Source organism: Cellulomonas olei (assembly GCF_039548315.1).
GTDB lineage: Bacteria > Actinomycetota > Actinomycetes > Actinomycetales > Cellulomonadaceae > Cellulomonas.
The window spans coordinates 1-55,364 of the sequence record NZ_JBCLVN010000024.1; the positions used below are offsets into that span (position 1 = coordinate 1).

Below are 55,364 nucleotides of genomic sequence, written 5' to 3' on the forward strand. Positions count from 1 at the left end.
CAGCGCCACCACCGCGCCGGCGTCCGCGAGGGACGCGGACGCGGCCGCCGACGCCGTGCACGCGACGACGGGCCGGACCCCGCCGAGCAGCGCGCGCACCGTGGCGGTCCAGGCCGCGCCCGACGCGTCGAGCACGGCGGCCGCCCCCACGGGCGCGGGCGTGTGCACGTGGGCCGTGACCAGCCCGTCGCCCGGGACCACCGCCACGGCGTCGCCCGCGGACCCGAGCGCCCCGGCCAGCGCGCCGGCCACGGCCACCGCGTCGGCGGTGCCGAGCAGCGCGACCACCTCGTAGGCGGCCGGGCCGGCGGGGACGCCACCGCCCGGCCGGGCGCGCTCCGGGCCGTCGACCTCCGGCGCCGGCCCGGCCGGGCGCGCGTGCTCGGTCAGCCAGCCGACGTCGACCGCCCCGGCGCGGCCGGCCAGCGCCGCCGCCAGGACGTCGAGCAGCACCAGCAGCGCGCACGCGCCGGCGTCGACGACCCGCGCGGAGCGCAGCACCGGGTGCGTGGCGCTCACCCGTGCCAGCCCGTCCCGTCCCGTCGCCACGCCGGCGGCGAGCGCCGAGGCGTCGTCCGCCCCGGCGTCCGCGGCCTCACGGGCGGCGTCCGCGACGCCGGCCGCGACGGTCAGCACCGTCCCGTCCTCGGGCACCGGCACCGCCTCCCGGGCGGCCTGCGCCGCCACGCGGAGCGCCTCGGGCAGCGTGCCGGACGCCGCGCCGGCCAGGCCGCCCAGGTAGCGGCTGAGGATCACCCCGGAGTTGCCGCGGGCGGACAGCAGCGCGCCCCGGGCGAGCGCCCGCAGCACCTGCGGCCCGTCGCCGGCCCCGGCGGGGACGGCCGCCACCTCCTCGGCGGCGCCGCGCACCGTGAGCAGCACGTTGGTGCCGGTGTCGCCGTCGGGGACCGGGAAGACGTTCACCGAGTCGATCCGCTGCTGCGCCGCCTCGAGGGCCGGTACCGCGCGGTCGAGCCAGTCGCGCAGCACGGCGCCGTCGTCCAGCCGTCCGGTCCCGGGTCGCCCAGCCACGTCCGCGCGCAGTCCTTCCGTCGTCCGTGCGGACCCGCTGACCCGCACCCCCTTACTCTGCCCCACCGCGGTGACAGCCCACGCGTCGTCCCCGGGCACCCCGGGCCCGTGCACCGCCGGGAGCACCGGACCGGGGACGCGCGGCACGCGCCGGGGCCTGGTGTGACGGACGTCGTTTTGAGGCGCACGGCGCTCGTGGGCTAGTCTTGTCCGGTTGCCTGGCCTCTGCCGGGCACGGGTGCGCCCCCCGGCCGGTCCTCGGACCGCTGGTGCGGGCCCGCCGACCCACCAGGACTTGCCGCCCGGGGCACCCCCCGAGCGGCGTGCAATGACCGGATCAGGAGAAGACCGTGGCTGCCAACTGCGACGTCTGCGCCAAGGGCCCGAGCTTCGGGCACAGCATCTCGCACTCGCACGTGCGCACGAAGCGTCGCTGGAACCCGAACATCCAGCGTGTGCGCGTCGTCGTGGCGGGCACCCCGAAGCGGATGAACGTCTGCACCTCGTGCCTCAAGGCCGGCAAGGTGCAGCGCGCCGTCTGAGCGCACCAGGCTCGACGAGGGCCCGCGCGGAGCGATCCGCGCGGGCCCTCGTGCTGCCCGGGGACGTCGCGACAGACGGCCCCCGGCGCCCCGGACCGTGTGGCACGCTGGTCGCATGAGCGAGCAGCGTCGCGAGCACTCGGTCCGTCCCGCGGAGCCCGCCGACGCCGCGGGCATCGCGCGGGTGCACGTCGAGACGTGGCGCCACGCGTACGCGGGCATGGTGCCGGGCTCCTACCTGGCGTCGCTCGACGTCGACAGCCGCACCGAGGCCTGGCAGCGGTACCTCGCACCCGGCAGCCGCGTCCGCGCGTGGGTCGCGACGGTGGACGACGAGGTGGTCGGCTTCATCTCGCTGGGCCCGTCGCAGGACGAGGACGCCGAGCGGGGCACGCTGCAGGTCTACGCGATCTACCTCGAACCGGGCCTGTGGGGCTCGGGCGCCGCCCGCGAGCTGCTGCGGACCGCGCTCGCCGACGTGCCCCCGCGCACGGCCGTGACGCTGTGGGTGTTCGCGGAGAACGAGCGCGCCCGGCACTTCTACCGGCGGCACGGGTTCCAGCCGGACGGCACCGAGCGCACCGAGGAGCTGGGCGGGACGGACCTGCTGGAGGTCCGGTACCGCCGGCGCTGACCCTCGCCCGGCGCCGACCCCCTCGGCCGGCGCGGACCTCCCCGGGGTCCGGCCCGCCGGCCCGTCAGCGGTGGAAGTGCTCCCAGCCGGGCACGGCGTGCGGCGGCTGGCCGGCGACGAGGACGGTGCCGGCGGGAGCACCCGCGTCGGGCTCCCGGACACGGCCGACCACCCGGAAGCCCGCCGGCACCGCGCCGGGCGGGAACGACGCGAGCAGCCCGTGGTCCTCCCCGCCGCCGAGCGCCCACGCGACCGGGTCGGCGCCGAGCGCCGCGGCCGCGCCCCGGAGCGCCGCCAGGTCGTCCGCCAGCGCGCTCCGCGGGTCGTCGAGGTCGAGCACGACCCGGCTCGCCGCGGCGATCCGGGCGGCGTCGCGCAGCAGCCCGTCGGAGACGTCGAGCATCGCGGTGGCACCCGCGCGCGCGGCCTCGGGGCCGGCGGCGAGCGGCGGCTGCGGGCGGCGGTAGACCCGCACCGCGTCGGGCCCCGCCTCCGGGCGCCCGGCGTCCAGCAGCGCGAGCCCCGCGGCGGACCTCCCGACCGTGCCCGCGAGCGCGAGCACGTCGCCGGGCCGCGCACCCGAGCGCAGCACCGGCTCACGGCCACCCAGGTCCCCGTGCACGGTGACCGCGACGACCACGGCGCCGCCGCCCGACAGGTCGCCGCCGACGACGCCCGCGCCGACCGTGCGGCAGGCCTCGCCGAGCCCGCGCGCGAGCCCCTCGACCCACGCCACCGGCAGGTCCCCCGGTGCGACGAGGGACACGACGAGCGCCGTGGGACGCGCGCCCATCGCGGCGACGTCGGCCAGGTTCTGCATCGCCGCCCGCCAGCCGACGTCCTCGCCGCTCGACCACCCGAGCCGGAAGTGCCGGTCCTCCACCAGGACGTCCGTGGAGACCACGAACCGGCCGTCGGGCGCCCCCAGCACGGCGGCGTCGTCGCCCGGGCCGAGCAGGGTGCGGTCGCCCACGGGCAGGTGCGGGAAGATCCGGGCCAGCAGGTCGTCCTCGGACACGTCGGCGACCACCGGGGCGCGGCCGCCGTCCCCCGGGGTCACAGCGGCGTCGGGGGCTGCGGCGTCGGTCACGCCCGTCACGGTAGCGCCCGCCGGCCGGGTTACCGTGACGGGGTGACCGCCCGCACCACGTCCGCGCCCGCCGGCCCGCACCCCGCGGGCTCCCGCCCCGGCACGGCGCCGCGGCACCGCGCGGCGGCTCGGGCGGGGGTGGTCGCGGCCGTCGCCCTCGCCGGGGCCGCGCTGGCAGGGTGCGCACCGCAGGTCGGCGTCACCGTCGCCCCGCACGCGACGGACCCCGACTGCGCCCGTGTCGTGCTCACGCTGCCCGACTCGCTGGGCGACGGCCTGGACGAGGTCCGCACCACCAGCCAGGCGACCGCGGCGTGGGGCGACCCGTCCGACCCGGTGACGCTGCGCTGCGGCGTGGAGGTGCCCGGCCCTACCACCGAGCAGTGCGTGACGATGGAGACCGCGAGCGGGCCGGGCATCGACTGGCTCGTGCGCGCCGAGGCGGAGGCGGCGGACGGCGCGACCGCGCCCGCGGACCCCGCCGAGGACCCCGGCTCGTCCGACTGGACCTTCGTGACCTACGGGCGCGACCCCGCGGTGGAGGTCCACGTGCCCGCCGCCGTCGTGGCGGAGCGGTCGACGTCGTTCCTCGACGCCCTCAGCCCGGCGATCGCGCAGGTCGAGGCGACGCGCTCCTGCGTCTGACCGGTCAGCGCAAGCCGGTGGGGCGCTCGAGCGCCAGCCGCAGCAGCTCGTCCAGCAGGTCGGGGTAGGACAGGCCGCTCTGCTGCCACATGCGCGGGTACATCGAGAACGGCGTGAACCCCGGCATGGTGTTGATCTCGTTCACCACCACGTCGCCGTCGGGCGTGACGAACACGTCGACGCGGGCCAGGCCCTCGCCGTCCACCGCCTCGAACGTGCGGACGGCGACGTCCTGCACCCGCGCGATCACGTCCGCCGGCAGGTCGGCGGGGCAGGACAGCTCGACGGCGGCCTCGTCGAGGTACTTCGCCTCGAAGTCGTAGAACCCGTGGCGGTCGTCGGTGACGACGATCTCGCCCGGCAGCGACGCGCGCGGTCGGGAGCCGCCGCGGCCCCCGAGCACGGCGCACTCGATCTCGCGCCCGACGATCGCGGCCTCGACGACGACCTTCGGGTCGTGCCGCTGCGCCTCCGCGACGGCGGCGGGCAGATCGGCCAGGTCGGTCACGCGGGTGATGCCGATGCTGGAGCCGGCGCGGGCGGGCTTGACGAACAGCGGCAGCCCGAGCGCCTCGACGCGCGCCCGCACGCCGTCGCGGTCGGTGGCCAGGTCGTCGCCCCGCAGCGTGACGTAGGGGCCCACGGGCAGGCCCGCGCCCGCGAGCACCACCTTCATGAAGTGCTTGTCCATGCCGACCGCCGACGCGAGGACGCCGGCGCCGACGTAGCGCACGTCCGCGAGCTCGAGCATGCCCTGGAGCGTGCCGTCCTCGCCGAACGGCCCGTGCAGCAGCGGGAGCACCACGTCGACGGCGCCCAGGGCGGCCGCGGGCACGCCCGGCTCGATGACCTGGAGCTCGCGCGAGCCGGCCTCCTGCGGCAGCAGCACCTGCTCCGGCACCGCCTCGACCTCCGGCAGCCGCCCGTCGACGATCGCCCACCGCTCCGGGTCGTCGGCGACGCGCACCCAGCGGCCCTGCGGGGTGATGCCGATGGGCAGCACGTCGTACCGGTCGCGGTCGATCGCACGCAGCACGGCGCCGGCGGTGGCGCACGAGATCGCGTGCTCGCTGGAGCGCCCGCCGAACAGGACGAGGACGCGCGGACGGGCGGACGGGGACTGCTCGGTGCTGGACATCGCCCGCGAGCCTAGTCGCAGCGTGGGACGCGCGAGGGCGGCACGCGGTCGCGGCGTACCCTGCGCTGCGTGACGCACCCCGACCCCACCGCCCTCGCCCGCGAGACGCTCGCCGTGACCGCCGGACGCCCGCCGCGCGCCCAGGGCGCCCCGGTCAACCCGCCCGTCGTGCTGTCCTCGACGTACGTGTCGCAGGGCGTGCCGCAGCCGGGCGAGCTGATGTACGCGCGCGGCGACACCGAGACGTGGGGGCCGTTCGAGCAGACGCTCGGCGCGCTGGAGGGCTCGACCCACCCGGCGCTCGTGTACGGCTCCGGCATGGCGGCGATCGCCGCGGCGCTCTCGCTGGTCCCGCACGGCGGGCGCCTGGTGCTGCCGCGGCACGCCTACCAGGTGACGCTGGGGTACGCGCGCGACCTCGCCGAGCGCTCGGACGTCGAGGTGGACCACGTCGACGTCGCGGACACCGCGGCGGTCGTCGCGGCCCTCGACCCGTCCGCCTCCCCCACGGGCAGGCCGACGTCGCTGCTGTGGGTCGAGTCCCCCACGAACCCGATGCTCGAGGTGGCGGACCTCCCGGCCCTGGTCGCGGCCGGCCACGCCGCCGGCGCGCTGGTCGCGGTCGACAACACGTTCGCGACGCCGCTCGTGCAGCGGCCGCTCGAGCACGGGGCCGACGTCGTCGTGCACTCCGTGACGAAGTACCTCGCGGGCCACAGCGACGTCGTGCTCGGCGCGGTGCTCACGGACGACGCGGCGCTGCGGGAGCGGCTGCACACCTACCGGACGGTGCACGGCGCGATCGCCGGCCCGTTCGAGGTGTACCTCGCGCTGCGCGGCGTCCGGACGCTCGCGCTGCGGGTCGAGCGCTCGCAGCGCACCGCGCTCGACCTCGCGCACCGCCTCGCCGCCCACCCCGGCGTCGTCGAGGTGCGCCACCCGGGCCTGCCGGGCGACCCGGGCCACGCCCGCGCGACCGCGCAGATGGCCGGCTACGGCTCGATCATCGGGCTGCGCCCGGCGGGCGGCGCGGCCGGGGCGGACGCGGTCGTCGAGCGGCTGCGGCTGTGGGTGCCGGCCACCAGCCTCGGCGGGGTGGAGTCCAGCATCGAGCGCCGCCGCCGGTTCGCGACGGAGTCCCCCACGGTCCCGGAGGACCTGCTGCGCCTCTCGGTCGGCATCGAGGACGTCGAGGACCTCTGGCGCGACCTCGCCCAGGCGCTCCCCTCCTGACCCTCCCGCCCGGTCCTCCTGTGCGACCCGCGGACCTGCGAGGTCGTCACGTCCGGCCGAGGTCGTCACGCCGACCTGACGACCTCGGCTCGAGCTGACGACCTCGCGCGTCAGCGGATCGTGAACGGGGCGCGCAGGAGCGCGGCGTCGCGGGAGCTCGGGCCGACCAGGAGGTCGAACTCGCCGGGCTCGACGACGCGGCGGCCGGCGGCGTCGACGATCGTGCAGTCCGCGACCGGCACCTCCAGCGCGACGCGCACCGACTCGCCGGGGGCGACATCGACCTGCCGGAACGCCTTGAGCTCCTTGTCGGCCCACGAGACCGACGTCACGCGGTCCGACACGTAGACCTGCACGGTCTCCCGCACGGGCCGCGCGCCGGTGTTGCGGACGGTGACCTCGGCCCGGACCACGTCGCCGGTGCCGAGCTCCGTGGCCGCGAGCGCCAGGTCGGCGTACTCGACCGTCGAGTAGGAGAGCCCCTCCCCGAACGCGAACGCCGGCCGCTGGGTGAGGTCGGCGTACCGGTCGCCGTGCTGGCCGCGGATCTGGTTGTAGTACGTCGGCTGCTGGCCGACGTGCCGCGCGAACGACACGGGCAGGCGGCCGGACGGCTCGGCGAGCCCGAGCAGCAGCTCCGCGAGCGCCCGGCCGCCCTGCATGCCGGGGTTCGCGGCCCACACGAGGGCGTCCGCCCCGAGCGCCGACTCGGGCAGCACCAGCGGCTTCGAGGCCAGCAGCACCACGACGAGCGGCGTCCCGGTCGCGGCGAGGGCGTCGAGCAGGGCGACCTGCCCGCCGACGAGCTCGAGGGTCGCGGTGGAGCGCCCCTCCCCGACCAGCTCGATGCGGTCCCCCACGACGGCGACCACGTAGTCCGCATCGCGCGCCGCCGCGACCGCCTCGGCGATCATCGCCTCGTCCGGCTCGGCGGGCACGACGACCGGCGGGCGCGGCTGCCCGTCGGGGAACGTCGCCCCCTCCGGGTCGGGCTCCAGCGTGAGGATCTCCGCACCGCGGGCGTGGTCGACCACCCAGCCCTCGGGGACGGCGGCCCGCAGGCCGTCCAGCACCGTCGTGATCATGTCGCGCGGCTGGCCGTCGGGCAGCCAGTCGGCCTGGCCGGACGAGCCCGCCCAGTCGCCGAGCTGCGTCTGCGCGTCGTCGGCGAGCGGCCCGACGACGGCGATCCGCCGGCTGCCGGCGCCCGTCGGAGCCTCCGAACGGACCGCGGCAGCGCCGCCCGGCGGCACGGGCGCTCCGGGCGCCGCAGCGGTCCCGGGCGTGCAGCCGCCGGCCAGCGGCAGCACGGCGCCCTCGTTGCGCAGCAGCACCAGCGAGCGCCGCGCGACCTCGAGGTTGAGCGCGGCGTGGTCGGCGCTGCCGATGACGGCGGCCTGGGTGGCCGGGTCGGGGCGGCGCGGGTCCTCGAACAGCCCGAGCCGGAACTTCAGCGTGAGAATGCGGGCGACCGCGGGCTCGAGGTCCGCCTCGGTCAGCAGACCCCGCTCGATCGCCTCCAGCGCGCCCTCGAAGAACCGCGGCGTCGTCATGACCATGTCGTTGCCGGCCTTCACCGCGGCGGCGGCGGCGTGCGCGTAGTCGGGCTGCACCTTCTGCTCCCAGACCATGCGCCCGACGTTGTCCCAGTCGGTGACGAGCGTGCCGGTGTAGCCCCACTCGCCGCGCAGCACCTCGTTGAGCAGCCAGTCGTTGACGGTGATCGGCACGCCGTCGGTGGTCTGGTAGCCGAGCATGAACGTCGCGCAGCCCTCCCGGGCCACCCGCTCGAACGGGGGCAGGAACCACGACCGCAGCTTGCGCCGCGAGATGTCCGCCTCGGAGGCGTCCCGGCCGCCCTGCGTCTCGGAGTACCCGGCGAAGTGCTTCGCGGTGGCGAGGATCGCGGTCGGGTCGGCCAGGCCGTCGCCCTGGTAGCCGCGGACCATCGCGGAGGCGAGCTCCCCGATGAGGTGCGGGTCCTCGCCGAACGTCTCGTCGACGCGGCCCCAGCGCAGGTCGCGGGTGATGCAGAGCACCGGGCTGAACGTCCAGTGCACGCCGGTGGGGGCGACCTCCCGCGCGGTGGCCCGGGCGACCCGCTCGACCAGCGCCGGGTCCCAGCTCGCGGCCATCCCGAGCTGCGTGGGGAAGATCGTCGCCCCCACCCAGAACGAGTGCCCGTGGATGCAGTCCTCGCCGACCAGCAGCGGGATGCGCAGCCGCGTGGAGTCGACGAGCTCGTGCGCGAGCGCCAGCCGCTCCGGCGAGGCGTGCAGCAGCGACCCGGCGAGCCGCCGCAGCACGTGGTCGGCCACGTCGTCGCGGGCGTCGAGCTGCAGCATCTGCCCGACCTTCTCCTCGACGGTCATGCGGTCCAGCAGGTCCCGGACCCGGTCGGCCACGGGCAGGGCGGCGTCGAGGTAGGCGGCGGTGGTGGTCTCGGTCACGAGGGGTCCTTCTGCTCGGAGTGCTGCCGCGGGTGCGGCGGGTGGTGCGGGGCGGGGCGCACGGCGGTGACGCCGCTGGTGGGGCGCAGGCCGCGCTTGCGCATCGCGCGGGCCCGCTCCCCGGCGGACCGCAGCCGCGGGTTCACGTACTCGTCGATGCCGAAGTTGATGAGCGACAGCGCCATGCCGAGCAGCGCGATGCACAGCCCGGCCGGCACGTACCACCACCAGAAGTCGGGGAACGCGCCGTTCTGCTGCGCCCAGTACAGGATCGTGCCCCAGTTGAGGTTCGTGATGGGGATGACCCCGATGAACGCCAGCGTCGTGAGGCCCAGCACCGCGGCGGTCACGGTCCCGACGAACGACGAGGCGATGATCGCCGTCAGGTTCGGGAGCATCTCGACCGCGATGATGCGGTGGAGCGGCTCGCCGTTGGCCCGCGCGGCCTGCACGAAGTCCCGGTTGCGCAGCGACATCGTCTGCGCGCGCAGCACGCGCCCGCCCCACGCCCAGCCGGTGATGGCGAGCACCGCGGAGATGAGCAGCAGGCTCGGGTTGTCGTACTGGGAGGCCACGATGATCATCAGCGGCAGGCCGGGCAGCACGAGGAACACGTTGGTCAGCGCGGACAGCGACTCGCTGCGCCACCCGGCGACGTAGCCGGCGGTCACGCCCACGGCCACCGCGACGAGGGTCGCGATGACGCCGGCGCTGAACCCGACGACGAGCACGCCGCGGGTGCCCAGGACGATCTGGCTGAAGACGTCCTCGCCCATGTGCGTGGTGCCGAGCCAGTGCTGGGCGGACGGCGGCTGGCGGAGCGCGTCAAAGTCCTTGTCGAGCGGGCCGTACGGGGCGATGAGGTCACCGAAGACGGCCAGCAGGACGAAGAACCCGAGGATCGCGAGCCCCGTCAGGGACTTGCCGTTGCGGAACATCGCGAACGCCCGGCCGAGCCGCGCCGCGGCGCCCGTGCCGCGGGACGCCGGTCCCGCCGGCCCGGGGGCGACGGGGGCCGCGGCCTCCTCGGTGGCGGTGGTGGTGGGGAACGTCATGGCTCAGCCCTCCGTCTGGCGGGTGCGCGGGTCGAGGACGGCGTACGCGACGTCCGCCAGGATGTTCGCGACCAGCACGGTCAGCGTGATGACGAGGAACAGCCCCTGCATGAGCGGGTAGTCCTTCGCGGTCGTGGCGTCGAGCAGCAGCTTGCCCACGCCGGGGTAGGAGAACACCAGCTCCATGACGAGCGTGCCGCCGACGATGAACCCGAGCGACAGCGCGAACGACGACAGCTGCGGGAGCACCGCGTTGCGGGCGGCGTAGTTCACCATCACGCGCCGCGGGGACAGGCCCTTGGCCTCGGCGACCGTCACGTAGTCCTCGTCGAGGACGGTGACCATCATGTTGCGCATCCCGAGGATCCAGCCGCCCAGCGACGCGAGCACGATCGTCAGCGCCGGCAGGGTGCCGTGCTGGACCACCTGCCCGACGAAGTCGAACGTGAGGGCGGGGGTGCTGCCCTTGTCGTAGGCGTGCGACGCGGGGAACCAGCCGAGCGTGGTGGAGAACACCGCGATGGCGATGAGGCCCATCCAGAAGTACGGCACGGTCGAGAAGAACGTGGCGACGGGGACGAGGGCGTCCGCGCGGCTGCCGCGGCGCCACCCGATCCACGACCCCAGCCCGGTGCCGAGGAAGAAGCTCAGGACGGTGGCGATGCCCACCAGCCCGACGGTCCACGGCAGGGCGGTCGCGATGACGTCGGTGACGGGCGCGAGCCCCTTGGAGAACGACCGGCCGAGGTCCCCGCGCAGCAGCAGCCCCCAGTAGTCGGCGTACTGCTGCAGCAGCGACTTCCCGTCGTCGAGCCCGAACAGCGTCCGCAGCGAGTCGGCGGCGTCCGGGCTGATGCGGCCCTGGTTCTTCTGGAGGTAGGCCGAGACGGGGTCGCCCTTCATCATGCGGGGCAGGAAGAAGTTGATGGTGATGGCCGCCCATGCCGTGAACAGGTAGAACACGGCGCGGCGCACGGCGAATCTCACGGCGGTCAGCTCCTGGCAGTCGACGTCGCCGGGCCGGCGAAGTGCGTGTCCGGGTCGGGCGAGGCGTCCCGCAGCGCGCGGGTGTAGGGGTGCTGCGGGCGCAGGATCACGTCGTCCGCGGGGCCGCTCTCCACGACGACGCCGTGGTGCAGGACCATGATCTCGTCGCTGAAGTGCCGGGCCGTGGCGAGGTCGTGCGTGATGTAGAGGACGCCGAGGTCCGACTCGCGCTGCAGCTCGGCCAGCAGGTTGAGCACGCCGAGCCGGATCGACACGTCGAGCATCGACACCGGCTCGTCGGCGACGAGCAGCGACGGCCGGGACGCCAGCGCGCGGGCGATGGCGACGCGCTGGCGCTGGCCGCCCGACAGCTCGTGCGGGCGGCGGTCGACGACGGCGGGCGGGTCCAGGTGGACGCGCTCGAGCAGCCGCACCACCTCCGCGTCCACCTCGTCGGGCGGGACCACGCGGTCCAGCCGCAGGGGGCGCTCCACGTGGTGGCGGATGGTGTGGTACGGGTTCAGCGAGGCGAACGGGTCCTGGAACACCATCCGCACCTGCTGCCGGTAGCGGCGCAGCGCCCGGCCCCGGCGCGGGATCGGGGCGCCGTCCAGCAGCACCTCGCCGCTGGTCTCCCGCTCGAGCTGCGTGATGATCTTGGCGATCGTGGACTTGCCGCTGCCGCTCTGCCCGACCAGGGCGATCGTCTGCCCGGACGTGAGCGTGAACGACACGTCGTCGAGCGCGAGCATGTCCCCCGCCCCCCGGACGCGGTAGCGCTTGGTGACGCCGCGGAGCTCCAGCGTGCTGGTGGTCATCGTGCGGCCTCCTCGGCGCTGCCCGTCCGCACGAAGTCCCCGCGCTCGCCGGTCAGGCTCGGGAACGACCCGAGCAGCCGCTGCGTGTAGGGGTGCTGCGCGTGGCGGTAGATGTTCTCGGCGGTGTCGAGCTCGACGATGCGGCCCTCGCGCATGACGGCGATCCGGTCGCTGATCTCGAGCAGCAGCGGCAGGTCGTGCGTGATGAACACGACCGAGAACCCGAGCTCGCGGCGCAGGTCCGAGATCTGCTGCAGGATCTCGCGCTGCACGAGCACGTCGAGGGCGGTGGTCGGCTCGTCCATGATCATGAGCTGCGGCCGCAGGGCGAGCGCCATCGCGATCATGACGCGCTGGCGCATGCCGCCGGAGAGCTCGTGCGGGAAGGACCGCAGCCGCTCGCGGCCGACGCCGACCATGTCGAGCAGGTCGCCGCACTCGCGCCGGCGCTCGGCCTTCGGCATCGCGGGCCGGTGGGTGCGGAACACGTCGTCGAGCTGCTTGCCGATCGCCACGACGGGGTTCAGCGCGTTCATCGCGCCCTGGAACACCATCGAGGCCTTGTCCCACCGGAACGCCCGCATCTCGGCGTCGCTGAGCGCCCCGAGGTCGATGTCCGCCCCGGAGGCGTCGTGGAACGTCGCCGAGCCGCCCGCGATCACCGCGGGCGCCTTCAGCAGGCGCTGCACGCCGTACGCCAGCGTGGTCTTGCCGCACCCGGACTCGCCCGCGAGGCCGAGGATCTCGCCCCGGTGGACGCTGAGCGACACCTCCCGGACCGCCTCCACCGGCGGGTCCACGTCGTACACGACGCTGAAGTCCGACACCGTCAGCACGTCGTTGGTCGTCGTCACTGCACCTTCCCGTCTTCCCGCGGACCCGTGGCCCGCCCGTCTGCCCGGCACGGCTGCGGCCGGCCGGCGGCGGGGACGAGGTCCCGTCGCCGGCCGGCCGCAGCGGCGCGTCAGCTCGCCGGCTCCAGGCTGGTGAGGATCAGCGCGGCGGTGGGCTGCGTCGGGTCGGGGTTGGCGTACGGGTCGTCCTCGCCCGGCCAGCCGACGTAGCTGCGCGTGTTGTACTCGCCGATGAACGGGCGGGTGCCGATCGGCAGCGCGGGCACCTGCTCGACGAAGATCTGCTGGACCTCCGCCAGGGCCTCGGCGCGCGCGGCGTCGTCCGTCGCGGTGGCGTAGGTGTCGAGCGCCGCCGTGGCCTCCGGGCTGTCGAACCGCCCGAAGTTGTAGTCCGCGGCCTCGCCGAGCGGCTTCAGCCACCGGCCGTCCATGATGTCGCTGTACAGGTCGTACGGCGTGGCGCCGGTGTCGGTCCAGTGCAGGATCGCCTGGAAGTCGCCCTCGGACTTCATGGCCCACCAGGTGTCGGCGTCCGGGGTGTCGACCGTGGCCTCGACGCCCAGCTCCTTGGCCGAGTCGGCGATCAGCGAGATGCCGGTGACGTAGTCGCTCCAGCCCTGCGGGACGCTCAGCTCGAACGTGACGGGCTCGCCGTCGGGGTCGACGAGGGCGTCGCCGTCCCAGGTGTAGCCGGCGTCCGTGAGGATCTCCTTGGCCCCGTCGACGTCGACGCCGTACGTCTCGCCGGCGAAGTCGTCGGCGATGAACGGGTCGCCCGCGGGGGTGGGCAGGCCGGTCACCGAGGTGAGCTCCGGCACGCCGCCCTCCCGCGCGATCGCCTGGTGCTTGGTGCGGTCGACGACGAGGTTCATCGCCTGGCGGAACGCGACGTCGTTGAACGGCTTGGTCTGCGTGTTGACGAACATCGCGTCGATGCCGAGGCCCGCGGCCGCCCAGTAGACGTTCGCGTCGTCCTTGTCGAGGTACGCGGACTGCACGTTGGGGATGAACGCCTGCGCCCAGTCGGCCTCACCGTTGGCCAGCGCCGTGGTGAGCGCGGTGTTGTCGTTGTACGACACGTAGTACAGCGTCGGCGCGGCCAGCTCCCCGCCCCAGTAGTCGTCCCGCGCGGTGAGCTCGACGCTCTGCGAGGAGAACTGCGACAGCACGTACGGGCCGGTGCCGACGGGCTCGAGGTTCGGGTCCGTGGCCGGGTCGGCGACGTCCTCCCAGATGTGCTTCGGGACGATGAGCTTGTGCAGGACCTTGTCCTGCTTGGCGAACATCGACGCGGCGAAGGAGATCGTGACGGTGTCCCCGTCGAGCGCGACGTCCTCGATGCCGAGCGCCGCGTTGTCGAGCTCCGGCTTGTCCTTGAGCAGCGTGAACGTGTACGCGATGTCGTCGGCGGTGAAGTCCTCGCCGTCGTTCCAGGTGACGCCGTCGCGGGCCACGAGCGTGACCGCGGTGTAGTCGTCGTTCCAGGTGATCTCCTGGGCGAGCCACGGCGTGACGTCGTCGCTGGGGTCGATGAGGTTGACGAACCCCAGCGGCTCCAGGATCGCGTTGATGTAGCCGAGCTTCATGCCCGAGGCGTCGCCGACCCACGGGTTGTTCGACTCGGTGGCGATGGCGCCGTCCGGCTTGGCGATGGTCAGCGGGGCCCCGGTGCCGCCGGTGCTGCTGCCCTCGTCGCCCGCCCCGCCCGACCCGCCGGAGCAGGCCGTCAGTGCCAGGGCGGCGGCCACGCCGAGCGCGACCGCCGGGTACTTCACCCTCATGGTTTCTCCTTCGAAACGGCGCCGGGACGCAGCCGGCGTCTGAGGTCACGCCGCGTCCTCGCGGTCGTGCTGCGCGGAACGTTACTACACTGTCAGTAAGTGTCCGCCAGGCCCCGGAGATCACGAGTTGGTCACGGCAGGCGGGTCCCGGTCGGCAGCAGCCCCGGCCGCTACGATCGGCGCGCGACCACGCCGGCGGGCGCGGCGGCAGAGGAAGTGAGACAGCCATGAGCTCGGCGAAGCGGCCCGTCCGGCCGCGCCCGGAGACCCTGGAGCGCCGGCGGCGCATCCTGACCGCCGCCATGACGACGTTCGGCAGCAAGGGCTACAACAACGGCCCGCTCACGGAGATCGCCGAGCAGGTCGGCATGACGCACGCGGGGATCCTCCACCACTTCGGGTCCAAGGACCAGCTCCTCGTCGAGGTGCTGCGCTTCCGCGACCAGTCCGACGTCGAGGGGCTCGCCGAGCAGCACATCCCCGGCGGCATCGAGCTGTTCCGCCACCTCGTGCGGACCGCGTTCGCCAACGAGGAGCGGCCCGGCATCGTCCAGGCCTACGCGGTGCTGTCCGCCGAGTCCGTGACCGACGACCACCCCGCGCGCGCGTACTTCGAGGAGCGCTACCGCACGCTGCGCGCCGAGATCGCCGACGCGTTCCGGGAGGTCTGCGCCGAGCGCGGCGTGACCGAGCCCGACACGGTCGGCCGTGCCGCCGCCGCCATCCTCGCGGTCATGGACGGGCTCCAGGTGCAGTGGCTGCTGGCCCGCGACGACGTGGAGCTGGCGCGGACCAGCGAGTTCGCGATCGAGGCGCTGGTCGCGGCGGTCGTGCAGCCGCAGGAGCCCGTCGTCGGCACCGGGCGCGGCTGAGGGGCGCCCGCCGCCGCGCGGCCTAGAGGCCCTCCGCCTTGCGCGGGCGCCCCAGCAGCAGCGGCGCCAGCGCGTCCACCGGCAGGCCCTCGTGCAGCACCTGCACGACAGCGGCGGTGATCGGCATCTCGACGCCCGCGCGCTCCGCGAGGTCCAGCACCGAGCGCGAGGACTTCACGCCCTCCGCGGTGCCGCCGGTGGCCGTGACCGCCTCGTCGAGCGTCATCCCCTGGCCGATGCGCAGGCCCAGGCGGTGGTTGCGGGAGTCCGGCGACGCGCACGTCGCCATGAGGTCACCCATGCCCGCGAGGCCGGGGAACGTCTCCGCCCTCGCACCGAGCGCCAGGCCGAGACGCGTGATCTCCACGAGGCCGCGCGTGATGACGGTCGCCATCGTGTTGTAGCCCAGGCCGCGGCCCTGGGAGATCCCGACCGCGAGCGCGATGACGTTCTTCACGGCCCCGCACAGCTCGACGCCCACCACGTCGTCGTTGGTGTAGGGCCGGAAGTACCCGGACGCGCACGCGGCGGCGACGCGCTCGGCGGTGCCGGCGTCCGACGACGCGACGACGGTGGCCGTCGGCTGGCGGGCGGCGATCTCCGAGGCGAGGTTCGGGCCCGACAGCACCGCCACCCGGGCCGGCTCCAGGTCGAGAGCCTCGGCCACGACCTCGCTCATCCGACGGTCCGTCGCGAGCTCGACCCCCTTCATGAGGGAGACCGCGACGGCGCCCGGGTCGAGCCGGCCGGCCAGCGGGGCGAGCGTCGCCCGGGCGGACTGCGACGGCACCGCGACGGCGACGACGTCCGCGCCCGCCACCGCGGCGACCGGGTCCGGGTCGGCCGTCACGCGCGCGGGCAGGTCGACCCCCGGCAGGTACCGCTCGTTGCGGCGCGACCCGGCGATCTCGGCGCACACGGCGGCGTCGCGCCCCCAGACGGTGACGTCGCAGCCCGCGTCGGCGAGCACGGCCGCGAACGTCGTGCCCCACGCACCGGCGCCGAGGACGGCAGCGCGCGTCACGCGGCCCCGTCCGCCGTGGGGGCGGCAGGCCCGGCCGCCCCGGCACCGCCCCCGGCGCGGCGCATGTCGTACGGCCGCTCGGGGGGCGTCTCGCCGCGCACGTCGGCCAGCAGCGCGGTGATCGCCGCCATCACCCGGGCGGTCGCCTCGCGCAGCGTCGCGGCGTCCAGCGGGCGGTCGTACAGGTCAGCGAGGTCGACGGGCGGTCCGGCCAGCACGGTCACGCGCTTCGGGGGGATCGGCTTGAACACCTTCGCGTAGCGGCCGAGCAGCAGCTGCGGCCCCCACTGCGCGATCGGCACGACGGGGACGCGGGTCGTCAGCGCGAGGCGGGCGACGCCGGTCTTCGCCACCATCGGCCACAGGTCCGGGTCGCGCGTGAGCGTGCCCTCGGGGAAGACCGCGACGCACTCCCCCGCCCGCAGCGCCTGCTCGGCGGCCCGCAGGGAGTCGCCGGCCTGGGAGGTGTTCCGGTACACCGGGATCTGGCCGCTGGTCCGCAGCACCCAGCCCCCCACCGGCACCGAGAACAGCGACGACTTGGCGAGGATCTTCGGCGCGACCCCGTTGTCGTACAGGAAGTGCGCGAAGGTGACCGGGTCGACGTTCGTCATGTGGTTGCCCGCGGCGATGAACCCGCCCGCCGGGAGGTGCTCGGCACCGCGCCAGTCGCGACGCGTGATCGCGTACAGCACGGGTCGCAGCACACGGGCGACGTTGCGGTAGGCGCGGTTGGCGCGGGGCGGGTGCACGGGAGCCGATGCTACCCGGGCGGCCGCACGCGCCCCTCCGGGTGGCCGACGCGGCGGCACAGCGTAGGCCCGCCCGGGAACCGCGCAACCGCTGGCAGGAGCGTCGGCGTGCGATCGGCGGGCGCATTTGGCACTATCGGACCGTCCTCGCGGCCGAGCCGCGGGGCGCCCGGGCGTCGTTGGGACGAAGCGAGCCGCACGGGACACCAGCGCGTCGCGCCCTCACGCACGTCGCGCCCCGGCTCCGGAGCACGCATGTCCCTCACCACCCGCGCCTCGTCCCCCGCGGAGCGCCGCACCACCACGGCACCCGGCACCTTCCACCTGCTCGGCGACGACGCCCTCGTCTGGTCCGAGCCCGTCTTCCGCCTCCACGGGTTCGAACCGGGCGACGTGGTCCCGTCGACGTCGCTGATGCTGGCGCACTGCCACCGCGACGACCGCCCCGCCCTGGAGGCGGTGCTGCGCGCCGCGCCCCCCGCGCCCGGCGAGGGACGCAGCGTCCGGTACCGCCTCGTCGACGCGTCGGGCACGGAGCGCGTGGTGCTGGCGGTGCTGGCGCCCGGTCTGGACGAGCGGCACGCGCGCGGGTCCCGCCCCGCGGCCGGCGGGACGCGGACCGACGGGTCCGCGGCACCCGCGGAGCACCGGGCCGCAGCCGGGGTCCGGGCCGACTCCCGCGTCGACGGCTCGCCCGCGGTGGAGTGCCCGCCCGCCGGCGAGGGACGCGGCCTCCAGCTGCTGGGCCTGCTCGTCGACCTGGGCGCCGAGATCGGCGCGACCGCCGCGCGGCGGGCGGACGAGATGCTCACCGCCGCGATCGCGTCGCGCGAGGTCATCGACCAGGCCAAGGGCGCCGCGATGCTCGCCTACGGGCTCGACGGCCCGGCGGCGTTCGAGCTGCTGCGGTGGCACTCCGAGCACCTGAACGTCAAGGTGCGCACCGTGGCGGAGCGGATGCTCAGCGCGCTGCCCGGCCGCCGGCGCGACACCGACCCGCGGGACCTGCTGGACGGCGCCCTCGCGAGCCTCGTCGACGCGGGCGCGCACTCCGACGGCGCGGGACGCACGGCCGACGCGCCGGCGCCCCTGGTCGTGCGGCACCGCCTGGACGGCCGGTCCGTGCTCGTGGCGCTCGACGGGGAGGCCGACGCCGCGACCGCGCCGGCGCTCGTCGCCGGGTTCGCGGACGCCCTGCGGGCCGTGCCGCCCCGCGGCATGCTCGTCGTCGACGCGTCGCACCTGCGCCGGCTCGGCCCGGTCGCCGCCCTGCACCTGGCGCGCCTGCGCCGGCGCTGCGACAACGCGGGCGTCGCGCTGCGGATCCTGCCGCCCGCCGGGGGCCGTCCCGAGATGCGGGGACCCGCCGCACGCAGCAGCATGTGAGGCACCCGCACCCGAGGAGGACCGACGTGAGCGACCAGCCGACGGACCGCCCCGAGGGCGTGCTGCCCGACGGGGACCCCGACGACGTGGCCGAGGCGAGCACCCCCGGCTCGGAGGGCGACGGACCCGAGGCCGCCTACGAGGCAGAACCCGGCCGGACGGGCGGGGACGAGCCGGACGGCGAGTGACGGTGGCCGAGCCGACCGTCCCGACGCCCGGCGGGTCGCTCGCGCACGCCCCGGCCGCGGACGCCGAGGCGTGGCGGACCGGGATCCTCGACGAGCTCCACGGCCTGCTCGTCGCCACGGTCCCGGTGGACGCGCTGCTCGACGCGATCGTGCGGCGCGCGGCGGACCGCGGCGGCCCCGGGTCGTCCGCCGCGATCACCGTGCGGCTCGAGGGGCAGTCGACCGTGGCCGCGGCCGCCGACGAGCGTGCGGCGGCGTGCGACCGGGCGGAGCAGGCCGCGGGCGACGGCCCGTGCCTGGAGGCCGCGCGCGTCGGGCGGCGCATCACCGTCCCGGACGTCGCCGGGGAGCAGCGGTGGCCGGCGTGGCGCGCCGAGACGGTGCGCGTGGGCTTCCTCGCCGCGGCCGCGCTCCCGGCGACCGTCGTGCCCCGCAGCGCGCTCGAGCTCGCGATCGACCTGTACCGGACCACGCCCGGCGAGTGGGACGAGGACGTCCTGGACGACGTCGCGCGCCTCGCCGACGACGCCGCGCGGGCCGTGGTGGTCGCCGCGCGCGCCGAGGAGCAGGCCCGCCTCAACACCGACCTGCGCCAGGCGATGGCGTCGCGCGCGGTCATCGACCAGGCCCTCGGCGTGGTGATGGCGCAGAACCGCTGCGGCCCGGAGGAGGCGTTCGCGATCCTGCGGCGGGCGTCGCAGCACCGGAACAGCAAGATGCGGGACGTCGCCGGCGAGATCGTCGCGCAGGTGTCCGGGACGCAGGCGCACAGCCCGCACGAGTTCCGCGACCGGACGCGGAGCTGAGCCGGCCGCGGAGCTGAGCCGTCCGGGCGTCAGCCCCGGTCGAACTCCGCACCGAGCGCCGCGAGCTTGTCCGTGAAGCGCTCGTAGCCCCGGTCGATCAGGCTGATGCCGCGCACCGCCGACGTGCCCTTGGCGGCCAGCGCCGCGATCAGGTGGCTGAACCCGCCCCGCAGGTCCGGCACCTCGATGTCCGCGGCGGCCAGCGGCGTCGGACCCGAGACGACGGCCGAGTGGTAGAAGTTGCGCTGCCCGAACCGGCACGGCCGGCCGCCCAGGCACTCCTTGTAGACCTGGATCGTCGCGCCCATGCCCCGCAGCGCGTCCGTGAACCCGAACCGGTTCTCGTACACGGTCTCGTGCACGATCGACAGGCCCTTGGCCTGCGTCAGCGCGACGACCAGCGGCTGCTGCCAGTCGGTCATGAAGCCGGGGTGGACGTCGGTCTCGAGCACGATCGAGGACAGGTCGCCGCCGGGGTGGAAGAACCGGATGCCGTCGTCGTCGACCGTGAACTCGCCGCCGACCTTGCGGAACGTGTTGAGGAACGTGGTCATCTCGGGCTGGGTGGCGCCGCGGACCAGGATGTCGCCACCCGTGGCGAGCGCCGCCGAGGCCCAGGACGCGGCCTCGATCCGGTCCGCGAGCGCGGTGTGCCGGAACCCGACGAGCCGGTCGACGCCCTCGATCCGGATGACCCGGTCCGTGTCGACCGAGATGATCGCGCCCATCTTCTGCAGGACGTTGATGAGGTCCATGATCTCGGGCTCGATGGCGGCGTTCGTCAGCTCGGTGATGCCCTCGGCGCGCACGGCGGTCAGCAGCAGCTGCTCGGTGGCCCCGACGCTGGGGTACGGCAGCGTGATCTTGGTGCCCTGGAGGCGGCGCGGAGCGCGGATGTGGATGCCGTTGTCGCGCTTGTCCACCACGGCCCCGAACTGGCGCAGGATGTCGAGGTGGTAGTTGATCGGCCGGTCGCCGATCCGGCAGCCGCCCAGGTCCGGGATGAACGCCTCGCCGAGGCGGTGCAGCAGCGGCCCGCAGAACAGGATCGGGATGCGGCTGGAGCCCGCGTGCGCGTCGATGTCGGCGACGTGCGCGGACTCCACGTCCGTCGGGTCGAGCCGCAGCACGCCGGCCTCGGCGTCCGCGCCGACCCGCACGCCGTGCAGCTCCAGCAGGCCGGTCACGACGGCGACGTCGCGGATCTGCGGGACGTTGCGCAGCTCGCTCGGCGTCTCCCCGAGCAGCGAGGCGACCATCGCCTTCGAGACGAAGTTCTTGGCGCCCCGGACGGTGATCTCGCCCGACAGGGGCGTGCCGCCGTGGACGTACAGCAGATCGGTCATCCCCCCATGGTGACGCACGCCGGCGCGCGATCACGCCCCCGCGCCGCGCAGGCCCGTCCCCGTACCCCAAACCTCCACAACCCACCCGCCCGCGCCGTTCCCGCGAGTTCGGCAGTCCGGGCGCGAGGGCGGCAGCTCCAGGTGCCGACCTCGCCTGGGACTGCCGAACTCAGCGGGTGGGGTCCGGGTGGGGTGCGGGTGCGTGCGGGCGGGGCGGGAGGGTCAGAGGCCGGGGCGGCGGCCGATCGCGACCTCGACCGGGCGGGCGGCCTTGATCTCGACCGGGGGCAGGTGCTTGGCCGGCAGCGTCTTCGGCCGCCAGGCGTCCCGGGTGGCCTCGAACGCCGTGATCTCGCCCTCGTGCTGCAGCGTGAGGCCGATGTCGTCCAGGCCCTCCATGAGGCGCCAGCGCGTGTAGTCGTCCACCTGGAACGGCACCACGACGTCGTCGCACGTGACGGTGCGGGTGCCGAGGTCCACGGTCACCTCGGTGCCCGGCTTGGTCTCGAGGATCTTCCAGATCAGCTCGATGTCCTCCTGCGCGACCTGGGCCGCGAGCAGCCCCTGCTTGCCGGAGTTGCCGCGGAAGATGTCGGCGAACCGGGCGGACAGGACGACCCGGAAGCCGTAGTCCTTCAGCGCCCACACGGCGTGCTCGCGGGAGGACCCGGTGCCGAAGTCGGGGCCGGCGACCAGCACCGAGCCCGCCTTGTACGCGTCCTGGTTGAGCAGGAACTCCGGGTCGTTCCGCCACGCGGCGAACAGCGCGTCCTCGAACCCCGTGCGGGTCACCCGCTTGAGGTAGACGGCCGGGATGATCTGGTCGGTGTCGACGTTGCTGCGGCGCAGCGGGACGCCGACGCCGGTGTGCTGGGTGAACTTCTCCATGAGGGTTCTCGATCCTGGGGTCGTGGGGGGGCGTCGGGGCGGCGGGGCTCAGGCCGGCTGGAGGTCCAGCGGCGAGCCGTCCGGCACCGCGACGTCGGGGCCGAGGTCGGAGACAGACGAGAGCGTGCCGCGGATGGCGGTCGCGGCGGCGACCAGCGGCGACACCAGGTGCGTCCGGCCGCCCTTGCCCTGCCGGCCCTCGAAGTTGCGGTTCGACGTCGACGCGGACCGCTCCCCCGGCGCGAGCTGGTCGGGGTTCATGCCCAGGCACATCGAGCAGCCGGCGTTGCGCCACTCCGCGCCGAAGTCGAGGAAGATCCTGTCGAGCCCCTCGGCCTCGGCCTGCAGCCGCACCCGGGCGGAGGACGGGACGACCAGGACGCGCACCGAGTCGGCCTTCTTCTTCCCGCGCACGATCTTCGCGGCCGCGCGCAGGTCCTCGATGCGGCCGTTGGTGCAGGAGCCGATGAACACCGTGTCGACGGCGATCTCGCGCAGCGGCTGGCCGGGCGTCAGGCCCATGTACTCGATGGCGCGCTCGGCGGCGACGCGCTCGTTGGCGTCCGCGATCTGCTCGGGCACCGGGACCGACCCGGACAGCGGGAGGCCCTGGCCCGGGTTGGTGCCCCAGGTGACGAACGGCTCGAGGTCCGCGGCCTCGATGACGACCTCGGCGTCGAACACCGCGTCGTCGTCGGAGCGCAGCGTCTCCCAGTACGCGACGGCGGCGTCCCAGTCGGCGCCGGTGGGGGCGTGCGGGCGGCCCTTCAGGTACTCGAACGTGGTCCGGTCGGGGGCGATCATGCCCGCGCGCGCACCGGCCTCGATCGACATGTTGCAGATCGTCATCCGGCCCTCCATCGACAGGCTCCGGATGGCCTCGCCGCGGTACTCCAGGACGTAGCCCTGGCCGCCGCCGGTCCCGATCTTCGCGATGACCGCCAGGATGATGTCCTTCGCGGTGGCGCCGAGCGGCAGGGAGCCGTTGACGGTGATCGCCATCGTCTTGAAGGGCGCCAGCGGCAGCGTCTGGGTGGCGAGCACGTGCTCGACCTCGGAGGTGCCGATGCCGAACGCCAGGGCCCCGAAGGCCCCGTGCGTCGACGTGTGGGAGTCGCCGCACACGACGGTGAGGCCCGGCATGGTCAGGCCGAGCTGCGGGCCGACCTGGTGCACGATCCCCTGGTCCGCGTCGCCGAGGGAGTGCAGCCGGACGCCGAACTCCTTCGCGTTGCTGCGCAGCGTGTCGATCTGCGTGCGCGAGGTGAGGTCGGCGATCGGCAGGTCGATGTCGAGCGTCGGGGTGTTGTGGTCCTCGGTGGCGAGGGTGAGGTCCGGGCGGCGGACCTTCCGGCCGGCGAGCCGCAGGCCCTCGAACGCCTGCGGGCTGGTGACCTCGTGCACCAGGTGCAGGTCGATGTAGAGCAGGTCCGGCGCGCCGTCGGTGCCGCGCCGCACGATGTGGTTCTCCCACACCTTCTCCGCCAGTGTGCCGGCCATGTCGCCGTCCTCTCGTCCGCCCGGGCGGGGGGCCGCCGCGGGTCCGTTCTCCGTGTCGCACTTGCGTCTCAGCCAGCGAGACGCCAATATCGACCTATGGACAACTCTAGCGGAGTCGGCGTGCTGGACAAGGCCGCCTCGGTCCTCAACGCCCTCGAGGCCGGACCCGCCACCCTCGCGCAGCTGGTCAACGCCACCCATCTTGCCCGTCCGACGGCCCACCGTCTGGCCGTTGCGCTCGAGCACCACCGCCTGGTGGGGCGCGACATGCAGGGCAGGTTCGTCCTGGGGCCGCGGCTGACCGAGCTCGCCAGCGCCGCCGGCGAGGACCGGCTGCTCGCCGCGGCCGGCCCGGTGCTCGCCGCGCTGCGCGACCACACCGGGGAGAGCGCGCAGCTCTACCGCCGGCAGGGCGACCAGCGCATCTGCGTGGCCGCCGCCGAGCGTCCCATCGGCCTGCGGGACTCCATCCCCGTCGGCGCGACCCTCACGATGTCCGCCGGCTCCGCCGCCCAGATCCTGCTCGCGTGGGAGGAGCCCGACCGGCTGCACCGCGGCCTCCAGGGCGCCAAGTTCACCGCGACGATCCTGTCCGGCGTCCGCCGCCGCGGCTGGGCGCAGTCGGTGTCCGAGCGCGAGGTCGGCGTCGCGAGCGTCAGCGCCCCGGTGCGCGGGCAGTCCGGCCGGGTCGTCGCGGCCGTGTCGATCTCCGGCCCCGTCGAGCGTCTCTCGCGCCAGCCCGGCCGCCTGCACGCCGCAGCGGTGGTCTCCGCCGCGAACCGCCTCACGGAGGTCCTGCGCCGCACGGCGGAGTGACGCCGGCGCGGCGCGGCGCCGTGCGCCGGCGCCCGCGCACGCGAGTTCGGCAGTCCCAGGCGAGATCGGCACCTCGGACTGCCGACCTCGCACCCGAACTGCCGACCTCGCGGGATGACCTCGCGGGGCACAGCACGGCACGGCAGCCCGGGCGGGTCGAGGTCGTCAGGTGCGGCTGAGGTCGTCACGTGGAGCTGACGACCTCGGGCGGTGCTGGGCGGCCGGAGGCGGGCGGGACGGCGGCGTGGGCCGTACGGGATGCGACGGGGTGTCCGTGGCCACGCGGATCGCAGGCGGCCGGGTCGCAGGCGGCGTGGGGAATGGCGAAAGGCCGGCCGCCCGTGGGCGACCGGCCCTTCTTCTGTACCCCCAAGGGGATTCGAACCCCTGTTACCGCCGTGAGAGGGCGGCGTCCTAGGCCACTAGACGATGGGGGCCTAGTCGATCCCACCGCAGCAGCGGCGTGACCGGGTCATACTCTACATCATCCTGCTCGGCCTCGTCGAACCACCCGATCTCGGGTCATTCTCGGAAACCTTGCTGGGGTACCAGGACTCGAACCTAGACTAAGTGAACCAGAATCACTCGTGCTGCCAATTACACCATACCCCAATGGCGATCCCGGCCATTCTTCCGCCTTCCCGGGCCGGCGCCGGCCGGTGCGCGGGGGCGCCGGACGAGCAGGTGGGAGGGACGGCGTCGTGGACGCTGTGCCGACCGAGAACATTACCGGAGGAACGGGCGCGCTCCAAACCGGCCGGCGGCGCTCAGAGCCCCAGCACGCCCGGCAGCTCCTCGAGGGTGCCGATGACCACGTCCCCGGGCAGCGCCTCCGTGGCGTTCGCGTGCTTCGCCCCGAGCCCGGGCCGGGCGAGCCACACCCCCCGCAGACCGGCGGCCACGGCGGCGCGGGCGTCCACGTCCAGCTCGTCCCCCACGTACGCCGTGCGCCCGGGCTCGGTGCCGAGCCGGCGGCACGCCTCGGCGAACACCCGGGGGTCGGGCTTGCCGAAGCCGAGCGTGTCGACGCCGACCAGCAGCGGGACGTCCTGCGCCAGGCCCGCCCGGGTGAGCTTGCGCACCTGGTACTCGGTCGCGGCGTTGGTGAGCGCCCCGACCCGGATGCCGGCGTCCAGCAGGCGCCGGACGGTCGCCGCGGCGTCCTCGTGCGCCGCCCACGCCCCCGTGAACCGCTCCTCGAACAGGGCGTTCCACCGGTCGTAGGCCGCGTCGTCGAGCGCCGGCCCGCCGAAGGCGGCGTGCAGGTCGTTCGCGCGGCCCCTCCGCTGGTCGCGGTAGCTGACCTCACCGCGCGTGTACTGCCGGTAGCGCCCGTGGGCGTCGGCCCGCCAGTGCGCGAGCACCTCCGCGTCGCGGGCGGGGTCCAGGCCCGGCAGCCACTCCCGCGCGACGGCGGCGAGCGCCGCGGCGAACGCCCCGTGCGTGTCCACGAGGGTGTCGTCGACGTCGAACAGGACGCCGTCGACCAGGGGGCCGGGGGCGGGAGCCGTCACAGCGTGGCGCGCAGCGCGGCGACCCGCGCGAGCGTCGACGCGCGGCCCAGGATCTCCAGCGACTCGAACAGCGGCGGGGACACCCGGCGGCCCGAGACGGCCACCCGCAGCGGCGTGAACGCGAACCGCGGCTTGATGCCCAGCCCGTCCACCAGCGCAGCCTGGAGGGCCTCCTGGACGGCCTCGGTGGTGAACCCGTCGGCGGGCAGCGCGGACAGCGCCTCCGTGGCGGCGTCGAGCACTTGCGCGGCGGTGTCCTTGAGCGCGCCCCGGGCGTCCTCCTCCACCACGAGCGCGTCGTCGGCGACGAACAGGAACCCGAGCATCCCGACGGCCTCGCCGAGCAGCGTCACGCGCGTCTGGATGAGCGGGGCGCCGGCGTCGAGCAGCGCCCGGTGCTCCGGCGACAGGTCCGCGTAGGAGTCGGCGGGCACCAGGCCTGCGCGGTGCAGGTACGGCACCAGGCGGTCCCGGAAGTCGTCGGGGGCGAGCAGCCGGACGTGCTCGGCGTTGATGGCCTCGGCCTTCTTGAGGTCGAACCGCGCCGGGTTCGGGTTCACGTCGGCGACGTCGAACGCCTCGACCAGCTCGGCGACCGAGAAGATGTCGCGGTCCGGGCCGATGGACCAGCCGAGCAGCGCGAGGTAGTTCAGCAGCCCCTCGGGCGTGAAGCCGCGCTCCCGGTGCAGGAACAGGTTCGACTCGGGGTCGCGCTTGGAGAGCTTCTTGTTGCCCTCCCCCATGACGTACGGCAGGTGCCCGAACTGCGGCATGACGGTGGCGACGCCCAGCTCGAGCAGCGCGCGGTACAGCACGACCTGGCGCGGGGTGGAGGACAGCAGGTCCTCGCCGCGCAGCACGTGGGTGATGCCCATGAGCGCGTCGTCGATCGGGTTGACCAGCGTGTACAGCGGGTGGCCGTTGCCGCGCACGATCACGTAGTCCGGCACGGAGCCGGCCTTGAACGTGACGTCGCCGCGGACGAGGTCGGTGAACGTCACGTCCTCGTCGGGCATGCGCAGCCGCAGCACGGGCTCGCGGCCCTCGGCGCGGTACGCGGCCCTCTGCTCGTCGGTGAGGTCGCGGTCGTAGCCGTCGTAGCCGAGCTTCGGGTCGCGGCCGGCGGCGCGGTGCCGGGCCTCGACCTCCTCCGGCGTGGTGAACGACTCGTAGGCGTAGCCGCCCTCGACCAGCCGGCGCGCGACGTCCGCGTACAGGTCCATGCGCTGCGACTGCCGGTACGGCTCGTGCGGGCCGCCGACCTCGACGCCCTCGTCCCAGTCCAGGCCGAGCCAGCGCAGCGCGTCGAGCAGCTGCTGGTACGACTCCTCGGAGTCGCGCGCCGGGTCGGTGTCCTCGATCCGGAACACGAACGTGCCGCCGACGTGCCGGGCGTACGCCCAGTTGAACAGCGCGGTGCGGATCAGGCCGACGTGCGGCGTACCGGTCGGGGACGGGCAGAAGCGGACGCGCACGGGCGCGGAGCCGGGGGCAGCAGGACTCACGGCCTCCACCCTAGCGAGGGCACGAGGCGCTCCCGACCGGCGGACCGGCGGGCGCGCGGCCGTCAGGAGCGGCGCAGCACCGGGTTGCGCAGCGTGCCGATCTCCTCGACCTCGACCTCGACGACGTCCCGCTCGGCCAGCAGCCCGACGCCGGCCGGGGTGCCGGTGAGGATGATGTCCCCGGGCAGCAGCGTGAAGACCTCGGAGATGTACGAGATCAGCGCGGCGACGTCGAACACCATCTGCGAGGTGCGGCCGTCCTGCTTGGCCTCGCCGTTGACGCGCGACCGCACGGCCAGGTCCTCGACGTCGAGCCCCGGGACGACCCAGGGGCCGATCGGGCAGGACGAGTCGAACCCCTTGGCGCGGGTCCACTGCGGGTCGGTGCGCTGGGCGTCGCGGGCGGTGACGTCGTTGGCGACGGTGTAGCCGAACACGCGGCTGAGGGCGTGCTCGGGGCGGACGTCCTTGGTGACCTTGCCGATGACGACGGCGAGCTCGGCCTCGTACGAGACCTCCTCGGTCCAGTCCGGCAGCACGATCGGGTCGTCCGGGCCGACCACCGCGGTGTTCGGCTTGAGGAACAGCAGCGGCGCCGTCGGCACCTCGTTGCCCATCTCGGCGGCGTGGTCCACGTAGTTGCGGCCGACGCCGACGATCTTGGACCGCGGGATGACCGGGGCCAGCAGCCGCACGCCGTCGCCGAGCGGGATGCGCTCGCCGGTGGGCTGCACCGGGGTGTAGATCGGGTCGCCGGTGATGACGACGAGCTGCTCCTGACCGGGCTCGCCCTCGACCAGGGCGTAGCGGGGGTCGTCCCCCGTGGTGAACCTCGCGATGCGCACGGGCCCACCCTAGCCGCGCGCGGCGGTCACACCCGGGCGAGCACCTCGCCGTGCAGCACGGCGAACCAGCCGTCGGGGGCGGTGCCCCACTCGCGCCAGCCGACGGCGAGCTGCTCGAGCCCGACCTCGTCGGCCAGCGCGTGCTCGACGGCCTGCCGCCCGAAGTCGGACTGGACGCAGCGGTCGGCCCACAGGTCGGACCACCAGGCGCGGTCCTCGGCGGACGCGTAGCACCAGACGCCCGCGGTGACGACGAGGGAGTCCGGGTCGTAGCCCGCGGCCAGCGCCCAGGAGTGCAGGCGGCGACCCGCGTCCGCCTCGGCGCCGTTGGCCTGCGTGACCTCGTGGTACAGCGCGGACCACTCGTCCAGGGTCGGCGACGGCGGGTACCAGGTCATGCCCGAGTAGTCGGCGTCGCGCACCGCGACCACGCCGCCCGGCTTCGTGACCCGCCGCAGCTCCCGCAGCGCTGCCACGGGGTCGACGAGGTGCTGCAGCACCTGGTGGGCGTGCGTCACGTCGAACGTGCCGTCCTCGAACGGCAGCGCGTACGCGTCGCCCTCCTGGAACGTCACGGTGGTGGCGCCGGCGGACGCGGCCTCCTCGCGCGCGAGCTCCAGGACCTTCTCGGAGCGGTCGACGCCGACGACGGCGCCGGGTGCGACGCGCGACGCGAGGTCGACGGTGAGGTTGCCGGGGCCGCAGCCCACGTCGAGCAGGGACAGGCCCGGGCGCAGGGCGGGCAGCAGGTAGGCCGCCGAGTTCTCCGCGGTGCGCCACCGGTGGGAGCGCAGCACGCTGTCGTGGTGGCCGTGGGTGTAGACCTCGGCCGGGTGCGTGTCGGTCACCCGCCGACTGTAGGGCGGCGCGGTGGCTCCGTTCCAGTGGGCGGTACGCGGCGTCTCGCTGTCCGAGACAGGCCGTCACGCACTAGCGTGACGGCATGCAGCGGATCGCCGGGGTGGACGTGGCGCGCGGCCTCGCCGTGCTCGGCATGGTCACCGCCCACGTCGGCCCCGGCGGACCGCAGGACCCGTGGCCCTGGTCGCTCGCCCAGGTCGCGGACGGCCGCCCCGCGGCACTGTTCGTGCTGCTGTCGGGCGTCTCCGTCGCGCTGCTGTCCGGCGGGCACGCGGCCGTCACGGGCACCCGGCGCGTCCAGGCGCGCACCCGGCTGCTCGTCCGGGCGTTCCTCGTGCTGGCGGTCGGGGTGCTCGTCGAGCTGCTCGGCACACCGGTGGCCGTGATCCTCCCCACGTACGCCGTGCTGTTCGCCTGCGCCGTCCCGCTGCTCGGCACCCCGCCCCGGCGGCTCCTCGTCGCCGCGGCGGTGGTCGCGGCGCTCAGCCCGGTGCTGCGGATCGCGCTCGACCCGGCGCTCGAGCGGCTCCCCGGCCGCGCGTGGACCGAGATCGTCACCGGCACGTACTACCCCGCCGTGGTCTGGTTCGCGTACGTCCTCGTCGGGCTCGCCGTCGGCCGCACGGACCTGCGCTCGACCCGCGTCCGGCTCCGGCTGCTCGGCACCGGCGTCGCGCTCGCCGTCGTCGGTCACGGGGCGTCGGCGCTCCTCACGCGCGCGGTCCCGCCCGACGGCACCCTGGCGGCCCTCGTCACCACGGAGCCGCACTCGTCGTCACCGCTGGAGGTGGTCGCGAACACGGGCGTGGCGCTCGCCGTGCTCGCGCTGAGCCTCGTCGTCGCGGACGCCGCACCGCGTCTTGTCGCACCCGTCGCCGCGACCGGCGCCCTCGCGCTGACCGCGTACACGGGGCACCTCGTCGCGATCGCGGTGCTCGGCGACGACGTCGTGTGGGAGCCGGACGCGGCGACGTGGCTCGCGTTCCTCGTCGGCGTCACCGGGATGTGCTGGCTGTGGCGCGCGGCGTTCGGCCGCGGACCGCTCGAGCGTCTGCTGCACGACCTCGCCGCACGGGCCTCGGACGTCGCCCCCGACGCCCCGCCGCCCGCCCGGGCGTGAGCCCCGGTCAGGGCCAGCCGAGGTGCCGCGCCCACCGGCCGTCCGCGCGCTCGTACTGCACCCGCAGGTGCGCGCGGTCCGAGTCGCCCTGCCACAGCTCCACCTCGTCGGCCTCGACCGCCCAGAGCTGCCAGGTCGGCACGACGAGCCGCGGCTCGCGGTCCACCCGGGCGCGCGCGGCGACCACGGCGCTGGTCATCTCGTCGATCGAGTGCAGCACCTCCCCCGGCCGGGACGCGAGCGCCGCCGCGCGGGAGCTGGGCGAGCGCCGCAGGAAGTCGGCCGCGCAGGTCGCCTCGTCGAGCACGCGGGCCGTCCCGACGACGCGCACCTGCCGGCCCAGCAGCTGCCAGTAGAACGACAGCGACGCGCGCGGGTTCCCCGCGAGCTGGCGCGCCTTCACGGTGCGAGCGTCGGTGGCGAACACCCACGCGCCGTCGGCCAGGTCCGCCAGCAGCACCACCCGCGCGCTCGGCGTCCCGTCCGGACCGACCGTCGCCAGGGTCATCGCGTGCGGCTCCGGCACGCCCGCGTCGACCGCCGCGGCGAACCACTCCTCGAACGCCTCCACCGGGTCGGCGGGCAGCGCGTAGGGGTCGACCTCGGGCAGGTTGCCGGTCAGCGCCGGCAGGGCGCGGACCCGGTCCCGCGTGGACGCTCGGGGCAGCATCGACCCAGTATGGCGTCCGCGCCGGGGCGGGCGCCGGGACGCGGGCCGGGACCTCGGACGGCCGGCCGCACCCGTGCGCGGCCGGCCGTCCCGGGCGGCTCAGGCCAGCGAGAGCAGCGGGTCGCCCGCGGCGACCGTGGTCCCGGGCTCGGCGAGCCGGGTCAGCGAGTCGGGCTGCGCCTCGAGGCCGATCACCGGGCAGATCGCGGAGCGGCCGCCGGCCTCGATCGCGGCCGGGTCCCACTCGACCAGGAGCTGGCCCTGCTCGACGACGTCCCCCTCGGCGACGTGGAGCGTGAAGCCCTCCCCGCCCAGCTGCACGGTGTTGATGCCGAGGTGCACCAGCACCCCGCGCCCGCCCTCGGCGAGCAGCACGAACGCGTGCGGGTGCAGCTTCGCGACGGTGCCGGCGACCGGCGCGACGACGGCGTGGCCGGTGTCCGGGTCGGGCTGCACCGCGAGCCCGGGCCCGACGATCTCCCCGGAGAACACCGGGTCGTCGACGTCCGCGAGCGCCCGCACGGCGCCGGCGACGGGGGCGAGGACGGTCAGGGCCGCCATCAGCGCAGGTCCTCGATGTCGGAGGCCAGGGTGTCGGCCTCGGGGCCGACGATCACCTGCACGACGGTGCCGGACTGCATGACCGCGATGGCGCCCGCGGCCTTGAGCGTGGGCTCGCTGACCTTCGACGGGTCCTCCACCTCGACCCGCAGCCGGGTGATGCACGGCTCCAGGTCGACGATGTTGGCGTCCCCGCCCAGTCCGGCGAGGATCTGCTCGGCCTTGCTCATGGTGTGTCTCCTTCGGTGCTCGGTCGGTGGGGTCTGCGGGGGCGGGTCACATCAGGTCGGCCAGGTCGAGGGCGAGGGTGTCGACGCTCGGCCCGATGACCACCTGCACCACCCTGCCGGACACCATGACCCCGAACGCCCCGGCCGCACGCAGGGCGGCCGTGTCCACGCGGGACGGCTCCTTGACGAGGGAGCGCAGGCGCGTGGTGCACGGCTCGATCTCGTCGATGTTGTCCACCCCGCCGAGCCCGGCGAGGATCGCCGCGGCCTGGTCGGTGTCGGGTCGTGCCATGCGGGTCCTCCCTGGTTTCACGGTCGTGCCCCGACGACCTCGGCGCGGCGGGGCGTGGCGGACGCCGCGGCACCGGCGTCCGCGCCCGCTGCGCCGGCGGGCGCGGGGGCAGCCTCGACGGTGTCGTACCGCGCGGCGTCGCGCACGCGCGGGACGAGCGCGGGGCTCGGCGTGCTGAGCGGCACCCACACGCTGTACCGGTCCCCGCGGTAGCAGGCGCGCGAGTACATGCACGGGGTGTCGGAGCTGAACGTGCGGCGGGTCGCGCGCAGCACCGCGCGGGTGCCGCGCAGGTCGAGCAGCGCGGCCTCCTCGTCGGAGGCCTCCGACGCCGTCAGCGTCTCCTCGCCCCACGACGGGGCGAGCCCGACCTCGCGCAGCGCGTCGTAGAGGCTCGGCGGCGGGCCGCCGGCGAACAGGTCCGGCGCCAGTGCCACCGGCACCCAGAGCTGCTCGATGCTCATCGGCGTGCCGTCGGCGAACCGGACGCGCCACAGGTGGTGCAACGGGGCGCCGGCCTCTGTGCCCAGCGCGTCGGCCGCCTCCGCCGACGCGGGCACGGTGAGCGCGTCGAGCACCCGGGTGTCGGGGCGCATGCCGCGGCGGCGCATCTCCTCGCCGAACGTGGTCAGCCGCATCTCGAAGTCCATGCGCTGCGGGGCGACGAACGTGCCGCGTCCCTGCTCGCGGACCAGCACGCCGTCGCCGACCAGCGCGTCCACGGCCTGCCGGACCGTCATCCGCGACACGCCGAACCGCTCGCACAGGGCGCGCTCGGACGGGACGGCGTCCCCGACGGCCAGCTCGCGCTCGACGAGCTCCTCGAGGTACGACCGGACGGCCTGGTGCTTGTGCGTCGCCCGGGGGGCCGGCGCGGGGGCGGTGCGGGGCTGCTCTGCGTGCACGGCCTCACCCTCCCACTCGGTCGACGTCGTCCGGGCACCGGACCGCCCGGCGGTCGCCGGTGTGGTGCTTGACACATCTTCCGGTCTAGACCACTCTGACCGCAACTGGTCCAGACAACCTGCCGGACGGGCCGGGCTGCACGCAAGTCGGCCCCCTCCCGCCGCCCGGCGCACGCGCTCCGACCGCCGGCGCGACCAGCCGGCGGAGCACCCCTCCCGCACCGGACGGACCCGGCTGCGGGTCCGACGCTCGACGAGGAGACACCCCATGACCGCCACCACGGTGGACACCCCCAAGCGGGGGATCCCCGGCCTCGCGCAGCTGCAGCGCGTCGGCCGGTCGCTGATGCTCCCGATCGCCTCGCTCCCCGCCGCCGCGCTGCTGCTGCGGCTGGGGCAGCCCGACATGCTCGGCGCCGACGGCCTGGGCGCGAACGCGGACTGGCTGCTGCCGGTCGCCGACGTGCTCGCCGCCGCCGGCAACGCGCTCATCGGCAACCTGCCGATCCTGTTCGCGCTCGGCGTCGCGGTGGGCTACGCCCGCAAGTCGGACGGCTCGACCGGCCTGGCGGCGCTCGTCGGGTACCTGGTGTTCAAGGGCGTGACCGACGCGCTGTCCCCGTACATCCTCGGCGAGCCCGACGCCGTCACGGCGGAGGGCGTCCTCGGGTCCGCGGACCCCGCGGCGCTCGACGCGGCCGGCACCGGCGACTACAACGCGCTCGTCCTGCACGCCGTCCAGCAAGGCCTCGACGCACCGAGCCAGGAGCTCATCAACTACGGGGTGCTCGGTGGCATCGTCATCGGCCTCGTCGCCGCCCTGCTGTACCAGAAGTACTACCGGATCAAGCTGCCGGCCTACCTGGCGTTCTTCGGCGGCCGGCGCTTCGTGCCGATCGTGACCGCCGGTGCGGCCGTGCTCATCGCCGTCGTCGCGGCGCTCATCTACCCCGCGTTCGACGCCGGGTTCACCGCGGTCGGCGACTGGGTCACCGGGTCGACCGTCGTCGGCGGGTTCGTGTTCGGCACCCTCAACCGCCTGCTGCTGCCGTTCGGCCTGCACCACCTGCTCAACTCGCTGCCGTGGTTCCAGTTCGGCGACTACACCGACGCGTCCGGCGACGTGTGGCACGGCGACATCGCCCGGTTCCTGCACGGCGACCCGACCGCCGGGACGTTCATGACCGGGTTCTTCCCGATCATGATGTTCGCCCTGCCCGCCGCCGCGCTGGCGATCGTGCACACCGCGAAGCCGAAGAACCGCAAGGTCATCGCCGGCATCATGGGCTCCGCCGCGCTGGTCGCCTTCGTCACCGGCGTCACCGAGCCCCTCGAGTTCGCGTTCGTGTACGTGGCCTACCCGCTGTACGCGATCCACGCGGTGCTGACCGGCACCTCGCTGGCGCTGGTGAACGCGCTCGACATCCGCAGCGGATTCGGGTTCTCGGCGGGCGCCATCGACTACCTGCTGAACTTCCGGATCGCCGAGCAGCCGCTGCTGATCATCGTGATCGGCCTCGTCTACGCGGTCATCTACTACTTCCTGTTCCGGTTCATGATCACGCGGTTCAACTTCAAGACCCCCGGCCGCGAGGACGACCCGGTGGCCGAGGGCGCCGGCGACGTCGCGGCGGACCGGGCGGAGACGGTGCCCGCCGGCACGGCCACCGCCACCGCACCGCCCACAGCCGTCGACCCGGGTCGCCGCAGCGACGGGGGCACCGCCTGACGCCCACCCGCCGGGCCGGCAGGGGGCGACCCCCGACGCGGCGCCGGCGTGGTGCGGGCCACGCCGGCGGCGCGTCCCACCCGGGACCGGCCGCCCCCGGCACGACGCAGGGCCCCGACCACGTGGTCGGGGCCCTGCGTCGTGCCGCGGACCGCTCGGTGTCGGACCGGTCGGTGCGGCCGGGTCAGGCGATCTCGGTCTGCAGCAGGAACGCCTCCAGGGCGTCGAGCGCGGCCTCGGCCTCGGGGCCGTCGGTCTCGGTGGCCAGCACCACGGTGTCGCCCGCGGCGGCACCCAGGGTCATGATCCCGAGGATGCTCGCGGCCTGCACCGGGGCGGCGTCGCCCTTGCGGACGGTGACCGGGACGGGCTGCTTGCCGGCCTCCGCGACGAACAGGGCGGCGGGGCGGGCGTGCAGGCCCTCGGCGATGGCGACGACGACGGGACGTTCCATGGGGGCGACCTCCGGGGTGACGTGTCCGTGCCCGGCACTGGGCACGGGTGCAGCGTAACTGGTCTGGACCATCCGTCCCGGCCGCGTCAGCCCGCGCGGACCTGGTCGACGCCCCGGTTCGCGAGCTCGTCCGCGCGCTCGTTGCCCGGGTCGCCCGCGTGGCCCTTCACCCAGTGCCAGGAGATCGCGTGCCGCGCGACCTGCTCGTCGAGCGCCTGCCACAGGTCCTGGTTCTTCACCGGCTTCTTGTCGGCGGTCCGCCAGCCGTTGCGCTTCCAGCCCGCGATCCACTTCGTCACGCCCTGCATGACGTACTGCGAGTCGACGTGCAGGTCGACCCGGCACGGCTGGTTCAGCGCCTTCAGCCCCTCGATGACGGCCGTGAGCTCCATGCGGTTGTTGGTGGTGACGGCCTCGCCGCCGAACAGCTCGCGCTCGTGCCCGCCGGACCGCAGCAGGGCCCCCCAGCCCCCGACGCCGGGGTTGCCCTTGCAGGCGCCGTCCGTCCACATCTCGACGGCGGGCGGGGCGGGTTCGGCGGCGCTCATGGTCGCCCACTGTAGGGCGCACCCCGCCGTGAAAGGATCGCCGGGTGGCTGCCTCCCGATCGACCCTCGCCGACCGGGTCCCCGACGATCCGCGCGACCCCGACGCCCTGTACGCGGCGTTCACCGGCTGGGCGGAGGACCAGGGGCTGGCGCTCTACCCGCACCAGGACGAGGCGCTGCTGGAGCTGGTGACCGGCTCGCACGTCATCCTGTCGACACCCACGGGGTCCGGGAAGTCCCTGGTGGCGACGGCGGCGCACTTCGTCGCGCTCGCCCAGGGCCGCCGGACGTACTACACCGCGCCCCTCAAGGCGCTCGTGAGCGAGAAGTTCTTCGCGCTGGTCGAGGCGTTCGGGTCGGCGAACGTCGGCATGATGACCGGCGACTCCGCGGTGAACCCCGACGCCCCGATCATCTGCTGCACGGCCGAGATCCTCGCGAACCTCGCGCTGCGCCAGGGGCCGGACGCGGACATCGGCCAGGTCGTCATGGACGAGTTCCACTTCTACGCCGACCCGCAGCGCGGCTGGGCGTGGCAGGTGCCGCTGCTGGAGCTGCCGCGGGCGCAGTTCCTGCTGATGTCCGCGACCCTGGGCGACGTCACGTTCTTCCGGGAGGACCTGGAGCGCCGCACGGGCGTGCCCGTCGCCGTGGTGGACGACGCGGTGCGGCCCGTGCCGCTGTCGTTCTCGTACGAGGTCGAGCCGCTGCACGAGCTGCTGGAGATGCTGGTGCAGACCGGCCGGTCGCCGGTGTACGTCGTGCACTTCACGCAGAAGGAGGCCGTCGAGCGCGCGCAGGCGCTGCTGTCCATGACGCTCGCCAGCCGCGAGCAGCGCGACCGGATCGCCGACGAGCTGGGCGACTTCCGGTTCGGCCCGGGGTTCGGCAGGACGCTGTCCCGGCTGCTGCGCCACGGCGTCGGGGTGCACCACGCCGGGATGCTGCCCAAGTACCGCCGGGTGGTGGAGCGGCTGACGCAGAAGGGCCTGCTCCGCGTGGTCTGCGGCACCGACACCCTGGGTGTCGGCATCAACGTCCCGATCCGCACCGTGCTCCTGACGTCGCTCGTGAAGTACGACGGCACCCGGATGCGCCACCTGTCGGCCCGGGAGTTCCACCAGATCGCCGGGCGCGCGGGCCGCGCGGGCTTCGACACCACCGGCGAGGTGCTCGTGCTCGCGCCGGAGCACGTCATCGAGAACCGCCGGGCCCTGGCCAAGGCGGGCGACGACCCGAAGAAGCTCAAGAAGATCGTCCGCAAGCAGGCCCCGCCCGGGATGGTGAACTGGACGGACAAGACGTTCGAGCGGCTGCGCGACGCCGAGCCCGAGCCCCTGACGTCGTCGTTCACCGTCACCCACGCCATGGTGCTCAACGTGCTGGCGCGGCCGACGGGCGACCCGGTCGAGACGATGCGGCACCTGCTGCTCGACAACCACGAGCCGGAGGCCTCGCGCGGCCGGCTGGTGCGGCAGGCGGTGGCGATCTACCGGTCCCTGCGCACGGCCGGCGTGATCGAGCGCGTCGTCGAGCCCGGGCCCGGCCCGGAGCGGCTGCGCCGGACCGTGCGGCTCACCCTCGACGTGCCCCCGACGTTCGCGCTCAACCAGCCGCTGTCCCCGTTCGCCTACGCCGCGCTCGACCTGCTCGACCGCGAGGACCCGGGCTACGCGCACGACGTGGTGTCGGTCATCGAGGCGACGCTGGACGACCCGCGTCAGGTGCTCGCGGCGCAGGAGAACCGCGCCCGCGGCGAGGCCGTCGCGGCGATGAAGGCCGACGGCATCGAGTACGAGGAGCGGATGGCGCTGCTCGAGGACGTGACCTACCCGCGGCCCCTGGCGGAGCTGCTGGTCGGGACGTTCCAGATCTTCAAGCAGACCAACCCCTGGGTCGCCGACCACGAGCTCTCGCCGAAGTCCGTCGTGCGCGACATGCACGAGCGCGCCGCGACGTTCGCGGAGTACGTGTCGCTGTACCAGCTCGACCGCACCGAGGGCGTGCTGCTGCGGTACCTCGCCGACGCGTTCCGGGCGCTGCGGCAGACCATCCCGGAGGACGCCCGGACCGAGGAGCTGCACGAGATCATCGAGTGGCTGGGCGACCTGGTGCGCCGCACGGACTCGAGCCTGCTGGACGAGTGGGAGCGCCTCGCGCACCCGGAGGACCTGGACGACGCCACCGTCGCCGGGTCCCGGCCGGAGGACGACGCTCCCCCGCCGGTCACGACGAACCGCCGGGTGTTCCGGGCGCTCGTGCGTGGTGCGCTGTTCCGGCGCGTCGACCTCGCGGCGCGGGAGGCGTACCCGGCGCTGGGTGCCCTGGGCGACCAGGACGCCGAGGACCGGCCGTGGACGGCGGACCGCTGGCGCGACGCGCTCGACCCGTTCTACGACGACCACGACGAGATCCTCACCGGGCCGGCGGCGCGCGGGCCGGCGCTGTTCCAGGTGGACGAGCGGCCGTCCGCGCACGGCGAGGCGGGAGCCCGCGGGGACCTGTGGTTCGTCCGGCAGCTCCTCGACGACCCCGCCGGCGACCACGACTGGCGCATCGACGCCCTGGTCGACCTGCCGGCCTCCGACGCCGCCGGCGAGGTCGTCCTGCGGGTGCTGGACGTCGGCCCGCTCTGACGTCCCCCTGACCTGCGACGACACCTGGACCCGTTCCAGATCAGGGAAGCCTATCCTGCGTTTGCGCAGGTCAGGGCAGCCTTTCCTGTGATGACACGGTGTCAGAACCGGCCTAGCGTGGGTGCCATGACGACCCTGTCGAGCCACCTCCTGGACCGCGACCGCACCCCGGCGGCCGCTCCCCAGCGCCGGGTCGCCGGTGACACCCCTGCCGCCGACGACCCGGCCCCGGTCGTCCCCGCGGCCACCGTCGCGGAGCTGCCGACCGCGAGCCGGCTCAACTGGCTGCGCGCCGGCGTGCTCGGCGCGAACGACGGCGTCGTCTCCGTCGCCGCCACCGTCGTCGGCGTCGCGGGCGCCGCCACCGAGGTGAGCGCGCTCGCCATCGCCGGCGTCGCGGCCCTCGCCGCCGGGGCCCTGTCGATGGCCGCCGGCGAGTACGTGTCGGTCAGCAGCCAGCGCGACGCCGAGAAGGTGCTGCGGTCGCACGGCCTGCTGGGCGCCGAGGCCGAGCTGACGAACCCCTGGCACGCGGCGGTCGCCTCCTTCCTCGCGTTCCTCGCCGGCGGCATCGTCCCGCTGCTCGTCGTCCTCGCCCCGTGGGGCGGCGGCCGCATCGTCGCGACCTTCGTCGCCGTCGCCCTCGCGCTCGTCGTGACGGGGTCCGTCAGCGCCCGCCTCGGCGGCGCGCCGACCGGCCGTGCCGTGCTGCGCAACGTCGTGGGCGGCTCGCTCGCGATGCTGGTCACGTACGGCATCGGGTCGCTGGTGGGCCTGGCGGTCTGACGCCCCGGTCCCCCTCGGCGCCGGAGGGCGCCCCGGCCTCACGCGAGGCCGGCCCCCGCGGCGACCACCAGCGCGACGGCCCCGAGCACCCCGCCCGCGAGCGCGGCGTCCCGCGCGCCGAGCGGCACCGGGCGCCACACCGTCCGCGGGCCGGCCGACAGCCCCCGGGATTCCAGCGCCAGCGCGACCCGCTCCGACGCCCGGATCGACGCGACCAGCAGCGCGAACGCCGAGCGCCCGAGCCCGCGCCACCCCTCCCGCGGCTGCCCGCGCCGGCCGAGCGGGGCGCGGACGAGCTGCGCCGCCCGGATCGTCGCCCACTGCCGAGGCAGGCCGGCGAGCATCCGGTGGCCCGCGAGCAGCGCGTACGCGTACCGCGGGCTCAGGCGGGCGTGCCGCACCAGGCTGACCATCAGGTCCCGGGGCGGGGTGCTGGCGAGGAACGCGACGGTGGCGACGCCGATCACGCACCCGCGGAGCGCGAGCGCGGCGCCGACCATGAGGCCCTCGTGCGTCACCCGGAACGGTCCGCCCGTGACCAGGACCTCGCCCGGCCGGCTGAGCGCGTTCACCAGCAGCACGCCGACGCCGAACGTCCAGAACGGCACCTGCGCGAGCAGCAGCCGGCCCGGCGCGACCCGGGCGCCCCAGCGCGCGCCCGCGAGGCCGAGCAGGTACAGCACCGCGAGGGTGGCGGGGTCCAGCACGGCGAGGGTCACCACCGACACCGCGACGACCAGCAGCAGCTTGACCGTGGGGTTGCGCGACTCCAGCGGGCTCACGGGGCCGGCACCCCCGCCCGGTCGCACGCCGGGGGCCCGGCCGTCGCTGCGCTCCCCGCACCGGCGGCGGTCGTCCCGCGGGCGTCCAGCGCCGCGAGCGCGTCCCGCAGCCGGCCCGCGTCGTCGGCCGCCTCGGCGAGCCAGCGCAGCAGCCGCGACGGACGCAGCCGCGCGGCCGCGAGCAGCCGCGGGTCCCGCAGCAGCCCGAGCGGGTCGAGGTCCGCGACCAGCCGGCCCTCGGCCAGCACGAGCACCCGGTCGGCGACCGACGCCACCGCGCGCAGGCCGTGGCAGGTGAGCAGGACGGCGCGCCCCGCCCGGGCCTCGTCGGTCAGCGCCCCCAGCACCGCCGCCGACCCGTGCCGGTCGAGCCCGAACGTCGGCTCGTCGGCCAGCAGGACCGCGCGGTCGTGCACGAGCATCGCGGCCAGGCTCAGCCGGCGCTGCTCGCCGCCGGACAGCCGGTGCGGGTCCCGGTCCCCGAGCCCGGTGAGGCCGAACCGCGCGAGCGCCGCGGCCACCCGCGCGTCCGTCGCCGGTCCCGGCGGCAGCCCGACCGCGACCTCCTCCCGCACGGTGCGCCCCGCGAGCTGGTGCTCGGGGTTCTGGGGCACCAGCCCCGCGCGCGACCCGCCGACGACGCCCGCCAGGGGCGGCAGCAGACCGGCGAGGCACGCGAGCAGCGTCGACTTCCCGGCGCCGTTCGCCCCGACGAGCGCCACCACCTCGCCGGCGCGCAGCTCGAGCTCCACCTCGCGGAGCACCGGCTCGGGCGCGGGGCCGCGGCGCCAGGGCCGGCCACGACGGCCGCGACGGCGCGCCGGGCCGCCGCGTCCGACCGCCAGGCCGTGCGCGGCGAGCAGCACCTCCCCGCGCGGCGCGGGCGCTCCCGCCGGCGCCCCCGGTGCGGCGGCCGCCAGGGCCAGGACCCGCTCGCGCTGACCAGGCCCGCCGACGACGCCGCCGAGGGCCGCCGCGATCTCGACGTCCTCCGGGAGCCAGCAGCCGCGGGCCAGCAGCTCGGGGCCCGCCTCCTGCGCCACACGGGCCGCGGGGCCGTCGTGCGTCACCCGCCCGTCGGCCGACAGCACCACCCACCGGCCGGGCAGCCCGGCGACCCCCGCGTCGCCCGCGAGCGCGTCGAGCCGGTGCTCCACCAGCACGCTCGCCGCCCCGGTCGCACCCCGCGCGGCGGCGAGCGCGTCCCGCACCGCCGCCACGCCGTCCGCGTCCAGCATCGACGTGGGCTCGTCGAGCAGCAGCAGCCGAGGTCCGGCGACCACCGTGGCCGCCAGGGCCACCCGCTGGAGCTCGCCGCCGGACAGGGCGTCCGTGCGCCGCCCCGCCAGGTGACCGGCGCCGGCCGCACCGAGCGCCGCCTCGACCGCGGGCCCGATCGCGGCCGGGGGCGTCCCGAGGTTCTCCAGCGGGAACGCGACCTCGTCCGCGACGTCCGCCAGGCAGACACCCGTCTCGGGGTCCTGCGCGAGCACGCCGACCACGTCCGCGAGCGCCGCGACGCCGTGCTCCGCGACCGCGCGGCCGGCGACGACGACCCGCCCCTCGACGTGCGCGGGCACGGCGTGCGGCACCGCGCCGTGCAGGCAGCGCAGCAGCGTGGACTTGCCCGCACCCGAGGGCCCGAGCACGAGCACCTGCTCCCCCGGCGCGAGCCGCAGGTCGACCGGGCCGATCCCGGCGCCGCCGTCCAGCACGGCCTCCAGCCCGGCCACCTCGAGCACGGGCGCGGGCGCCGCCGGCGTCCCCTCGTCCTCCTCAGCCCGCACGGCGCTCGAGCACCGGGCGGCCGGCGGCCGCGGCGCGCCCGATCGCGAAGCCGTCGAGCACCCCGGTGCGGTGCAGCGCGTCGACGACGACCTTGGCCAGCAGGCCGCCCAGCACGACGCCGGACACGGCCTGGAGCACGAGCCGCAGCACCAGCACGTCCTGCCCGTACCAGCCGAACCGGAACGCCGACCAGGCGAACACCAGCGTGGCGCCGAGCAGCCCGGAGGCGGCGAACCGGCCCCAGCCGAACCGGCGGTACCGGCCGAGCGCGAACGGGATCTCGCTGCCGAGGCCCTGCAGCAGCGCGGCGACGACCAGCAGCGGCCCGACCGGCGACCCGAGGAACACCACCTCCACCACGGAGGCGATCACCTCGGCGAGGATCCCCACGCCGGGTCGCCGGATGATCGCGAGGGCGACCGGGGCCACCAGCAGCCACCCGCCGAGCAGCACGTGCTGCGCGAGGTCGCCCGCGGGCCCCATGAGCACCGCGAGGCCGTTCCACGCCTGGACGAGCGCCCAGTACAGGAACCCGAACACCACCCCGAGCACGACCATCAGCACGATGTCCTTCAGCGCGAGCGGCTCGCGGCGCCGCCCGCGCGGGGCGCCGTCAGCCACGGGTCCGGGTCGGGCTGTTGAGCGAGAACGTGACGTGGCTCGTCACGTGCTGCACGCCGCGCCCCACGCGCGCCCACGCGCCGACCACCGTCTCGACGAGCGCGCCGACGTCGCCCTCGAGCCGCGTGACGAAGTGCGCGGACCCCCGGAAGGTGCCGCTCGCCCGGGCCAGGTCGATCGCCGCCTCGATGTCCCGCATGTGGTCGGGCACGACCCCGGCGCGGACGTCGTCGGCCAGGGGGTAGAGCGCCCACTCCGCCACACCGGGTCGGCCGGTGCGCCGGCCCGGTGGCAGCGCGACGGCCCGCGGACCCGCGCCGCCCGGCAGGGCGCAGCGCACCTCGCCCGGGCAGCCGCGCGACAGGTGCAGCGTGACGGCGGCGTGCTCGCCGGTGGCGGCCACCGCGTCCACGAGGTCCGTGAGGTACCGGAGCAGGTCCGCTTCGTCGCCACCGACGTAGGTGCTGACGTCGCCCGTCTCGACGAGCAGGCCGTCCGTCGCCACCGAGCCGAGCACCCCGAGGATCGTGTCGGCGTACCGGTCGGACATCACGGCGACGGTGACGCGGGCACCCACCCCGAACCGGAGCGGGTCGGCGACCAGGTCGGCGGCCTCCGCGGGCCGGGTGGGTGTCGACGACGGTGCCGGGATCATGCGTCCTCCTGTGCTGGTCGGATCAGCACGGGAGGACGGCGGACGGGTGCCCGGCATCCTGCGATGTCGCTCCCTGCGCTGGCATGACCCAGATCAGGTTCAACGGTCGGAGTTCGAGTACTCCCTCTCAGCCCGGCTCACCGGACTCCCGTGCTGCTCCGCACCGTAGCAGCACCGCGGCGGCGGGGTCGCGCGCCCTAGGCTGGCCCCGTGAGCCGCAAGCAGCCGCCGTCCGGGACGCCCGCGCTGGTCGCGCTGACGGCCGCCGGGGTCCCGCACACCGCGCACGCCTACGAGCACGACCCGCGCAGCACCGTCGGCTACGGGCTCGAGGCCGCCGAGGTGCTGGGCATCGACCCGGAGCAGGTCTACAAGACCCTCATGGCCTCGGTCGACGGGACGCTGACCGTGGCCGTCGTGCCCGTCGCCGGCAAGCTCGACCTCAAGGCGCTCGCCCACGCCGTCGGCGGCAAGAAGGCCGTGATGGCGGACCCCGCCGCTGCGGAGCGTGCGACCGGGTACGTGGTCGGCGGCATCTCCCCGCTCGGCCAGAGGTCGGCGCACCCGACGGTCGTGGACGAGACGGTGCAGCTGTTCGACACCGTGTTCGTGTCGGGCGGGCGCCGGGGGCTCGACGTCGAGCTGGCCCCGGACGACCTGATCCGGCTGACGTCCGCCACGGTCGCGGACATCGCGCGCGGCTGAGGCGGCGGGCGCGAGCGCATAGGGTCGGGCACATGACGACCGGCGCGACCGAGCTCGCGGAGCGGCTGGCCCGTGTCCGCTCCCGGATCGCAGCCGCCGAGTCCGCCGCGGGCCGCCCGGCCGGCGCCGTCCGGCTGCTGCTGGCCACCAAGACCCAGGACGCCGCGACGGTGCGCGCGGCCGTGCTCGCCGACCTCGCCGGCGCGGCCACCACGGCCGGTGCCGCCCGCCGGGTGCTGCTCGGCGAGAACCGGGTGCAGGAGCTCGTCGCCAAGGGGCCGGAGCTCGCCGACCTCGCACCCGAGCTGCACCTCATCGGGCCGCTGCAGTCCAACAAGGTGAACGCCGCCCTGCGCTGGGCGACCTGCGTGCAGAGCGTCGACTCCCCCGCGCTGGCCGACCGGCTCGCGCGCCGGTGCGCCGACGACGACCGGACGCTCGACGTGCTGGTGCAGGTCAACGTCTCCGGCGAGCCGACCAAGCACGGCGCCGCCCCGCAGGACGCGCTCGACGTGGTCCGCGCCGTCGCGGGGCACGACCGGCTGCGGCTGCGCGGGTTCATGACGGTGGGCGCGAACACCTCCGACCAGCGGGCCGTCCGCGCCGGGTACGCCGCGCTGCGCGACCTGCGGGACGAGGTCGCCGGCAGCGGCGAGGCGGGCACCGGTGACGCCGTCGAGCTGTCGATGGGCATGAGCCGGGACCTGGAGGCCGCCGTGGCCGAGGGAGCCACCATCGTGCGCGTCGGGACGGCGGTGTTCGGCGCACGGCCGGCCCCCGTCGGCGTCCCGGGAACGGTCCCCGCGGCGTGACCGCGCCCACCGGCCGCCGGTTCCCCCGGCGCGTGTACACCCGCGGCACCGAGCCCGACGGCCGGTTCTCGCTCGCCAACGAGCGGACGTTCCTGGCCTGGGTCCGCACGGCGCTCGCGCTGCTGGCGGGCGGCGTCGCCCTCGAGGCGCTGGACCTGCCCGTGGAGCCGCACCTGCGCCTCGCGGCCGCCGTGCTGCTGATCCTGCTCGGGATCGCGGCGCCGGCTCAGGCGTGGGCCGGCTGGGCACGCACCGAACGGGCGCTGCGCGAGCGGCAGCCGCTGCCGGCGCCGGCGTTCAGCGGGCCGCTCGCCGCGGGCGTCGCGCTGGCCGGCGTGCTCGTGCTCGTCGGGCTGCTGCTGCGGTGAGCACCGCGAGCGGGCCGCGCGACGCCGCCCCCGGGGCGCAGCCGGAGCGGACGGCCCTCGCGTGGCGCCGCACCTCGCTGTCCGTCGCGGTGGGCTCCCTGGTCGCGAGCCGTGTGCTCGAGCCGTGGTTCGGCGCGTCCGTCTGGGTGCTGACCGCGCTCGGCCTGCTCGGCGCGCTCGCTCTCGACCGGACCGGGCTGCGCCGCGCCGTGCTCTGGTCGGCGGTCGTCGACGACACGCACCCCGACCGGGGGCCGGGCGCGCCGGTGCCCGCCGGCGCGCGCACGCCGGGCGGCGGGGCGCTCGGCGCCACCGCGCTGGCCGCGGCCCTACTGGGCGTGGGCGCCCTCGTCGTGGTCCTGCGGCACGCGGCGGGCTGACGCGGGCGCGGTCGCGCGGGGCTCAGCGCCCGTACGCCGCCAGCGAGCGGTCCGTCGGCACGATCTGCTTGCCGAGCGGCACGAGCGAGACCGGGATCATCTTGAGGTTCGCGATCGCCAGCGGGATCCCGATGATCGTGACCGCCTGCGCGAGCGCCGTCGTCAGGTGCCCGAGCACCAGCCACCAGCCGGCCACGAGGATCCAGACGACGTTGCCGATCGTCGACATCGCGCCGGCGGTGGGCCGGTCCACGATCGTCCGGCCGAACGGCCACAGCGCGTACGACGCCATGCGGAACGACGCGATGCCGAACGGGATGGTCACGACCAGCACGCAGCAGATGATCCCGGCGACGACGTAGCCGAGCGCGAGCCACAGCCCGCCGAACACGAGCCAGATGAGGTTGAGCAGGAGCTTCACGGCACCAGCCTCGCGGACGGGACCCGTCCGCCGCATCGGGGACCTCCCCGATCCGACCCTGGTCCTGCGGCGCGCCCGGCCGCTCGAGCCCGGCTCACGGCACGCGCGCCGTCCACTCCGGGTTGCCGAACTTCTCCTCGACGAGCTGCTGCGCCCGCTCCAGCTCCTCCGGCCGCAGGGCGCCGTCGACCGTCCGGTACCGCGACCGGAAGTGCGCGACGAACGCGTCGATGACCTGCTCGCGCGGCAGGCCGGTCTGGGACCGCACCGGGTCCACACGCTTGTTCGCGCTGGTCGTGCCCTTGTCCGACAGCTTCTCCCGGCCGATGCGCAGCACCTCGAGCATCTTGTCCGCGTCGATGTCGTAGGCCATCGTCATGTGGTGCAGGACCGCCCCGCCGGCCAGGCGCTTCTGCGCGGACCCGGCGATCTTCCCGGCCGGCGAGGCGATGTCGTTCAGCCCGGAGAACGTCGCCGTGACGCCCACGTCGGCCAGCGCGCCGATCACCCAGTCGTCGAGGAACCGGTACGACTGCTCGAACGACAGGCCGTCGACGAGCGACGCCGGCACCACGAGCGAGAACGTGATGCAGTTGCCGGCCTCCATGAACATGGCGCCGCCGCCGGAGATCCGCCGGACCACGGTCACGTCGTGCTTCGCGGCGCCCTCGGGGTCGACCTCGTTGCGCAGCGACTGGAACGAGCCGATGAACACGGCCCGCTCGTCCCACTCCCAGAACCGCAGCGTCGGGCCGCGCCGGCCCGCGGCGAGCTCCTCGGTCAGCACCTGGTCGAGCGCGCCCAGCACGGCGGGCGGCAGCGGGCCGGGGTGGATGAGCTCGAAGGTGTGGTCCTGCCAGGACGTCGCGTGGCCCAGCGCGCGCCGCACGGCGATCGCCACGGCCTCGGGCGTGAAGCCGACCATGTGCACGGGCGCGTCGAAGCGGCCGTCGGACTCGGCGCGGCGCAGCCCCTCCTCGATCGCCGCCGTCAGGTCGGCCACCCGCGCGTCCGCAGGGCGCCCCCGCAGGGACTCGTCGATGACCGCCAGGGCGGCGTCGGGCTCGAGGAAGAAGTCGCCGCTGACGCTCACCTCGGTGAGCGACCCGCCTGCCACCTCCACGTCCGCTGCCACGAGCTTGCCGCCGGGGACCTTGTACTCGCCACGCACGGTCCCGATCCTAGGCCCCGGACCGGCGTGGTCGTCGGGGACCTCGACGTGGTGCCCCGGCCGGGGAGCGCAGCGCCCGCCACAGCGCCGCCCACTGCTCGGGCCGCAGGTCGCGCGGCAGCGCCCGCGCCGGCACGCCCGCGTCCGACAGCGCGCGCCGGGCGGCCGGGGCCGGGACCCGCGCCGCCCCCGCGAGCACCTGGTCCAGGCCGCGCCCCGCCCCGGTGAACACGGCGCCGACGAACCGCTGGTAGCCGTCCCGCTCGCCCGGGTCGACCAGCGGGCGGTGGCGCCGGTCGACCGTGAGCAGACCGCCGTCGACCGACGGCCGGGGCCGGAACGCGTCCGCGGGCACCCGGCCGCGCAGCGCGACCTCGAACCACGGGTCGGTCTGCGCGGTGAGCAGGGTGCGCCCCCCGACGCCCGCGCGCTTGCGGGCCACCTCCCACTGGGTGAGCAGCACGGCGTGCCGCCACCGGCCGTGGTGCAGCAGGCGGCGCAGCAGCGGCGTCGTCAGGTGGAACGGGATGTTGCCGACCACCACCGGCCGGTCCAGCGGGACGCGCAGCGCGTCGGCGCACAGCACGGTCGCGCCGGGCACCCGGGCGCGCAGCCGGTCGGCGCGGTGCGGGTCGAGCTCGACGGCGAGGACGTCGCGGCCGAGAGCGGCGAGCGGCCGGGTCAGCGCGCCGTCGCCGGCGCCGATCTCGAGGACCGGCCCGTCGGTGGCGCCGACCAGCCGCACGACGGCGTCGACGGTGGGGCGGTGGTGCAGGAAGTTCTGGCCGAGCTCGTGCCGGCCGCCGTGGGGGTGTCGCACGGGAGGTGCTCCAGTCGCAGGCAGGACGGAGCACCCGGAGGGGCGGGAGGGTTCTCGGCCCGGCTCCGGGTGCTCGGGGGCATCCGGAGGCGACGACCGGTCGGACGGCCGGCCGCGCTCAGGCGGTCCGGGGGCGTGCGACGGCCGCGGCGGCCGCGCTGCTCAGCGTTCCCATGCGGGCGACGGTACGGGGCGCCCGGGCGCGGGCGCACGGCGATTTCCGGTCGGACGGCGGCGGGCCGCGGCGACCAGCCGCGTCACCTGCGCGGCCGTCGCGGTGAGGTGCGCGGCGGTGGTCGCCGGGTCGAGCGCCTCCGCCGCCGGGAGCGGCCGCGGGTGCACGGGGAGCACCGCGTCGAACGGCCCCGCCGCGGCGTCCCCGCGCACGTCGACGGCGCCCGCGAGCGCCACCACCACGGCCCCCGCGGCGCGCCCGAGCGCCGCCACACCGGCCGGTGTCTTGCCGCGGGCCGTCTGCGCGTCGAACCGTCCCTCGCCCGTCAGCACCAGGTCGGCGCCCGCGAGCGCCTCCTCCAGCCGTGCGGCGCGGGCCACGTGCGCGAACCCCGGCTCCCGGCGCGCGCCGAGGGCGAGCAGCGCCGCGCCGAGCCCCCCGGCGGCACCCGCCCCGGTGACGTCCGCGACCGCGCGCCCGCGGGCCGCCAGCGCCGAGCCCCACGCGACGAGCCGGTCGTCCAGGTGGGCGACCTGCGCGGGCGTCGCACCCTTCTGCGGGCCGAACACGTGCGCCGCGCCTGCGGGCCCGTGCAGCGGGCTGTCGACGTCGGTGAGCACGACGAGGTCGACCGCACCGAGGTCCGGCAGGGCGTCGAGCGACCCGAAGTCCCACAGCGGGTTGGTGCCGGGGCCACCGAGCGGCGACCCGTCCCGGGAGCGGGCGGCGCCACCCAGCGCCAGCAGCAGCCCCAGCCCGCCGTCCGTGCACGCCGTGCCGCCGAGCGCGACGACCACCCGGCGCGCGCCCCCGTCGACCGCGTGCCGGAGCAGGAGGCCGAGCCCCGCGGAGCCGGCCCGAGGGGGCAGGTCGGGGCCGACGTCGACCTGGCCGAGCCCGACGCAGGAGGCGGCCTCGACGACGGCGGTCGGGCCGGCGGCGGTCCGGCCGGCGGCGCGACCGGGGCCGCCCGCGCGCTCGTCGCCCCTGGGCCCGCCCGCCGGCCCCGCGTCGTCCCCGTCCAGCACCGCGTACGCCGCGTCCACCGGCCGGCCGACCGCGTCGACGACCGGAGCGACCACCCGGCGCCCCGGCCGGGCGGCGAGCAGGGCGTCGACGGTCCCCTCGCCCCCGTCCGCGACCGGCACGACGCGCACCGACCCTCCGGGGTCCGCGGCGCGCACGCCCGCTGCGGCGGCCTCCCCGGCGCGCGCGCTCGAGAGACACCCCTTGAACGCGTCCACCGCGACGACGACCCTCACAGCCCCAGCATGCCGGAGCCCCGTGTCAGCGCGGCGCGACGCCCCGGTTCCGCAGGCCCCAGATCGCCGAGTCCGTCAGCGCCTCCCACGACGCCTCGATGAGGTTCGGCCCCACCCCCACGGTGCTCCACGCGGTCTGCCCGTCCGTGGTCTCGATGAGCACCCGGGTCACCGCGTCGGTGCCGTGCATCGCGTCGAGGATGCGCACCTTGAAGTCGATGAGCTCGAACTCCGCCAGCTCCGGGTACACCCGCTGGAGCGCCAGGCGCAGGGCGTGGTCCAGGGCGTTGACCGGGCCGTTGCCCTCGCCGGTGGCGACGATGCGCTCACCCCCGGCGTGCAGCTTCACGGTCGCCTCGGCCGTCGCCGGGGTGCCGCGGGACCCCGCCCGCTCCACGATCGTGCGCCAGGACTCGACCCGGAAGTACGCGGGACGTCCGCCCTCGACCTCCTCGGCGAGCAGCAGCTCGAACGACGCGTCCGCCGCGTCGTACGTGTAGCCCTGCGCCTCGGCGTCCTTGACGCGCTGGGTGACCCGCGTCAGCACCTCGTCCTGCCCGGCCAGGTCGAACCCGAGCTCCCGGCCCTTGAGCTCGACCGACGCGCGCCCCGCCATCTCCGAGACGAGCATCCGCATGTCGTTCCCGACGGCCTGCGGGTCGATGTGCTGGTACAGGTCCGGGTCGACGCGGATCGCCGAGGCGTGCAGCCCCGCCTTGTGCGCGAAGGCGCTGACCCCGACGTAGGGCTGGCGGGCGAACGGCGCGATGTTGGTGATCTCGCTGATCTGGTGGGCGATGCGCGACATCTCGGCCAGGCCGCCGGAGCCGTCCGGCGGCGGGGCGAGCACGCTGCGACCGGTCTTGAGCTCCAGGTTCGCGACGACCGACAGCAGCTCGGCGTTGCCCGTGCGCTCCCCGTAGCCGTTCACGGTGCCCTGCACGTGCACCGCGCCCGCCTCGACGGCCGCGAGGGTGTTCGCCACCGCGCAGCCGGAGTCGTTGTGCGCGTGGACGCCGAGGCGCACCAGCGGGTCCGCCGTGCCGAGCGCGGCCCGCAGGTCGCGGATCACGTCGGCGACGTGGGTGGGGAGCATGCCGCCGTTGGTGTCGCACAGCACGACCGTCTCCGCGCCGGCCTCGGCCGCCGCGAGCACGACGTCGCGGGCCGCGGCGGGGTCGTGCCGGAACCCGTCGAAGAAGTGCTCCGCGTCGACGACCACCCGGCGGCCCTCCCCGACGAGCAGCCGGACGGAGTCCGCGACCATCGCCAGGTTCTCCGCGACCGTGGTGCGCAGCGCCCGCTCCACGTGCCGGGAGTCGCTCTTCGCGACCAGCGTCACGACCGGGGCCTCCGAGTCGAGCAGCGCCCGCAGCTGCGGGTCGTCCCAGGCCCGCACGCCGGGCTTGCGGGTCGCACCGAACGCCGCCAGGACGGCGTGCCGCAGGTCCAGCTCCTTGGCCGCGCGGGCGAAGAACTCCGTGTCCTTCGGGATCGCGCCCGGCCACCCGCCCTCGATGTAGCCGACGCCCAGCTCGTCCAGCAGCGGGGCGATCGCCAGCTTGTCGGCGACGGAGAGGTTCATGCCCTCCTGCTGGGCGCCGTCGCGCAGGGTGGTGTCGTAGACGTCGAACGCGCCCGGGCCGTCCGCCACGGGGTGGGCGGCGCCGGTGCGCGGCAGCGAGGCGGGGGCGTCGTCGCGGGGTGCAGAGGTCACGGTCGGGCTTCTCTCGGCGAGGAGGACGGTGCGAGCCGGGTGAGCGTGTGGGCGTGCGGCAACAAAAAGACCCCCCGGGTTCGGGAGGTCGGCGCGTCCGCGGGGGTGGGCGGACGCGCTAGGCGATGACGATCGGGTGACGAACGGTCATGTGCGCCATCGTGGCACACGTCACGCGCGCCGTCAGCCCCGTCCACCCCCCGGGACGCCCGGGCACCCCCACCCGTCCCATCCGCCCCGCCCCACCCCCACCCCTTCCCGCGAGTTCGGCAGTCGGCGTGCGAGTTCGGCAGCTCCAGGTGCCGAACTCGACTGCGAATGCCGAACTCGCGGGCGGGCGGGGCGGGACGCGGGCGGCGGGGCCGGGCGGGTGCGTCGGCGGGTCGGCCGCACCGCGTCAGGCCAGGCGGTGCATCCAGCCGTGCGGGTCCGCGGCGCGGCCGTACTGGATGTCCGTCAGGGCCGCGCGGATGCCGGTGGTCACCGCGCCGGCGGTGCCGTCGCCGACCGTGACGTCGAAGTCCCCGCCCGCGAGCCGCCCGATCGGCGTCACGACGGCGGCCGTGCCGCAGGCGAACACCTCGGCGACCGACCCGTCGCGCAGCCCCGCGAGCAGCTCCGTCAGCGGGATGTCGCGCTCCCGGATCTCCCGGCCCTGCTCGGTCAGCAGCGTGAGGATCGACGACCGGGTGACGCCCTCGAGGATCGACCCGGACAGCCGCGGGGTCGACACCGAGCCGTCGGCGCCGACGACGAACACGTTCATGCCGCCGAGCTCCTCCAGGAGGGTCCCGGTGGCGGCGTCGAGGAAGCACACCTGCTCGCAGCCGCGGGCGTACGCCTCCTGCTGCGGCAGCAGGCTCGCGGCGTAGTTGCCGCCGCACTTGGCCGCCCCCGTGCCGCCGGCGCCCGCGCGGGCGTAGTCCTGGGACACCCAGATGGACACCGGCTTCACGCCGCCGGCGAAGTACGAGCCGACCGGCGAGGCGATGACCAGGTACTCCGCCTGCAGCGACGGCCGCACGCCCAGGAACGCCTCCGACGCGTACATGAACGGCCGCAGGTACAGGCTGGTCTCCTCCCCCGACGGCACCCAGTCGAGGTCGGTGCGCACGAGCGCGGTGATCGAGGCGAGGAAGTCCTCGGTCGGGAGCTCGGGCAGGGCCAGGCGGCGCGCGGACCGCTGCAGGCGCTCGGCGTTCGCGGTGGGCCGGAACGTCCAGACCGAGCCGTCGTCGTGCCGGTACGCCTTGAGCCCCTCGAAGATCTCCTGGGCGTAGTGCAGCACCGCGGTCGCGGGGTCGAGCTGCAGCGGGCCGTACTTCTCGACCCGGCGGTCGTGCCAGCCGAGGCCCTGCGTCCAGGAGGCGCGGGCCATGTGGTCGGTGAAGACGGTGCCGAACTTCGGCGTGGCGAGCAGCGACTCCCGCTCGGCCTGGGGGGTGGGGGTGTCGGTGGGGCGGACCTCGAACGCGAGGTCGGTGTCGGAGATGCTCATCGGTGGCGGCCTTTCAACCAGGAGTCGGGACGACGGTACCTGGGCGACGGCCGGGGTGGACAGGCGCGGACGGGTCCGCGCGGGTGGGGCGCTCAGCCGGCGATGCGCGCGGCGAGGTCCTTGCCCACCTCGGCCGTCGACCGTACTCGCGTCCCCCGCTCCGCCACGTCGGCGGCGACCGCGGCCTCGACGCGCGCGGCGGCGTCGTGCTCGCCGAGGTGGTCGAGCAGCAGCGCGACGGACAGCACGGTCGCGGTGGGGTCGGCCTTGCCCTGCCCGGCGATGTCCGGGGCGGAGCCGTGCACGGGCTCGAACATGCTCGGCGCGGTGCGGTCCGGGTTGATGTTCGCGGACGCGGCCAGCCCGATGCCGCCGACGATGGCGCCGGCGAGGTCGGTGAGGATGTCACCGAACAGGTTGTCGGTGACGATGACGTCGAACCGGGCCGGGTCGGTGACGAGGAAGATCGTCGCCGCGTCGACGTGGAGGTAGTCGACCGTCACGTCGGGGAACTCGGCGTTCACGGCCTCGACGGTGCGCCGCCACAGGTGGCCGGCGTGCACGAGGACGTTGTGCTTGTGCACGAGCGTGAGCTTCTTGCGCGGGCGGGCGGCGGCCCGGGCGAACGCGTCGCGGACCACGCGCTCGACGCCGAACGCGGTGTTGACGCTGACCTCGTTGGCGATCTCGTGCGGCGTCCCCACGCGGATCGCGCCGCCGTTGCCGACGTACGGGCCCTCGGTGCCCTCGCGGACGACCACGAAGTCGACGTCGCCGGGCGCGGCCAGCGGCGACGCGACGCCCGGGTACAGCTTGGCGGGCCGCAGGTTGACGTAGTGGTCGAGCGCGAAGCGCAGCTTGAGCAGCAGCCCGCGCTCCAGGACGCCGGACGGCACGCTCGGGTCGCCGATGGCGCCGAGCAGGATCGCGTCGTGCGTGCGGATCGCGGCGAGGTCCTCGTCGGTGAGGGTCTCCCCCGTGGCGTGCCAGCGGCGCGCGCCGAGGTCGAAGTCCGTCGTGGCGACCGTGGTGCCGGTGCCGGACAGCGCCGCCTCCAGCGCGAGCAGCCCCTGCTCCACGACCTCGGTCCCGATGCCGTCACCCGCGACGACCGCCAGGTTGATCTGCTGCGCCATGTCTCCCACCCTAGCCGTGCGTCCCACCCGTCGGGACGACTGTCTCAGCGGTCGGACGACCGCGGGTAGAGCAGCTCGAACCGCTCCACCACCACCGGAGCGCCCGCGTCGCCGCCCGCCCCCGGCTCCCCGGACCGCACGGTCCGCACCTCGGTCGTCCGGATCAGCGCCCCCGGGTGGCCCGCTCCGTCGAGCACGATCGCGAGGTCGCCCCGCACCGGCAGCGGCTGGTCCGCGTCCTCGAGGTCCGCCAGCGCGGTCGAGGACGTCGTCGCCGTGCCGTCGAGCACCCGGGCGAGGAACCGGTCCGCCTCCTCCGGGTCCTCCCCGGCGGACCACGTCGGCGGCACGAGGGTGCCGTGCACGTCGGGCCCGGTCACCGACACCAGCCGCACCACCCCGGCCCGCACCCGCGCGATCTCCCAGAACCTGAGGATCTCCGCGCCCACGTCCACGCCGTCCGCCGGCCCCTCGCTCGTCGCACCCATCCCGCCATCCTCCCCCGCGGACGGACGGAGCGGGGTCCCCGGGACGAATCCCGGGGACCCCTCACCCCCACCTCCGGTCAGCGCGCGGCCGAGCCCTCCACGTAGTCGGTGTCCGACGGCTTCACCCAGGCGAACAGCTTGCGCAGCTCGCGGCCGACGGGCTCGATCGGGTGGTTCTGACCCTTCGCGCGCAGCGCCTGGAACTCCGGGGCGCCGGCGTCCTGGTCGGCGATGAACCGCTCCGCGAACGCGCCGCTCTGGATGTCCGCGAGGACGGCCTTCATGTTCTCCTTCACGTCGGGCGTGATGACCCGGGGGCCGGAGACGTAGTCGCCGTACTCGGCCGTGTCGGAGACCGACCAGCGCTGCTTGGTGATGCCGCCCTCGAAGATGAGGTCGACGATCAGCTTGAGCTCGTGCAGCACCTCGAAGTACGCGACCTCGGGCTGGTAGCCGGCCTCCGTCAGCGTCTCGAACCCGTACTGGATCAGCTGCGACACGCCGCCGCAGAGGACCGCCTGCTCGCCGAACAGGTCGGTCTCGGTCTCCTCGGTGAACGTGGTCTTGATGCCGGCCGCGCGCAGGCCGCCGATGCCCTTGGCGTAGGACAGCGCGAGGTCCCAGGCCGATCCGGACGCGTCCTGCTCGACGGCGACGATCACCGGCACGCCACGGCCGTCGACGTACTCGCGGCGCACGAGGTGGCCGGGGCCCTTCGGGGCGACCATGACGATGTCGTGCCCGGCCTCGGGCTTGATGTAGCCGAACCGGATGTTGAAGCCGTGGCCGAAGACCAGGGCCGCGCCGTCCTTGAGGTTCGGGGCGATCTCGTCGCGGTAGATGTGCCGCTGCACCTGGTCCGGCGCGAGGATCACGACGACGTCGGCGCCCTGCACGGCCTCGGCGACCCCGGCGACCGCGAGGCCCTCGTTCTCGGCCTTCGCGCGGGACGACGAGCCCTCGCGCAGGCCGACGGTGACGTCGACGCCCGAGTCGCGCAGGTTCAGCGCGTGCGCGTGCCCCTGGCTGCCGTAGCCGATGACGGCGACCTTCTTGCTCTGGATGACCGACAGGTCGGCGTCGTCGTCGTAGAACAGCTCAGCCACGATGGATCTCCTTGTGTGTGGGACGGTGCGGGTCGGGTGGTCAGGCGGACCGGCTCACGCGCTCGAGCGCGCGGTCGGTGATGGAACGCGGCCCGCGGCCGATGGCCACGGTGCCGGACTGGACGATCTCGCGGACGCCGAACGGCTCGAGCGCCGCGAGCAGCGCCGTGAGCTTCGCCGGCGAGCCGGTGGCCTCGATGGTGACGGTGTCGGGCACGACGTCCACCACGTGGGCGCGGAACAGGTCGACGACCTCGAGCACCTGCGTGCGCGTGGCGCCCTCGGCGCGCACCTTCACCAGCAGCAGCTCGCGCTGCACGGAGGCGGCGTCCTCGAGCTCGACGATCTTGATGACGTTGATGAGCTTGTTCAGCTGCTTGGTGACCTGCTCCAGCGGCAGCTCGTCGACGTCGACCACGACCGTGATGCGCGAGATCTCCTCGTGCTCGGTCGGGCCCACGGCGAGGGAGTGGATGTTGAACGAGCGCCGGGCGAACAGGCCCGCGACGCGGGTCAGCACACCGGGCTTGTTCTCCACGAGGACGGAGAGGGTGTGACGGCTCATGATCTGCTCGCTCCCGGGTCAGTCTTCGCGGTCCCACGCCGGGCTGATGCCCCGGGCGTACTGGATGTCGTCGTTGCTCACGCCGGCGGCGACCATCGGCCACACCATCGAGTCGCGCGACACGGTGAAGTCCACGACGACGGGCCGGTCGTCGATCTCCATGGCCCGCTGGATCGTGGCGTCCACGTCCGCGGCGGTCTCGCACCGGAGCCCGACGGCGCCGTACGCGTCGGCGAGCTTCACGAAGTCGGGGACGCGCACCGTGCCGTGCCCGGTGTGCAGGTCGGTGTTGGAGTAGCGCGACTCGTAGAACAGCGTCTGCCACTGCCGGACCATGCCGAGCGAGGAGTTGTTGATCACCGCCACCTTGATCGGGATGTCGTTGATCGTGCAGGTGGCGA

The 55,364-nt window shown here is 75.3% G+C and carries 56 protein-coding genes, 2 tRNA genes, 1 pseudogene and 1 riboswitch (1 of these 60 running past the window's edge); of the genes and pseudogenes, 17 read left to right on the forward strand and 42 right to left on the reverse strand.

Annotation, left to right across the window (positions count from 1 at the left end):
* Positions 1-1,032 (reverse strand): DAK2 domain-containing protein (locus AAHH18_RS08905; protein WP_343301373.1); only part of this gene is annotated, 1,032 nt, incomplete at its 3' end.
* 350 nt (positions 1,033-1,382) lie between these two features.
* On the opposite strand from AAHH18_RS08905, the gene rpmB reads away from it, so the two are divergent.
* Together rpmB and AAHH18_RS08915 are read left to right on the forward strand one after the other, a co-directional pair.
* Positions 1,383-1,574 (forward strand): 50S ribosomal protein L28, encoded by a 192-nt coding sequence (gene rpmB, locus AAHH18_RS08910; protein WP_146839379.1) that lies wholly within the window; start codon positions 1,383-1,385, stop codon positions 1,572-1,574.
* A gap of 115 nt (positions 1,575-1,689) precedes the next feature.
* Positions 1,690-2,208, forward strand: a complete 519-nt coding sequence (locus tag AAHH18_RS08915; RefSeq protein ID WP_283320918.1) for a GNAT family N-acetyltransferase — start codon at positions 1,690-1,692, stop codon at positions 2,206-2,208.
* A 64-nt stretch (positions 2,209-2,272) separates the two neighbouring features.
* Here the strand turns inward: AAHH18_RS08915 and AAHH18_RS08920 are convergent, their stop codons facing one another.
* A complete protein-coding gene (locus AAHH18_RS08920; RefSeq protein WP_343301374.1) occupies positions 2,273-3,298 on the reverse strand; it encodes a thiamine-phosphate kinase in 1,026 nt (341 codons plus the stop codon).
* 42 nt (positions 3,299-3,340) lie between these two features.
* Between AAHH18_RS08920 and AAHH18_RS08925 the strand changes: the two genes are divergently transcribed.
* The gene (locus AAHH18_RS08925; RefSeq protein ID WP_343301375.1) at positions 3,341-3,943 is read left to right on the forward strand and encodes a DUF3515 family protein; all 603 of its coding nucleotides are present in this window, start codon (positions 3,341-3,343) and stop codon (positions 3,941-3,943) included.
* Between the two features lie 4 nt (positions 3,944-3,947).
* Here AAHH18_RS08925 and AAHH18_RS08930 read toward each other — a convergent pair whose 3' ends face one another.
* Positions 3,948-5,081 carry a D-alanine--D-alanine ligase family protein gene (locus AAHH18_RS08930; RefSeq protein WP_343301376.1) on the reverse strand — a complete coding sequence of 378 codons (1,134 nt, stop codon included), beginning with the start codon at positions 5,079-5,081 and terminating at the stop codon, positions 3,948-3,950.
* Positions 5,082-5,150: 69 nt separating this feature from the next.
* Here AAHH18_RS08930 and AAHH18_RS08935 point away from each other — a divergent pair, with 69 nt between their 5' ends.
* Positions 5,151-6,314 (forward strand): trans-sulfuration enzyme family protein, encoded by a 1,164-nt coding sequence (locus AAHH18_RS08935; RefSeq protein ID WP_343301377.1) that lies wholly within the window; start codon positions 5,151-5,153, stop codon positions 6,312-6,314.
* A 110-nt stretch (positions 6,315-6,424) separates the two neighbouring features.
* Here the strand turns inward: AAHH18_RS08935 and AAHH18_RS08940 are convergent, their stop codons facing one another.
* From AAHH18_RS08940 to AAHH18_RS08965, 6 genes are all read right to left on the reverse strand, one after another.
* On the reverse strand, positions 6,425-8,764 hold the full coding sequence (locus tag AAHH18_RS08940; RefSeq protein ID WP_343301378.1) for an exo-beta-d-1,3/1,6-glucosidase: 2,340 nt from the start codon (positions 8,762-8,764) through the stop codon (positions 6,425-6,427).
* Positions 8,761-9,819: an ABC transporter permease gene (locus AAHH18_RS08945; protein ID WP_459349106.1), complete on the reverse strand. Its 1,059-nt coding sequence runs from the start codon at positions 9,817-9,819 to the stop codon at positions 8,761-8,763. The genes AAHH18_RS08940 and AAHH18_RS08945 overlap by 4 nt, the downstream gene beginning before the upstream one ends.
* A 3-nt stretch (positions 9,820-9,822) precedes the next feature.
* A complete protein-coding gene (locus AAHH18_RS08950; protein WP_283320924.1) occupies positions 9,823-10,806 on the reverse strand; it encodes an ABC transporter permease in 984 nt (327 codons plus the stop codon).
* 5 nt (positions 10,807-10,811) lie between these two features.
* Complete coding sequence (locus AAHH18_RS08955; RefSeq protein ID WP_283320925.1) at positions 10,812-11,624, reverse strand: ABC transporter ATP-binding protein; 813 nt, start codon at positions 11,622-11,624, stop codon at positions 10,812-10,814.
* The gene (locus tag AAHH18_RS08960) at positions 11,621-12,478 is read right to left on the reverse strand and encodes an ABC transporter ATP-binding protein (protein WP_343301379.1); all 858 of its coding nucleotides are present in this window, start codon (positions 12,476-12,478) and stop codon (positions 11,621-11,623) included. Before AAHH18_RS08960 ends, AAHH18_RS08955 begins: the two co-directional genes overlap by 4 nt.
* Before the next feature lie 110 nt (positions 12,479-12,588).
* Positions 12,589-14,259, reverse strand: coding sequence for an ABC transporter substrate-binding protein (locus AAHH18_RS08965; protein WP_343301380.1), 1,671 nt, complete (start codon positions 14,257-14,259; stop codon positions 12,589-12,591).
* A 227-nt stretch (positions 14,260-14,486) separates the two neighbouring features.
* On the opposite strand from AAHH18_RS08965, the gene AAHH18_RS08970 reads away from it, so the two are divergent.
* On the forward strand, positions 14,487-15,131 hold the full coding sequence (locus tag AAHH18_RS08970) for a TetR/AcrR family transcriptional regulator (RefSeq protein ID WP_283320928.1): 645 nt from the start codon (positions 14,487-14,489) through the stop codon (positions 15,129-15,131).
* Positions 15,132-15,153: 22 nt separating this feature from the next.
* Here the strand turns inward: AAHH18_RS08970 and AAHH18_RS08975 are convergent, their stop codons facing one another.
* Positions 15,154-16,155 carry an NAD(P)H-dependent glycerol-3-phosphate dehydrogenase gene (locus AAHH18_RS08975; RefSeq protein WP_283320931.1) on the reverse strand — a complete coding sequence of 334 codons (1,002 nt, stop codon included), beginning with the start codon at positions 16,153-16,155 and terminating at the stop codon, positions 15,154-15,156.
* Positions 16,152-16,907 carry a lysophospholipid acyltransferase family protein gene (locus tag AAHH18_RS08980; RefSeq protein ID WP_343301381.1) on the reverse strand — a complete coding sequence of 252 codons (756 nt, stop codon included), beginning with the start codon at positions 16,905-16,907 and terminating at the stop codon, positions 16,152-16,154. Before AAHH18_RS08980 ends, AAHH18_RS08975 begins: the two co-directional genes overlap by 4 nt.
* A gap of 255 nt (positions 16,908-17,162) precedes the next feature.
* Here AAHH18_RS08980 and AAHH18_RS08985 point away from each other — a divergent pair, with 255 nt between their 5' ends.
* The 3 genes from AAHH18_RS08985 to AAHH18_RS08995 are packed head-to-tail and all read left to right on the forward strand — an operon-like array spanning position 17,163 to position 19,287.
* Entirely contained in the window at positions 17,163-18,293 is a 1,131-nt protein-coding gene (locus AAHH18_RS08985; protein ID WP_343301382.1) for an ANTAR domain-containing protein, read from the forward strand.
* 26 nt (positions 18,294-18,319) lie between these two features.
* On the forward strand, positions 18,320-18,481 hold the full coding sequence (locus AAHH18_RS08990) for a hypothetical protein (RefSeq protein WP_343301383.1): 162 nt from the start codon (positions 18,320-18,322) through the stop codon (positions 18,479-18,481).
* A gap of 2 nt (positions 18,482-18,483) precedes the next feature.
* Positions 18,484-19,287 (forward strand): GAF and ANTAR domain-containing protein, encoded by an 804-nt coding sequence (locus tag AAHH18_RS08995; RefSeq protein WP_343301384.1) that lies wholly within the window; start codon positions 18,484-18,486, stop codon positions 19,285-19,287.
* A gap of 29 nt (positions 19,288-19,316) precedes the next feature.
* Here the strand turns inward: AAHH18_RS08995 and murA are convergent, their stop codons facing one another.
* The 3 genes from murA to leuC all read right to left on the reverse strand — a co-directional run bounded on the left by murA (position 19,317) and on the right by leuC (position 23,021).
* The gene (gene murA / locus AAHH18_RS09000) at positions 19,317-20,633 is read right to left on the reverse strand and encodes a UDP-N-acetylglucosamine 1-carboxyvinyltransferase (RefSeq protein WP_283320936.1); all 1,317 of its coding nucleotides are present in this window, start codon (positions 20,631-20,633) and stop codon (positions 19,317-19,319) included.
* A gap of 222 nt (positions 20,634-20,855) precedes the next feature.
* Complete coding sequence (gene leuD / locus AAHH18_RS09005) at positions 20,856-21,521, reverse strand: 3-isopropylmalate dehydratase small subunit (protein ID WP_283320937.1); 666 nt, start codon at positions 21,519-21,521, stop codon at positions 20,856-20,858.
* A gap of 48 nt (positions 21,522-21,569) precedes the next feature.
* On the reverse strand, positions 21,570-23,021 hold the full coding sequence (gene leuC / locus AAHH18_RS09010) for a 3-isopropylmalate dehydratase large subunit (protein WP_283320938.1): 1,452 nt from the start codon (positions 23,019-23,021) through the stop codon (positions 21,570-21,572).
* Positions 23,022-23,117: 96 nt separating this feature from the next.
* Between leuC and AAHH18_RS09015 the strand changes: the two genes are divergently transcribed.
* Positions 23,118-23,837, forward strand: a complete 720-nt coding sequence (locus AAHH18_RS09015) for an IclR family transcriptional regulator (RefSeq protein ID WP_146836102.1) — start codon at positions 23,118-23,120, stop codon at positions 23,835-23,837.
* Positions 23,838-24,201: 364 nt separating this feature from the next.
* On the opposite strand, the gene AAHH18_RS09020 is transcribed toward AAHH18_RS09015, so the two are convergent.
* The 6 genes from AAHH18_RS09020 to AAHH18_RS09045 all read right to left on the reverse strand — a co-directional run bounded on the left by AAHH18_RS09020 (position 24,202) and on the right by AAHH18_RS09045 (position 28,549).
* A tRNA-Glu gene (locus tag AAHH18_RS09020) sits at positions 24,202-24,274 on the reverse strand.
* A 103-nt stretch (positions 24,275-24,377) separates the two neighbouring features.
* Positions 24,378-24,449: transfer RNA gene (locus AAHH18_RS09025), tRNA-Gln, on the reverse strand.
* 155 nt (positions 24,450-24,604) lie between these two features.
* Positions 24,605-25,351, reverse strand: coding sequence for an HAD family hydrolase (locus AAHH18_RS09030; protein ID WP_343301385.1), 747 nt, complete (start codon positions 25,349-25,351; stop codon positions 24,605-24,607).
* Positions 25,348-26,865 carry a glutamate--tRNA ligase gene (gene gltX, locus AAHH18_RS09035; protein WP_343301386.1) on the reverse strand — a complete coding sequence of 506 codons (1,518 nt, stop codon included), beginning with the start codon at positions 26,863-26,865 and terminating at the stop codon, positions 25,348-25,350. The genes AAHH18_RS09030 and gltX overlap by 4 nt, the downstream gene beginning before the upstream one ends.
* Before the next feature lie 53 nt (positions 26,866-26,918).
* Positions 26,919-27,701 carry a fumarylacetoacetate hydrolase family protein gene (locus AAHH18_RS09040; RefSeq protein ID WP_283320941.1) on the reverse strand — a complete coding sequence of 261 codons (783 nt, stop codon included), beginning with the start codon at positions 27,699-27,701 and terminating at the stop codon, positions 26,919-26,921.
* Positions 27,702-27,727: 26 nt separating this feature from the next.
* Complete coding sequence (locus tag AAHH18_RS09045; RefSeq protein ID WP_283320942.1) at positions 27,728-28,549, reverse strand: methyltransferase domain-containing protein; 822 nt, start codon at positions 28,547-28,549, stop codon at positions 27,728-27,730.
* A gap of 95 nt (positions 28,550-28,644) precedes the next feature.
* On the opposite strand from AAHH18_RS09045, the gene AAHH18_RS09050 reads away from it, so the two are divergent.
* The gene (locus AAHH18_RS09050; RefSeq protein WP_343301387.1) at positions 28,645-29,682 is read left to right on the forward strand and encodes a heparan-alpha-glucosaminide N-acetyltransferase domain-containing protein; all 1,038 of its coding nucleotides are present in this window, start codon (positions 28,645-28,647) and stop codon (positions 29,680-29,682) included.
* A 7-nt stretch (positions 29,683-29,689) separates the two neighbouring features.
* Here the strand turns inward: AAHH18_RS09050 and AAHH18_RS09055 are convergent, their stop codons facing one another.
* The 5 genes from AAHH18_RS09055 to AAHH18_RS09075 all read right to left on the reverse strand — a co-directional run bounded on the left by AAHH18_RS09055 (position 29,690) and on the right by AAHH18_RS09075 (position 32,340).
* Positions 29,690-30,352, reverse strand: coding sequence for a pyridoxine/pyridoxamine 5'-phosphate oxidase (locus AAHH18_RS09055; protein WP_283320944.1), 663 nt, complete (start codon positions 30,350-30,352; stop codon positions 29,690-29,692).
* Positions 30,353-30,451: 99 nt separating this feature from the next.
* On the reverse strand, positions 30,452-30,913 hold the full coding sequence (locus AAHH18_RS09060; RefSeq protein ID WP_343301388.1) for a PTS sugar transporter subunit IIA: 462 nt from the start codon (positions 30,911-30,913) through the stop codon (positions 30,452-30,454).
* Positions 30,913-31,143 carry a PTS transporter subunit EIIB gene (locus tag AAHH18_RS09065; protein ID WP_222171790.1) on the reverse strand — a complete coding sequence of 77 codons (231 nt, stop codon included), beginning with the start codon at positions 31,141-31,143 and terminating at the stop codon, positions 30,913-30,915. Before AAHH18_RS09065 ends, AAHH18_RS09060 begins: the two co-directional genes overlap by 1 nt.
* A 46-nt stretch (positions 31,144-31,189) precedes the next feature.
* A complete protein-coding gene (locus tag AAHH18_RS09070; RefSeq protein WP_283320946.1) occupies positions 31,190-31,435 on the reverse strand; it encodes a PTS glucose/sucrose transporter subunit IIB in 246 nt (81 codons plus the stop codon).
* 17 nt (positions 31,436-31,452) lie between these two features.
* Positions 31,453-32,340, reverse strand: a complete 888-nt coding sequence (locus tag AAHH18_RS09075) for a GntR family transcriptional regulator (RefSeq protein WP_343301389.1) — start codon at positions 32,338-32,340, stop codon at positions 31,453-31,455.
* Between the two features lie 268 nt (positions 32,341-32,608).
* On the opposite strand from AAHH18_RS09075, the gene AAHH18_RS09080 reads away from it, so the two are divergent.
* A complete protein-coding gene (locus AAHH18_RS09080; protein ID WP_343301390.1) occupies positions 32,609-34,069 on the forward strand; it encodes a PTS transporter subunit EIIC in 1,461 nt (486 codons plus the stop codon).
* A 184-nt stretch (positions 34,070-34,253) separates the two neighbouring features.
* Here the strand turns inward: AAHH18_RS09080 and AAHH18_RS09085 are convergent, their stop codons facing one another.
* Positions 34,254-34,523 carry an HPr family phosphocarrier protein gene (locus AAHH18_RS09085; protein ID WP_283320949.1) on the reverse strand — a complete coding sequence of 90 codons (270 nt, stop codon included), beginning with the start codon at positions 34,521-34,523 and terminating at the stop codon, positions 34,254-34,256.
* A gap of 86 nt (positions 34,524-34,609) precedes the next feature.
* Positions 34,610-35,071, reverse strand: coding sequence for a ribonuclease HI (gene rnhA, locus AAHH18_RS09090; RefSeq protein ID WP_255596142.1), 462 nt, complete (start codon positions 35,069-35,071; stop codon positions 34,610-34,612).
* Positions 35,072-35,115: 44 nt separating this feature from the next.
* Between rnhA and AAHH18_RS09095 the strand changes: the two genes are divergently transcribed.
* Both AAHH18_RS09095 and AAHH18_RS09100 read left to right on the forward strand, forming a co-directional pair.
* Positions 35,116-37,707 carry a DEAD/DEAH box helicase gene (locus tag AAHH18_RS09095; RefSeq protein ID WP_343301391.1) on the forward strand — a complete coding sequence of 864 codons (2,592 nt, stop codon included), beginning with the start codon at positions 35,116-35,118 and terminating at the stop codon, positions 37,705-37,707.
* Between the two features lie 126 nt (positions 37,708-37,833).
* A complete protein-coding gene (locus AAHH18_RS09100; protein WP_343301392.1) occupies positions 37,834-38,493 on the forward strand; it encodes a VIT1/CCC1 transporter family protein in 660 nt (219 codons plus the stop codon).
* Between the two features lie 38 nt (positions 38,494-38,531).
* On the opposite strand, the gene AAHH18_RS09105 is transcribed toward AAHH18_RS09100, so the two are convergent.
* The 4 genes from AAHH18_RS09105 to AAHH18_RS09120 are packed head-to-tail and all read right to left on the reverse strand — an operon-like array spanning position 38,532 to position 42,339.
* Entirely contained in the window at positions 38,532-39,275 is a 744-nt protein-coding gene (locus AAHH18_RS09105; protein ID WP_343301393.1) for an energy-coupling factor transporter transmembrane component T family protein, read from the reverse strand.
* Entirely contained in the window at positions 39,272-41,062 is a 1,791-nt protein-coding gene (locus AAHH18_RS09110; RefSeq protein ID WP_343301394.1) for an ABC transporter ATP-binding protein, read from the reverse strand. Before AAHH18_RS09110 ends, AAHH18_RS09105 begins: the two co-directional genes overlap by 4 nt.
* Positions 41,052-41,684, reverse strand: coding sequence for an ECF transporter S component (locus tag AAHH18_RS09115; RefSeq protein ID WP_283320954.1), 633 nt, complete (start codon positions 41,682-41,684; stop codon positions 41,052-41,054). The genes AAHH18_RS09110 and AAHH18_RS09115 overlap by 11 nt, the downstream gene beginning before the upstream one ends.
* Positions 41,677-42,339, reverse strand: coding sequence for a YkoF family thiamine/hydroxymethylpyrimidine-binding protein (locus tag AAHH18_RS09120; protein ID WP_343301395.1), 663 nt, complete (start codon positions 42,337-42,339; stop codon positions 41,677-41,679). Before AAHH18_RS09120 ends, AAHH18_RS09115 begins: the two co-directional genes overlap by 8 nt.
* Positions 42,340-42,392: 53 nt before the next feature.
* Positions 42,393-42,501, reverse strand: a riboswitch (TPP riboswitch).
* A gap of 48 nt (positions 42,502-42,549) precedes the next feature.
* Between AAHH18_RS09120 and ybaK the strand changes: the two genes are divergently transcribed.
* From ybaK to AAHH18_RS09140, 4 genes are read left to right on the forward strand one after another with little or no spacing between them, the layout of a single operon-like run.
* Positions 42,550-43,044 carry a Cys-tRNA(Pro) deacylase gene (ybaK, locus tag AAHH18_RS09125; RefSeq protein ID WP_343301396.1) on the forward strand — a complete coding sequence of 165 codons (495 nt, stop codon included), beginning with the start codon at positions 42,550-42,552 and terminating at the stop codon, positions 43,042-43,044.
* A gap of 32 nt (positions 43,045-43,076) precedes the next feature.
* Positions 43,077-43,856, forward strand: a complete 780-nt coding sequence (locus AAHH18_RS09130) for a YggS family pyridoxal phosphate-dependent enzyme (RefSeq protein ID WP_283320957.1) — start codon at positions 43,077-43,079, stop codon at positions 43,854-43,856.
* Positions 43,853-44,224, forward strand: a complete 372-nt coding sequence (locus AAHH18_RS09135) for a YidH family protein (RefSeq protein WP_283320958.1) — start codon at positions 43,853-43,855, stop codon at positions 44,222-44,224. The genes AAHH18_RS09130 and AAHH18_RS09135 overlap by 4 nt, the downstream gene beginning before the upstream one ends.
* A complete protein-coding gene (locus AAHH18_RS09140) occupies positions 44,221-44,604 on the forward strand; it encodes a DUF202 domain-containing protein (RefSeq protein ID WP_343301397.1) in 384 nt (127 codons plus the stop codon). Before AAHH18_RS09135 ends, AAHH18_RS09140 begins: the two co-directional genes overlap by 4 nt.
* Positions 44,605-44,626: 22 nt before the next feature.
* Here the strand turns inward: AAHH18_RS09140 and AAHH18_RS09145 are convergent, their stop codons facing one another.
* The 11 genes and pseudogenes from AAHH18_RS09145 to AAHH18_RS09195 form a co-directional block, all read right to left on the reverse strand.
* Positions 44,627-45,025 carry a YccF domain-containing protein gene (locus AAHH18_RS09145; RefSeq protein ID WP_283320960.1) on the reverse strand — a complete coding sequence of 133 codons (399 nt, stop codon included), beginning with the start codon at positions 45,023-45,025 and terminating at the stop codon, positions 44,627-44,629.
* Positions 45,026-45,119: 94 nt separating this feature from the next.
* Positions 45,120-46,196, reverse strand: a complete 1,077-nt coding sequence (locus AAHH18_RS09150; protein ID WP_283320961.1) for a lipoate--protein ligase family protein — start codon at positions 46,194-46,196, stop codon at positions 45,120-45,122.
* A 10-nt stretch (positions 46,197-46,206) separates the two neighbouring features.
* Positions 46,207-47,016: a 23S ribosomal RNA methyltransferase Erm gene (gene erm / locus AAHH18_RS09155; RefSeq protein ID WP_343301398.1), complete on the reverse strand. Its 810-nt coding sequence runs from the start codon at positions 47,014-47,016 to the stop codon at positions 46,207-46,209.
* A 162-nt stretch (positions 47,017-47,178) separates the two neighbouring features.
* Positions 47,179-48,453 carry a glycerate kinase gene (locus AAHH18_RS09160; protein WP_343301399.1) on the reverse strand — a complete coding sequence of 425 codons (1,275 nt, stop codon included), beginning with the start codon at positions 48,451-48,453 and terminating at the stop codon, positions 47,179-47,181.
* 25 nt (positions 48,454-48,478) lie between these two features.
* Positions 48,479-50,107: a citramalate synthase gene (gene cimA, locus AAHH18_RS09165; RefSeq protein WP_283321856.1), complete on the reverse strand. Its 1,629-nt coding sequence runs from the start codon at positions 50,105-50,107 to the stop codon at positions 48,479-48,481.
* 460 nt (positions 50,108-50,567) lie between these two features.
* Positions 50,568-51,668: a branched-chain amino acid aminotransferase gene (locus AAHH18_RS09170; RefSeq protein WP_283320964.1), complete on the reverse strand. Its 1,101-nt coding sequence runs from the start codon at positions 51,666-51,668 to the stop codon at positions 50,568-50,570.
* Positions 51,669-51,760: 92 nt separating this feature from the next.
* Complete coding sequence (locus AAHH18_RS09175) at positions 51,761-52,804, reverse strand: 3-isopropylmalate dehydrogenase (protein ID WP_343301400.1); 1,044 nt, start codon at positions 52,802-52,804, stop codon at positions 51,761-51,763.
* Positions 52,805-52,848: 44 nt separating this feature from the next.
* Complete coding sequence (locus tag AAHH18_RS09180; protein WP_343301401.1) at positions 52,849-53,292, reverse strand: hypothetical protein; 444 nt, start codon at positions 53,290-53,292, stop codon at positions 52,849-52,851.
* Positions 53,293-53,369: 77 nt separating this feature from the next.
* Positions 53,370-54,416, reverse strand: a pseudogene (gene ilvC / locus AAHH18_RS09185) (ketol-acid reductoisomerase); the annotation flags it as partial.
* 22 nt (positions 54,417-54,438) lie between these two features.
* The gene (gene ilvN / locus AAHH18_RS09190; RefSeq protein ID WP_222171754.1) at positions 54,439-54,963 is read right to left on the reverse strand and encodes an acetolactate synthase small subunit; all 525 of its coding nucleotides are present in this window, start codon (positions 54,961-54,963) and stop codon (positions 54,439-54,441) included.
* Positions 54,964-54,981: 18 nt separating this feature from the next.
* On the reverse strand, positions 54,982-55,364 hold the 3' portion of the coding sequence (locus tag AAHH18_RS09195; RefSeq protein ID WP_343301417.1) for an acetolactate synthase large subunit. It continues 1,498 nt past the right edge of the window; only the last 383 of its 1,881 coding nucleotides appear in the window; its start codon lies off the right edge, out of view; the stop codon is at positions 54,982-54,984.

Excerpts from the sequence above, each read along its gene's own strand:
- AAHH18_RS08915 (WP_283320918.1), top strand. The coding sequence starts at position 1,690 with ATGAGCGAGCAGCGTCGCGAGCACTCGGTCCGTCCCGCGGAGCCCGCC.
- AAHH18_RS08930 (WP_343301376.1), bottom strand. The coding sequence starts at position 5,081 with ATGTCCAGCACCGAGCAGTCCCCGTCCGCCCGTCCGCGCGTCCTCGTC.
- AAHH18_RS08945 (WP_459349106.1), bottom strand. The coding sequence starts at position 9,819 with ATGACGTTCCCCACCACCACCGCCACCGAGGAGGCCGCGGCCCCCGTC.
- AAHH18_RS08955 (WP_283320925.1), bottom strand. The coding sequence starts at position 11,624 with ATGACCACCAGCACGCTGGAGCTCCGCGGCGTCACCAAGCGCTACCGC.
- AAHH18_RS08965 (WP_343301380.1), bottom strand. The coding sequence starts at position 14,259 with ATGAGGGTGAAGTACCCGGCGGTCGCGCTCGGCGTGGCCGCCGCCCTG.
- AAHH18_RS08970 (WP_283320928.1), top strand. The coding sequence starts at position 14,487 with ATGAGCTCGGCGAAGCGGCCCGTCCGGCCGCGCCCGGAGACCCTGGAG.
- AAHH18_RS08985 (WP_343301382.1), top strand. The coding sequence starts at position 17,163 with ATGTCCCTCACCACCCGCGCCTCGTCCCCCGCGGAGCGCCGCACCACC.
- murA (WP_283320936.1), bottom strand. The coding sequence starts at position 20,633 with ATGACCGATCTGCTGTACGTCCACGGCGGCACGCCCCTGTCGGGCGAG.
- leuD (WP_283320937.1), bottom strand. The coding sequence starts at position 21,521 with ATGGAGAAGTTCACCCAGCACACCGGCGTCGGCGTCCCGCTGCGCCGC.
- leuC (WP_283320938.1), bottom strand. The coding sequence starts at position 23,021 with ATGGCCGGCACACTGGCGGAGAAGGTGTGGGAGAACCACATCGTGCGG.
- AAHH18_RS09015 (WP_146836102.1), top strand. The coding sequence starts at position 23,118 with ATGGACAACTCTAGCGGAGTCGGCGTGCTGGACAAGGCCGCCTCGGTC.
- AAHH18_RS09050 (WP_343301387.1), top strand. The coding sequence starts at position 28,645 with ATGCAGCGGATCGCCGGGGTGGACGTGGCGCGCGGCCTCGCCGTGCTC.
- AAHH18_RS09055 (WP_283320944.1), bottom strand. The coding sequence starts at position 30,352 with ATGCTGCCCCGAGCGTCCACGCGGGACCGGGTCCGCGCCCTGCCGGCG.
- AAHH18_RS09060 (WP_343301388.1), bottom strand. The coding sequence starts at position 30,913 with ATGGCGGCCCTGACCGTCCTCGCCCCCGTCGCCGGCGCCGTGCGGGCG.
- AAHH18_RS09065 (WP_222171790.1), bottom strand. The coding sequence starts at position 31,143 with ATGAGCAAGGCCGAGCAGATCCTCGCCGGACTGGGCGGGGACGCCAAC.
- AAHH18_RS09070 (WP_283320946.1), bottom strand. The coding sequence starts at position 31,435 with ATGGCACGACCCGACACCGACCAGGCCGCGGCGATCCTCGCCGGGCTC.
- AAHH18_RS09080 (WP_343301390.1), top strand. The coding sequence starts at position 32,609 with ATGACCGCCACCACGGTGGACACCCCCAAGCGGGGGATCCCCGGCCTC.
- AAHH18_RS09085 (WP_283320949.1), bottom strand. The coding sequence starts at position 34,523 with ATGGAACGTCCCGTCGTCGTCGCCATCGCCGAGGGCCTGCACGCCCGC.
- rnhA (WP_255596142.1), bottom strand. The coding sequence starts at position 35,071 with ATGAGCGCCGCCGAACCCGCCCCGCCCGCCGTCGAGATGTGGACGGAC.
- AAHH18_RS09100 (WP_343301392.1), top strand. The coding sequence starts at position 37,834 with ATGACGACCCTGTCGAGCCACCTCCTGGACCGCGACCGCACCCCGGCG.
- AAHH18_RS09120 (WP_343301395.1), bottom strand. The coding sequence starts at position 42,339 with ATGATCCCGGCACCGTCGTCGACACCCACCCGGCCCGCGGAGGCCGCC.
- AAHH18_RS09130 (WP_283320957.1), top strand. The coding sequence starts at position 43,077 with ATGACGACCGGCGCGACCGAGCTCGCGGAGCGGCTGGCCCGTGTCCGC.
- AAHH18_RS09170 (WP_283320964.1), bottom strand. The coding sequence starts at position 51,668 with ATGAGCATCTCCGACACCGACCTCGCGTTCGAGGTCCGCCCCACCGAC.
- AAHH18_RS09175 (WP_343301400.1), bottom strand. The coding sequence starts at position 52,804 with ATGGCGCAGCAGATCAACCTGGCGGTCGTCGCGGGTGACGGCATCGGG.
- AAHH18_RS09180 (WP_343301401.1), bottom strand. The coding sequence starts at position 53,292 with ATGGGTGCGACGAGCGAGGGGCCGGCGGACGGCGTGGACGTGGGCGCG.
- ilvN (WP_222171754.1), bottom strand. The coding sequence starts at position 54,963 with ATGAGCCGTCACACCCTCTCCGTCCTCGTGGAGAACAAGCCCGGTGTG.